This is a genomic window from Novosphingobium sp. BL-A-41-Hi4A-0G (genome assembly GCF_055521735.1).
Window position 1 is genome coordinate 1,115,469 of sequence record NZ_CM145501.1, and the last position, 57,671, is coordinate 1,173,139.

Below are 57,671 nucleotides of genomic sequence, written 5' to 3' on the forward strand. Positions count from 1 at the left end.
GTAGTTCTTGTAGACGCGGTGACCGAAGCCCATCAGGCGGAACGGATCGTTCTTGTCCTTCGCGCGGTCGATGTAGTGCTGGATGCGATCGGGCGTGCCGATTTCCTTGAGCATGTTGAGCGCGGCTTCGTTCGCGCCGCCATGCGCGGGGCCCCACAGACAGGCGATACCGGCCGCGATGCAGGCAAACGGGTTGGCGCCCGAGGACCCTGCCAGACGGACGGTCGAGGTCGAGGCGTTCTGCTCGTGGTCGGCATGGAGGATGAAGATGCGGTCCATCGCCTTTTCGACGGCGGGGATCACCTCGTATTCCTCAGCCGGCACGCCGAAGGTCATCTTCAGGAAGTTGCCGGTGTAGGACAGCTTGTTGTCAGGATAGACGAAGGGCTGGCCGACCGAATACTTGTAGGCCATCGCAGCGATCGTCGGCATCTTGGCGATCAGGCGGTGCGAGCTGATCTTGCGGTGCGTCGGGTCGGCAATGTCGGTGCTGTCATGGTAGAATGCCGAAAGCGCGCCGACGACGCCGCACATGATCGCCATCGGGTGCGCGTCGCGACGGAAGCCGCGATAGAACGTGGCGAGCTGCTCGTGCAGCATGGTGTGGCGGGTGATCGTGCGGCTGAAGTCGGCCAGTTCCTGGCTGCTCGGCAGTTCGCCGTTGAGCAGCAGGTAGCTCACTTCCATGAACGAGGAGTGTTCGGCAAGCTGACCGATCGGATAACCGCGGTGCAGCAGCACGCCTTCGTCACCATCGATGTAGGTGATCGCGCTGTCGCAGCTCGCCGTCGAGGTGAAGCCCGGGTCATAGGTAAACATGCCCGTCTGGCCATAGAGCTTGCGGATGTCGATGACGTCCGGACCAATGGTGCCGCTCTTGATCGGCATGTCCACGCTGTTGCCGCCTGCGGTCAAAGAAGCCTGGTTTTCGCTCACGCCTAAGCCCTCCTGTTCTTGTCTGTTTACAGATGCCTGCCCCGGATCAGGCCGCCTGGTCGCGGATGCGCGCCAGCGACTCGTCCTTGCCGAGCAGTGCCAATACGTCGAAAATTCCCGGCGAGGTAGTCTGTCCCGTCAGGCTTGCGCGCAACGGTTGGGCAATTTTGCCCAAGCCTATCCCAAGCTCCTCGGCCATTTGTTTCACCGTGGCCTCCAGATTCTCGGTTGTCCAGCCGTTTTCAGCCTCAAGCAGGCTCGCCACGCGGGTCAGGATTGCCCGTGCATCGTCGGTCAGAAGCGCGGCGGCTTTCTCGGCCATCGGCAGAGGTCGCTGCGCAAACAGGAACACCGCGCCGGCCGCCAGCTCGTTCAAGTCGGCGGCGCGCACCTTCAGCACCGGCATGGCGCGCGTCAGCAGGTCAAGACCCGCATTGCCTGAGAATCCGGGCTCCAGCCCAGCCAGCTTGGGCGCGACAAGCCCCGCAAGCCGCGCATCGTCAGCCTCGCGGATATAGTGCCCGTTGAGGTTCAGCAGCTTCTTGATGTCGAAGCGCGAGGCGCCCTTGTTGACATCGCCGATGTCGAACCACTCGACCGCCTGTTCGCGGCTGATGATTTCCTCGTCGCCATGGCCCCAGCCGAGCCGCAGGAGGTAGTTGAACACTGCTTCCGGCAGCAGGCCCATCTCGTCGCGATAGGCATCCACACCCAGCGCCCCGTGACGCTTCGAAAGCTTCGCCCCGTCAGCGCCGTGGATCAGCGGGATATGGGCATAGACCGGGTCGGGCCAACCGCCCTCGATGGCATCCATGGCCCGCACGATGACGAGCTGGCGGAAGGCGTTGTTGATGTGGTCATCGCCACGGATGACATGGGTCACGCCCATGTCGTGATCGTCGACCACCACGGCCAGCATGTAGGTCGGCGTGCCGTCAGAGCGCAGGACGATGAAATCGTCGAGCTCGCTGTTCTGGACGGTAATCGAACCCTGCACGCGGTCCGGAATTGTCGTCTCGCCCTCGCGCGGGGACTTCATCCGCACGACATAGGACTGATCCGCAGGCCACTGATCGGGCGTTGCATCGCGCCATTCGCTGTCGATGCGGAACGGCCGACGCTCAGCCTGTGCCTTCTCGCGCCGCGCCGCCAGCTCTTCCTGCGTCAGGTAGCAGCGATAGGCATGGCCGGAATCGAGCAGCTTGTGCGCAACTTCGGCATGGCGTTCTGACCGGGCGAACTGGAACACCGGTTCCTCGTCCCCCCCCAGGCCCAGCCAGTTGAGCCCGTCGAAAATCGCCTCGATCGCCGCATCGGTTGACCGCGCGCGGTCGGTATCCTCGATGCGCAGCAGGTACTTGCCGCCGTTGTGGCGAGCATAGAGCCAGTTGAACAGCGCGGTGCGCGCGCCGCCGATGTGCAGGAAGCCGGTGGGCGAGGGGGCAAAGCGGGTGACGACGCCCTTGGCGGTGGTCGATCCTGCAGAAACGGTGTCAGTGGCGCTTGCCATTGGCCGCGCTATCCTTCCTTTGAAATCCATGGCGTCTCCGGCGACACTTGGGCCAGCGGCGGACGATCCCGCCGCCGATCCGGTCGATGTACCGGGCCGACGCGCGCGGCATTGGGACATCCGCGCGCGATTGTCCAGCATGCTTGAGAGGGGCGCTGACGGGGCCGATGCATTCCTCGATGCCCGTCCTTTCGAACGCGGACTCTGGCTGGTCGTTGCCTTCGCCGCCGGCATCGTCTTGTGGGTCAATCTGCCAGTCCCGGCGCAATGGATTGCAGCGCTCCTGGTCTGCTCTGCGCTGGCGATCATTGCCATCCTCGTCATCGACGAAATCCGCCATCCGCACTTGCGGCTCGCCATCATCGGTGTCGCGATCATGGTCGCGGCCGGTCTCGCTACGATCTGGACGCGCTCTGCACTGGTCGGACAGCCGGGGATCGCAGCCCCGCGCGTTGTGACGCTTCAGGGCGAAGTGGTCGAGCGTCGCGAAGAACCCGCCAAGGCCCGGGCGCGCCTCGTCCTCAAGACACGACTGGCGGATTTTCCCGGCCCCGTCCGGGTCCGCGTCAATCTGCCTTATGACAAGGACGCACAAGGTCTTGTCGAGGGCGCGCAGGCGCGGGTGCGGGCACGCCTTATGCCCCCTGCCGCGCCGATGCTGCCTGGAGCCTACGATTTCGCCCGCGCCGCCTGGTTCGATGGATTGGCGGCCACGGGCAGCGTGATCGGCGAGGTTCGCGTCCTTGCCCCCTCGCACCGTGGCGCCACGCTGCGTGGCCTGCAGAAGAGTCTTGCCGACCATGTACGGTCCCGCCTTGGCGGATCGGCCGGGACCATTGCCGCCGCCTTCGCCAGCGGCGATCGCGGCGCCATCGCCGAGAGTGACGAGGACGCCATGCGCGACGCAGGCCTGACGCACCTGCTGTCTATCAGCGGCCTTCACGTCAGCGCGCTGGTCGGCGCGGTCTACTGGATCGTCGCGCGCCTGCTCGCGCTCGTACCATGGATAGCCCTGCGCATCCGCGTGCCGCTAGCAGCCGCCTTGGCCGGGGCGCTTGCGGGCCTCGCCTACACCTTGCTCACGGGAGCCGAAGTTCCGACGATCCGCTCCTGCATCGGGGCGCTGCTGGTCCTCGCTGCACTGGCGCTCGGACGTGACCCCCTTTCTCTGCGCATGGTCGCGGTTGGTGGACTTGTCGTGATGCTGTTCTGGCCCGAAGCCGTGCTCGGCCCCAGTTTCCAGATGAGCTTTGCCGCGGTGATCGCGATCATCGCCTTCCACTCAAGCGCGCCCGTGAAGGCCTTCCTGACCGGCGAACACCACGGCCCGCTCGTGCGCATGGCGCGCAGCCTGATTCTCCTGCTGGTCACCGGTTTGGTCATCGAACTCGCCCTGATGCCGATCGGCCTGTTCCACTTCCACCGCGCAGGTGTCTACGGTTCGCTGGCCAACGTCATCGCCATCCCGCTGACCACCTTTGTCACCATGCCGCTGATCGGTATCGCCCTGATGCTGGATCTTGGGGGTGCGGGCGCCCCGGTCTGGTGGCTTGTCGGCAAGTCGCTCGACCTGCTGCTCGCGCTGGCGCACTTTGTCGCGGGACAGCCCGGCGCCGTCACGATGCTGCCGCCAGTTGCACCGTGGAGTTTCATCCTCTTCCTGTCCGGGATGCTCTGGCTGGCGCTTTGGACGGGGCGGGTCCGGCTTTGGGGCCTCGCCCCAACAGGACTTGCGCTCGTTGCCATGGCCCTCACGCCGACGCCCGACATTCTTGTCACCGGCGATGGTCACCACGTCGGGATCACCGGCGCGGGGAACGACCTGATCGTACTGCGCATGGGGCGCGGCGAATACATGCGCGACAACCTGCTCGAACTGGCGGGAATGGAAGGCGAGTTGCGCCCGCTGGACGCGTGGCGCGAGGCCAGATGCAACGACGACTTTTGCGTCGCCCGATTGCTGCGCGGCGGGAGGCGCTTCACCCTCCTAATTACACGCAGCCGCAACTATATCGACGATCTTGCACTCGCCGCTGCATGCGAGCGCGCCGACATCGTTGTCGCCGACCGCCGCCTGCCGTTCTCCTGCCGACCAAGGATGCTTAAGGCCGACCGGACCTACCTCGCCACGACCGGCGGCCTGTCGATCAACCTGTCCAGCGGCCACATCCGCACTGTGGCTGAGACGCAAGGCCTGCAAGGCTGGTACCGTTGGCCCGAACCCCGCCCTGACCGAGGTAAGGGACCGGGGCCTGTCGTGGAGAAGTCAACAGGCCCCGGCTCATCAGGTCACGGCAGGACCCAGCGCACCGAGCCGCTGTAGCTCCCGCTCGTCGGCATGCCATCGCCACCGAGTGCCGGGACGAAACGGGCGCGAGCGCTGACCTTGGCGCAAGTTGCCGCATCGAGATCCGCCGAACCGCTCGATCCGGTGATCTCGCAACCCGTCACCCTGCCATCGGCTCCGATGGTCAGGCGGAACCGCGTGAGCCCCTCGCGCTCCTCGCGAATTGCGGCGCTGGGATAGTCGCGATCCGAAACCCACGATCCGGGCGAGCCCTTCGGGGCCGCTGAACGCAACGCAAAGCTTGCCGAGGGCGAGGGCTTTACGTCAGGCGGCGTCAGAGGTCCGATATCGACAGGTGCGATCGGGGTAATGTCGACCGGACGGATGCCGATGCCGGGATCGACCGGGCCTAGCGAGATATCCGGCTTGGGCGCGACCAGCGGGCGGGTCTCCGGCTTGATCGCTGGCTTGATGTCAGGTGGCGGCGCGATCGGTGTCACCGTTACCTCGTCGTCCTTCCACTGCTGCGCGACCAGCCGGTCCTTGATGATATGAACCATGCCGCTCGCGAAGCCCGAAGCGATGGCCCAGATCGCCACCCCGTGGAGCAGGCCCACCGCGATGAAGGTCTGCGTCTGCCGGCGTCTCGTATTTTCAACTGCATAAGCCATTGGCAACACCTCTTCCGTTGCCGACGCCCCATCTGATGGCAGGCCGTCCCGGAAGGGGCGCCCCGTGCGGGGCATTCGGTAACAACGGAAACTACACCTGCGAAGCCGTACGTGCCAGAAAAATCTCAACCAAATTGATTGATATTAGGCATAGCGGATTGGCAGAGTAAGAAAAGCCGCTCGCGAGTTACCCCGCGAACGGCCCTTTTCATTTCGAGAACGCTCGATCGCCGCGAACCGGCGGCGGACTGCGTCGTCAGTGATACCGCCGCAGCAACCCGGCCAGCTTGCCCTGCACGGCCACTTCGTCCGGCCGGTAGAACTGCGGATCATAGGCCGAGTTGGCCGGATCGAGCCGGATCATGCCCTTCTCGCGATGCAGATACTTCAGCGTCGCTTCCTCGCCCCGCACCAGCGCCACGACGATTTCGCCGTCGCGCGCGATGTCGGTCTTGCGGACAAGCGCATAGTCGCCGTCGAAAATCCCCGCCTCGACCATCGAGTCCCCTGAAACCTCGAGTGCGTAATGCTCACCTGCACCGAGCAGTGCAGCGGGAACGGGGAGGGTGGCGGTGGTTTCCAAGGCCTCGATCGGCACACCTGCGGCGATCTTGCCGTGGAGCGGCAGTTCGATCACGTCGTTCGCCGGAGCAGGTGCAACCTTTGCCGCTGGGCGCAGCGGTGTCACGACAGCGCTTGCTGCAGCAGGTTCGCGCGCCATGGCAGGCTTGCTCACCGCACTGTCAGGCTGGCGCAGCACTTCGAGCGCGCGGGCGCGATTGGGCAGACGTCGGATGAAGCCGCGTTCCTCAAGCGCCGAAATCAGGCGGTGAACGCCGGACTTTGACTTGAGATCGAGCGCCTCCTTCATTTCCTCGAACGAGGGGGAAATGCCGGATTCCTCCAGACGGACCTGAATGAAAGAGAGCAGTTCATGCTGCTTGCGCGTCAACATTGGCGGTTCTCCGCAGGTGAACGAATGCGGAACGGATAAGCAACCAATTACGACTCGTCAAGCAATTCCGCCATTCTCGAGCAGGTAAACCGGAACATCCGTTCCTGCGGCTATCGCCGCCGCTCCTGCTTCGCGCATGACCAGCGCGTTGGCGCGCGACAGCGGCGAAAGCGCACCCGAATCCTGCAGCGTGTCGAGGCTGACAGTCGCGCCGTCCCAGCGCGCGCGGAGGAACTCCATCCGACTTCCTCCTGCCGCCATCGGCGTTGCGAGGCGCGAGGGGATCGCGCGCGGCAGCGCATCGCGCGCGCCCAACCCTGCACGCAGCAGCGGCAACATGAACAGGAACGCGGTGACAAAGGCTGAAGCGGGATTTCCGGGCAGGCCGAGTATGATCTGGGATCCCCGCGTCGCCACCAGCAGGGGCTTGCCCGGCTTGATACCCACGCGCCAGAAATCGATCGACGCGCCCACCGACTCCAGCGCCGGACGGACCAGATCATGATCGCCGACCGATGCCCCGCCGCTGGTAACGATCACGTCGGCCTCCCGCTCGGCATCGAAAGCGCGGGCCAAGGCATTGAGATCATCGGCGACCGGGCCGCGATGGCGGACGTCGACCGGAAGCCCGCCGACCATTGCGCAGAGCATCGGGCCGTTGCTGGCGGGCAATTGGTGCAGTGCGGGCAGGTGCCCCGGCGCGACGAGCTCGTCACCGCTGTCGATCACCGTGAGGCGCAGTCTGCGGCGGACCGGCAGGTGCGCATGGCCTCCCGCGATGGCGAGCGCGATCTGAGCAGGGCCAATGCGCAGGCCCGCCTCGATCAGTACGGCGTCTTCAGCGAAGTCCATGCCGGCCGGGCGAACGTGGCGGATGGGCGGAACCGGTGGCTCGCCGGTGAGTCTCAGGATATCGCCATCGCGCGCAGCATCTTCCTGCAACAGCACCATATCCGCGCCATCGGGCACGACAGCGCCAGTGCTGATCCGCACGGCTTCGCCTGTGCCCACCACGCCGCCAAACGGATGCCCCGCCGCGCTCTCCCCGATAACGCGCCACGGTCCCGGAAGTTCGGCGCTGAGCAAGGCATAGCCATCCATCGCCGAGACTGGCGCGGCAGGTTGGGTGCGTCGGGCGTGAAGGTCTGCCGCAAGATAGTGGCCAAGGCACTCGGTGACCGCCCGGTGCTCCACCCCCAGCGACGGCGCCAGCGCCAGCAGGCGCGCTTGCGCCTCGGCGAGGGGGAGGGGCGGTGTTCTCATGCGCCGGTGCTCATTCACCTGCGCGCCAGGTGCCGGACTTGCCGCCACGCTTCTCTATCAACCGCATCGTTTCGATGACCATGCCCTTGTCCAGAGCCTTGGCCATGTCGTAGATCGTCAACAGGGCAAGGCTGACGGCCGTCAGAGCCTCCATCTCCACCCCGGTGCGCCCTGTGAGCGAGGCAGTGGCCGTGCATTCGATGCCGCCGTCGACCAGCGCGAAGTCCACGTTCACCGCATCGAGCGCCAGCGGATGGCACAGCGGAATGAGATCGCCAGTCCTCTTGGCTGCCAAGATTCCGGCGATGCGGGCGGGGCCGAGCACGTCTCCCTTCGGAGCATTGCCCGTCCGGATCGCTTCGAGCGTGGCATCGGACATCCGAATGAAGCCGCGGGCGATTGCGACGCGATGCGTTTCAGCCTTGCCGCCAACGTCGACCATCCGTGCAGTTCCGGCCGAATCGATATGCGTCAGGTCGTTCATCAAGGTCCTCGGCAGTCTTTGCACCTGGGCGAGGTCTACACCGTCCCGCGCGAAAACCGCAAATCCCTCTCAGGGGATGGCAATCAGCCGACGAGCAACGCTCGTGTCGCAGCTTCCACGTCCATCTGCCGCATCAGCGCTTCCCCCACGAGGAAGGTGCGCGCGCCGCACTGTTCCAGTCGCAGCAGGTCGGCGTGGGTGTTGATGCCGCTTTCGGCGACCAGCAGCGTGCCTTCCGGGGCGAGCGGGGCGAGGCGTTCGGTGGTGGTGAGGTCGGTGACGAAGCGCTTGAGGTCGCGGTTGTTCACGCCGATCAGGCGCGACTTCAGGCGGCTTGCGCGCTCCATTTCCTCTTCGTTGTGCACTTCGACCAGCGCGTCCATGCCCTGTTCGCGCGCGGCGGCTTCGATCTCGGCCATCTGGCTGTCCGAAAGGCAGGCGGCGATGATCAGGATCGCATCAGCCCCGATGGCGCGCGCCTCAAGGCACTGCCACGGATCGACCATGAAGTCCTTGCGGATCACCGGCAGGGAGCAGGCGGCGCGGGCTTCGACCAGATAGTCCTCATGCCCCTGAAAATAGGGCGCGTCGGTCAGCACTGAAAGGCAGGCAGCGCCGCCTGCCTGATAGGCGCGAGCGTGTTCTGCGGGTGCGAAATCCGCCCGGATCAGGCCCTTTGAGGGGCTCGCCTTCTTGATTTCGGCAATCAGGGCATACCCGGTCTGCGCCTTGGCCCGCAGTGCCGCCTCGAACCCGCGCGGGGCGCTCTGCTCACTGGCGCGTGCGGCAAGTTCGCTGGTGGTGACAGCGGCCTTGCGGGCGGCGACTTCAATGCGCTTGGTGTCGCAGATTTCGGTGAGCTTGTCGGTCATGGCAGGGGCGCCTTAGCGAGGTTGGGCGCATGGGGGCAAGTGTGTCCTTGTGCAGCTGCGACTAACCTCACTGCGTTCGGCAAGTCTCGCGGCCCTCCCGCTCATCCTGAGCCCGTCGAAGGGGGGAGGGCTAGACACAACGCTTGCTCTCCCCTCCCGCAGGCGGGAGGGGTCGGGGGTGGGCAAGAGCGCTACTTCAGCGCCGCGATCCAGCAGTTAAGGAGAACGTTGGCGAGGCCCTTGTCGAGCGCTTCGGCGGCTTCTTCGATGCCTTCGTGCCAGTCGCTCGCCTCGCCTGCGACGATCAGCGCGGCGGCGGCATTGAACAGCACGGCATCGCGGTATGGCCCTTCCTCACCCTGCAGCAGGGCGCGCAGGGCGGCGGCGTTATAAGTCGCATCGCCGCCGCGAATGGCGTCGACCGGAGCTTGCGGCAGACCGACATCGGCAGGCGAGACACGGCGCATCAGGACTTCCCCGCCGCGCACTTCGGCCAGTTCGTTGCCGCCCGCAAGGCTCAGCTCGTCAAGCCCCTCATCGCCCGAGATGACCATGCTGTGATCTGTGCCAAGGCGGCGGATCGCTTCGGCATAGATCGGCACGTAAGCGGGCCGCGCGATACCGACCAATTGCCGGCGCACGCCTGCCGGATTGGCCAGCGGCCCCATCAGGTTGAAGATGGTGCGGCGGCCCAGTGCCTTGCGGATCGGCATGATCCGACCCATCGACGGGTGATGACGCGCGGCAAAGAGGAAGCAGATGCCGAGATCAGCCAGCGTCGCCTCGGCGGTCTCGCCCGCGCGGTCGAGGTTCAGCCCGAGCGCTTCCAGCGTATCGGCCGCGCCCGCCTTGGAACTTGCCGCGCGGTTGCCGTGCTTGGCCACGGGCACTCCGCAGGCCGCGACGACGAGGCTGACCGCCGTCGAGACATTGAGCGTGTGGTGCCCGTCGCCGCCAGTCCCGCAGACGTCGATTGCATTGGCAGGCGCGCTGACCGGAATCATCCGCGCCCGCATCGCCCGCGCTGCACCGGCAATCTCGCTCGCTGTCTCGCCCCGGTCTGACAGCGCGACGAGGAAATGCGCGATGGCCTCGTCCGCCACGGTTCCATCGAGGATCGCCGCGAACGCAGCTTCGGCTTCGGCTTCCTCCAGCGGATGGGTTACGTCAGGCAGGCTCATGCCGGAAGCGGGTTGGTCTTGATGCCGCAGATCTTGAGGAAGTTCGCGACCATGGCATGACCGTGCTCTGTGGCGATGCTTTCCGGGTGGAACTGCACGCCGTGAATCGGCAGCGACGTGTGGCGGAAGCCCATGACGTGCGTGTCATCCGATTGCGCGTTGACTGCGAGGCATGTCGGAATGTCGGTCACGATCAGCGAGTGATAACGCGTCGCGATGAACGGCGAGGGCAGGCCCTCGAACACGCCAGTGCCATCATGCGTGACCGGCGAGGTCTTCCCATGCATCAACCCGCCGCGCACGACCTTCCCGCCGAAGTACTGCCCGATCGACTGGTGGCCAAGGCACACACCGAGCAGCGGCAAGTTCGCATCCGCCGCCGCGCCGACGAGATCGAGGCTAACCCCCGCCTCGTTGGGCGTGCACGGACCGGGCGAAAGCAGGAACCCCTGCGCGCCGGTCTTGATGGCCTGATCGGCAGTGAGCGCATCATTGCGCACCACTTCAACCTCCGCGCCCATCTCCATCAGGTAATGAACGAGGTTCCAGGTGAAGCTGTCGTAGTTGTCGATGACGAGGATCATTTTAGCTGAATCCGAAAGGGTTTCAGATCAAAGCGTTCGCCTGTCTTCGATGCAAATAAAACTAGGCCACCTTGAGCTTCCGAGAATTTCACATGCCAGTAACTACCGTTGTCTGGCCGCACAGTTTGGTTCAGGCTCGGCAGAATTTTTCGCATTGCCTCCAACGGAATTGCAAAAGCTTCGTCGCGGTCAACACAAGCAAATACCATCACACCAGACTCTGCTTCACCCAGAAAGTCGTCCCATTTTGGGTGATAGGCATACCAATAGGGTTGAAGTGCGTTTGGATATCGCTTGGACACTGTAATGCACGCTCGCACTCCCTTAGCTTTGTCTTCAAACAAAGCTTGTCGCTTGCGGACTAGGTTTGCGCCAATGCCCTGACTGAGCGAGTATGCCGCATTTAGCCGAATTTGATCTATTGTTTGTGTTGGAGTCTTTTCCTGCGTCAATCCAGAAACTGGTGAATCATCGTCAGTTACGTGATCCTCCGAAGTTTCTTCGGTGATTACATCCGTTGCAGCGCTAAATACGACATCCAAAATACGATCGACACGCGTGTACTCAAAGGGCCTCAAAAGCTCCCTAATCTGGACGATGGTTTGATCTTCGCTGGACTTTTCTTTTACGCGCACGAGCTTTAGCAAGCTATCTACGCCGACGACGCGCATATCCCAAGCATAGCGAGAGCCGCGAATCTGGGCTTCAAGGGCGTCGGTGTCATTTCGGCCGACAGCAAACAAAATCGAAGTTGAAGGATCAAGCTTTCCTGCCTCAATCAACTTCAATCGATATTTCGCAACGGTATCAAGTGACACGTTGTAAGTGTCTGTGGTTTTTACTTCGACAACGATTGCAGTGCCATTTGGAACCTGCCAAATCCCATCAAAACCAACCTGACCCGGGATGCCTCGATAGCGACCGTTCTCGACATCGAATTCAAGCCTTCGGCCCAACTCGTTGACTACGTCTTGCAGCACTAGCCCGCTGTCAGGAAAAGAGCTTTCAAGGCATTCTTGAGCGTATGCGGACAGTCGGTCGGTAGGGACTGAATTCAAATATTGTCGAAGCTCCATCGAACATACCGAATTGTCTTTGAGCGTACCATCTCCAGCGAACGCAACGATTTGACGAGCTTTGTAGTGCTCGAAGCTAGCCGGGTTAGACTTCCAAAGATCAATCAATGACATCTGTTACTGCCCATACCCCGGCTCACTCGCCACCCGCACAGCCTCACGTGCCGCTGCGAACAGTGCGCCTGACTTCAGTTCGCACTCGCGCTGTTCGTATTCGGGGTTGCTGTCGGCGACGATCCCCGCGCCTGCCTGCGCGTGGAGGACGCCGTCCTTGACCACGCCTGTGCGCAGGACGATGCAGCTGTCGACCGAGCCGTCGGGCGCGAAGTAGCCGACGCCGCCGGCATAGGCGCCGCGGGTTTCGGGTTCGAGTTCGGCGATGATCTCGCAGGCGCGGACCTTGGGCGCGCCGCTGACGGTGCCTGCGGGGAAGCCTGCGAAGAGGGCGTCGACGCTGTCGGCACGGTTGGTATCCAGCTGGCCGACTACGTTGGAGACGATGTGCATCACGTGGCTGTAGCGCTCGACCGTGTAGCTTTCGGTGACCTTGACCGTACCCGCCTTGGCCACGCGGCCCACGTCGTTGCGGCCGAGATCTAGCAGCATCAGGTGCTCGGCGCGTTCCTTGGGATCGTCGAGCAGGCTGAGTTCGTTGGCACGGTCTTCTTCCGGAGTCTTGCCGCGTGGGCGGGTTCCGGCGATGGGGCGGATCGTCACTTCGCCATCGCGGATGCGGACGAGGATTTCCGGGCTCGATCCGGTCAGCGCGAAGCCCGGCATGTCGAGGAAATAGAGGAACGGTGAGGGGTTGATGCGGCGCAGAGCGCGGTAGAGCGCGATCGGCGGCAGCGGGAAGGGCGCGGTGAAGCGCTGGGCCAGCACGACCTGAAAGATGTCGCCTGCTTCGATGTAGTCCTTCGCCCGCGTCACCATCCGCGCATAGTTGGCGGCGGGCATGACCGGCTGCGGCGTCACGTCGACAGATTCGGCAAGACGCTCGTGGGCAGGCACCGGGTCGGCCAGTTTGCGCAAGGCGCTGTCGATGCGTTCGGCGGCAACCTCGATCAGGCGCGCAGGCTCGCCACCCTCGGCCCAGACCGGGGCGATGGCGAACAGTTCGTCGGACAGGCGGTCAAACACCAGCACCACGGTTGGCCGGGTGAACAGCATGTCGGGCAGGACGAGATCGCTCTGCGGTGCGCGCGGCAGCTTTTCGACAAGGCCGATGGTCTCGTACCCGAAGTAGCCGACCAGGCAGGCGAGTGCGGAGGGCAGCTCAGCAGGCACCTCGATCCGGCAAGCGCTGACAAGCGCACGCAGTTCCGTCAGGGCATTGCCCGGAAGCGGGGCGAAAGCTGCGGCATCATGCCGCCAGATGCGGTTGATCTCGGCCTTGTCACCGGTCGCGCGGAACACGAGATCGGGATCGAGGCCGAGCAGGCTGTAGCGCCCGCGCACTTCGCCGCCCTGCACGGATTCGAGCAGGAAATCGCCGCGCCCGCTCTCCATCAGCTTGAGCGCCGCGCCGACCGGGGTTTCGGTATCGACGATCAGCTTGCGCCAGATCAGCGCCGGCCGCCCGGCGGAGAGCTGGGCAAGCGCGGCCTGATGGTTCTCGGGCAGGGCGGTAGCGGGTACGGCCAAGGTCGTCATCGGCTTACTGGGCGTTCGCGCCGGTCAACTGGTTGCGGACCGCGCGGATGCCGGCTTCATTGCGCTCGACACCCACATCATTGCGGATGGCAATGCGCAGTTGGTCGGCAAATTCGCTACCTGCGTCCTGCGCGAACGAGCGGGCTGCCTGCTGGAAGATCGGATCGCCACGCTTGACCTGTCCAAGCACGATATCGCTCAGCGAAACCACGTACCAACCTGCATTGTTTTGAACCTGCAGACGCTTGTGGCTGCCCTTGGCCATGGCGAACATCAGGGCAAGCGGTTCGGGCACCTTGCCCTGCATCTGGGTCAGAGCCTGGCGAGGCAGGTCGACGGGCTGCGCCGGTGGCAGAGAGACCCCGGCAAGCTTCATCGCTTCGGCAACCGGTGTGCCCTTCTTTAATGCGGCGAGGATCTTGTCGGTAGCTGCCTTGGCCTTGGCAGAGCCTTGCTGCACAGCCCAGTCACGCGCGACAATGCCGCGGATCTGGTCGAGCGGAGCGGGCTTGGCGGGGGTGATCATGCCGACGTCATAGATCGCGAACTTTTCGCCCGGCTCGATTTCGGCAAGCTGCGCTTCGCCCTCGCGCTCCATCGCGAACGCCGCCTGGACCAGCGGAGCGATCTCGGGAGCGACCTTCTGACCAGCCTTCCCGAAAATGCCGCCATCGGCGGTGAGCGACTCCGTCGTCACCATTGTCAGGCCGAGCCTGTTGGCGATGTCGACAAGACCCGTCCCGTTGTCGATTTCCTGCTCGACTTGCGCGGCCATGTCGGAAAGTGCGGCACGGCGCTTCTCAAGCGTAAGGGCGGTAACGATTTCAGAGCGCGCCTGCTCGAGCGTCTTGCCCGCGTTGCGCTTGATCGCGTCAACCTTGACGACATGCCAGCCAAGGCCCGACTTTGCCGGAGCGGCAAGGGTGCCCGAAGCGGCCGCGAAGGCTGCATCGGCAACGGCGCGCGACGTCTGGTTGGCGAGAGCGTCGCGGGAAAGGTCGGCAAGCTTGCTCGCCACGAGGCCCTTGGTGCGGGCAGCGCTGTCGAGCGAGCCAGACTGCCCGACTTCTGCGGCAAGTGCCTTTGCGGCAGCTTCCGTCGGGACGATGACCTGCGTGACAGAGCGCTGTTCGGACGGGGCATACACCGCCGTGTTGAGCTTGTAGCGGGCCGCAATCTCCGCCTCGGCAGGGGCAGGGACGGACTTCAGGCTGGCTTCGTCGACAATGGCATACCGGATCTTGCGGTTTTCAGGCTGCAGGTATCGGCCCTCGTTTGCCTTGTAGAACGATGCAAGCGTTCCGGCGTCCGGCGGCGAGGCAGGCGCGAAGGCCAGCGAAGGTACCGAGACGATGGTGCCGATGCGCTTTTCGGTCAGCAATGCGGCGTAGCGCTGCACGGCCTCGTCCGCCATCTGCGCGCCGAAAGCGGCAGGAAGCAGCAACTGGCGGGCGACAAGGCCCTGGCCGATGTCTTGGCGGACCTGCTTGTCGGTAAGGCCCCGCTGCGCAAGCAGCTGTTCATAGGCGGACTGGCTGAACTTGCCATCGGGACCCTGGAACGCAGGAATCTTGATGATTTCGCTGTCGATCAGTCGGTGACCCGCGACGATGCCATGCTTGCGCGCCCATTCCGCCATGGCAAGGCGGTCAGTCATGCCGGTAAGCACAGTATCCATGCCGCCAGCAGCAAGAAAGTCCTTCATCGTCATGCCGGGCTGCTTCTGCCGTTCCTGCTCGAAAGCGTTGGTCAGCGCCTTGCCCAGTTCGGCAGTGCCGACGCGGGCCGAGCCGACCTTGGCAGCACGATCACCCCCGGCGATGCCGCCGAAGCCATTGCCGGTCACATCGGCGCTGGCGAAAGCCAGTGCGATCAGGCCGAGGAACACGAGCGCAAGGGCAACACCGATGCGCGATTTGAGGAACGAGCGGAAGAATCCGAGCATTTGCGGGTGTTCGTCTCTTGTCTGGGCGCAAATGCGCCCGCTGGGTCGATTTTGCTGTGCCTTAGGAGCCAAATGCGTTTCCCGCAATGGTCGCTTAGCCCTGTGTTCGTGTTACCTGGCAGGTTATCTGGGCGCCGACATAATGTGTGCGAACGCACCTCTGCCTTTCCCGGGTTATGCGATCAGGTGTTTTGCAGAATCGGCCCGGGTTTGATAGCGGCCGCTCGACTCAAGCGTGGCAAGACTGACGGGTCATGTCGCAAATATCGATTGCATCAGGAAATACTCAGGGGAACTGGCCGAACATGCCGCATCGTCCTTACATCGTGGGCAACTGGAAGATGAACGGGAGCCGCGCCATGCTGGCCGAGGCTCGCGCGATCGACCGCGCGGCCGGACGCTATCCCGACGTGCAGGTCGCGCTCGCGCCGCCGTTCACTCTGATCGGTGCGCTGCGTGAAGCCGTGAGCGCGATGGGCGTTGGCGGGCAGGATTGCCATGTCGCTGCCAAGGGCGCCCACACCGGTGATGTCTCGGCCCCGATGCTGGTCGATACCGGCGCGGACTTCGTGATCGTCGGCCACAGCGAACGCCGCAAGGACCATGGCGAGAGCGATGCGGTGGTCAAGGCCAAGGCCGAAGCGGCGCTGGCCGCGGGCCTCGGCATCATCGTCTGCGTCGGCGAGACTCTGGACGAGCGGGACGCCGACAAGGCCGAGGTAGTCGTTTCGGGGCAGGTCGATGGCTCGATGCCCGAAGGCGATGCGGCGAACGATGCGATTGCGGCAGGCAAGGTCGCCGTGGCCTATGAGCCGGTCTGGGCAATCGGCACGGGCCGCGTGGCAGAAGTGCCCGATGTCATCGCGATGCACGCAGCCATTCGCGCCCGTCTGCTGGCGCTTTATGGCGAGGCGGGAGAGAAGGTGCGCATTCTCTATGGCGGTTCGGTCAATGCCGGAAACGCTGCTGAGCTGCTCGCTGCCGAAGGCGTCAGCGGGGCGCTCGTCGGGGGCGCGAGCCTTACCGCCGATGCGTTCCTGCCGATCATCGCAGCAGCCGGTTCGGGCGAAGCCTGACCGCGTCAGGCCACCACACCGATCCTGCGGGTTGCGCCACGGCGCATGCGCGCCTACATGGCCGGAGTTCCTGCGCGGCTTCGCGCTGAAGGTAGAGATTCATGTCGCTGTTCATTTTCCTCACCGTGGTCCAGGCGATCGTCGCGGCCCTTCTTGTCGTGGTGATCCTTATCCAGAAGTCCGAAGGCGGCGGCCTCGGCGTTGGCGGCAGCCCGGCCGGCTTCATGTCGGCGCGCGGCGCGGCAGACTTCATGACCCGGCTTACGTCGGTGCTGGCAACGGCATTCGTGGTGCTGAGCATCGCTCTCGCGGCTCTCGCCGTGGGCACGACATCGAGCCGTGAGATCGACACTTCGCTCGAGCGGACGGCTCCCGTGCAGAACGTCCCTGCAACTGATCCGCTTGCTCCGGCGCAGGGCGGCCAGCCTGCTCAAGCGCCCGCAGCTGCTCCCGCCGGGCAGCAGGCTCCTGCTCCGGCAACCGACCCGCTCAAGGGTGCCGCCGGGCAGTAAAGCTTTTATCGCAATGCGATCGGCCGACTCGCTTCCTTGAGGTCGCGGGGCGGTCTTCGTGTTGCGTTTGACCCATGGCTGTGGATTGCGGCAAAGATTACAGCCGCAACCGCTTGCCACCTTGCAACTTCTGACGCTAAGGCCCGACTCCCATGGCGCGGTACATTTTCATCACCGGCGGCGTGGTCTCCTCGCTCGGCAAAGGACTCATGGCGGCGAGCCTCGCGGCTCTCCTGCAGGCTCGTGGATTTCGCGTGCGAATCCGCAAGTTCGACCCTTATCTGAACGTCGATCCGGGCACGATGAGCCCCTATCAGCACGGCGAAGTCTACGTGACCGACGACGGCGCGGAGACCGACCTCGACCTTGGCCACTACGAGCGCTTCACCGGCGTTTCGGCGCGCCAGGCTGACAACATCACCTCGGGCCGCATCTATCGCGACATCATCGCCAAGGAGCGCCGCGGCGATTACCTCGGCGCTACTGTCCAGGTGATTCCGCACGTGACCGATGCGATCAAGGACTTCGCCCAGGCCGAGACCGAAGACCTCGATTTCGTGCTCTGCGAGATCGGTGGCACCGTCGGCGATATCGAAGGTCTGCCGTTCATCGAAGCCCTGCGCCAGATGCACAACGAACTGGACCGCGAGCAGACCTGCTTCGTCCACGTCACGCTGGTTCCCTACATCGCCGCTGCGGGCGAGCTGAAGACCAAGCCCACACAGCACTCGGTGCGCGAACTCACCGGCCTTGGCATCCAGCCCGACATCCTGCTGTGCCGCTGCGAAAAGCCGCTGCCCGAAGGCGAGCGCGCCAAGATCGCGCAATTCTGCAACGTGCGGAAGTCTGCCGTCATCCCGGCGCTCGATGCCTCCAGCATCTATGCTGTGCCGCTGCAGTACCATGCCGAAGGGCTCGACAACGAAGTCCTGCGGCACTTCGGCCTGACTGCGCCCGAGCCGGACCTCGCCCGCTGGGACGACATTGTCGACCGCCACCAGAACCCCGAAGGCGAAGTGACCATCGGTGTCGTCGGCAAGTACGTCGGCCTGCAGGATGCCTACAAGTCACTCAATGAAGCGCTGGTACACGGTGGCATGGCCAACCGCGTCAAGGTGCGCATCAAGTGGCTCGACGCAGAACTGTTCGAGAAGGACGACGCCGAAATCGCCGCCTACCTCGAACCGATGCACGGCATTCTCGTGCCGGGCGGCTTTGGCGAGCGCGGCACCGAAGGCAAGATCGCCTCGGTGCGCTTCGCCCGCGAACGCAAGGTACCGTTCTTCGGCATTTGCCTCGGCATGCAGATGGCCTGTATCGAAGGCGCGCGCAACACGGCCGGAATTGCCGATGCCTCGTCGACCGAATTCGGTCCGACCGATGAGCCCGTCGTCGGCATCATCACCGAATGGATGACCGCCGAGGGCCTAGAGAAGCGCTCCGAAGGCGGCGATCTGGGCGGGACCATGCGGCTTGGCGCCTATGAGGCCAAGCTTGCCGGCAACAGCCACGTCGCCAACATCTACGGCGCAACCGAGATCAGCGAACGCCACCGCCATCGCTACGAAGTAAACGTTGCCTACAAGGAGCGCCTCGAGAAGGGCGGACTGGTGTTCTCCGGCATGTCGCCCGATGGCCTCCTGCCCGAAATCGTCGAGCGTCCGGACCACCCGTGGTTCATCGGTGTGCAGTTCCACCCCGAGCTCAAGAGCCGCCCGTTCGAACCCCACCCCCTGTTCGCCGGCTTCATCGCCGCAGCAGTCAAGCAGGCGCGTCTGGTTTAAATCGCCTAAAAGGGGCTGGTCACGTAGGGGTTTCCCTGATTACTTGCGCGTCAGGTATCGAGGGGAGTTCCGATGGACGCGGCCAAGCTGGCTGAAGCACTGACGGCGCAGAGCCTGTTTGCCGATTGCGAGCAGGCCGAGCTTTCGGACATCATCGCGCGCGGGCAGGTCCGCTCGTGGAAGTCCGGCCAGGTGCTGATGAGCCAGGGCGAGGAAGGCAAGACGCTGTTCATCGTGCTCAAGGGCCTTGCCCGGGTCAGCATGGTTGCCGCCAATGGCCGCGAGATCATCCTTGATTATGCCGAGCCCGGCCACGTGCTTGGCGAGATCGCCTTTCTCGACGGCGGCGATCGTACCGCCACGGTCGAGGCAATCGATCCAGTCGAAGCGCTGGTGCTGTCGCGCGGCGCGTTTGCCGAGATCATCGACAAGCACAAGGGCCTCTCGCTACGCCTGCTCAAGGCGATGGCACGACGGCTCCGCCAGAACAACGCCGTGATCGAGGCCGACCGCGCCTATACCTCCGGCCCGAGGCTCGCCCGCTTCTTGCTGCGCCTGATGATGGGTGACAATTCGGACAAGGGCAACCAGCTCAAGATTGCGCTGAGCCAGGGCGAACTTGGCAACTTCGCCGGCATGTCACGCGAACAGATCAACCGACAGCTCTCGGCCTGGGTCGATAACGGCATCGTTGCGCTCAAGGGCGGGCGCGTAACGATTCTCGACCGCGAAGCCCTGGTCGATGTGGCCGAGGCATGGTGATGCAGGAAGGGCGGGCCTTGCGACCCGCCCTTCCGATTTGAGAAGCCCGATCAGGCAGCGGCGGTGTTGTCGCCTTCGATGACCTTGAGCTGGTTCTGCGCGCCGATCAGTACCTTCTTGGGCTTCATCGCCTCGGGCACTTCACGAACGAGGTCGATGGTCAGCAGGCCATCGGCAAGGTCGGCAGCTTCGACGCGGACGAAATCGGCCAGCTCGAAGCGACGCTCGAAGCCGCGGTTTGCGATGCCGACGTGGAGGTATTCGCGCTCCTGCGGTTCCGGGCGCTGGCCCTTCACGACCAGCAGGTTCTGCTGGGCGGTAATATCGATATCCTCGGCCTTGAACCCGGCAACCGCCAGCGTGATGCGATAGGCATCCTCGCCGCTGCGCTCGATGTTGAAGGGGGGATAGTTGTCACCGGCATTGGCGCGGGCCTGGCGTTCGAGCAGGTCGAACAGGCGGTCAAAGCCCACGGTGGTGCGGCGATAAGGGGTAAAGTCGAAACGGTTCATGGCAATATCCTCGTTCTGAGCAATCTGCACTTGCCTTCTGCGAAGCCCGGAACCCGGCGCCCGCATCGGCGGTTTTTGAGCCATGCCCGACTTGCGGCGCATGACACGAAAACCCATGTGTGTTAGCGAAAACCGCTTTTCAAGACCCTCATCGAGGAACCTCATGTCGAACACCCCCAAGGTCGAAGTCTACACCAAGTGGGGCTGCCCCTACTGCTCGCGTGCCAAGCAACTGCTCGATGGCAAGGGGGTCGCCTACGAGGAGTTCGACGTGACCATGGGCGGTCCGAAGAAGGCCGAAATGCTCGAGCGCGCGCCGGGCCACACCACTGTTCCCTCGATCTTCATCGACGGTATCCACGTCGGCGGTTCGGATGATCTTGCCGCGCTCAATGCGCAGGGCAAGCTGGACATGATGCTCGGCAAGTGAGCGCCACGGAGAGCAGGCCCGTAAAGGTCGCGTTGTTCCAGATGACCAGCGGGACCGACCCGCAGGCCAACGCAGACGCGATTGTCGAGGCAGCCAAGGCAGCCGCCTTCCAAGGCGCAGCCATGCTGTTCACGCCCGAGATGTGCGGGCTGCTCGACCGTGACCGGGCGAGGGCAACGCCCAACATCGTCCCCGAACAGGACAACCCCGTGCTCGCCGCTGCGGGCAAGGCCGCGCGCGAGCTTGGCCTGTGGATCGATCTCGGCTCGCTCGCCATACTGCGTGAGGACGGCAAGTGGGCCAACCGCGGCTTCGTGATCGACGCCGATGGCGCTATCGCTGCCCGCTACGACAAGATCCACATGTTCGACGTCGACCTTGCCACGGGCGAGACCTGGCGGGAATCGGCGGCCTACACACCGGGAGAGCAAGTCGTGACGGTCGAGACGCCGGTCGGTCGCCTCGGCCTTGCGATCTGCTACGACGTGCGCTTCCCCGCGCTGTTCGAGGAACTCGGCCGCCAGCGCTGCGACGCGATCCGCATCCCCGCCGCCTTTACTGTACCCACCGGCAAGGCCCACTGGCACCTGATGCAGCGGGCCCGCGCGGTCGAGGCCAGCGCTTGGGTCATCTCTGCCGCGCAGGGTGGGCGTCATGAAGATGGCCGCGAGACTTACGGCCATTCGCTGGTCGTCGATCCGTGGGGCGAAGTGGCTTACGACGGCGGGGAAGGGGGCTCGCTTGGTTTCGCAACCATCGACCCTGCCCGAACGGGCGAGGTGCGCGCGCAGCTGCCATCCCTTGCCAACAAGCGCGAAATCCCTAGATCGGCGGCATGATTGTCTTTGATCTGCAGTGCGGGCCGAACGGGCACCGTTTCGAGGGCTGGTTCGGCTCCTCGCAGGACTATGAGAGTCAGCAGGCGCGTGGCCTGGTCTCGTGCCCGACCTGCGGTTCGCCCGAGGTGGTCAAAGCCGTGATGGCCCCCAATGTCGGCCGCAAGGGCAACCAGTTGCCAGTCCCGACGCGGACGACCAGCGAGCCGGTGCCCGCAGCACAGCCCATGGCCAACGCACCGCTTCCGCCAGAGGCGATCGCCATGCTCAAGGCCGTCGCCGCGATGCAGGCCGAGGCGATCAAGTCTTCCACCTGGGTGGGCGAGAAGTTCGCCGACGATGCCCGCGCCATGCACTACGGCGAAAAGGACCCGGCCGCGATCCATGGCCGCGCGACGCTCGACGAAGCGCGCGAACTGATGGAGGAAGGTATCCCGGTCGCCCCTTTGCTCGTCCCCGTGGTGCCGCCCGAAGAAGCCAACTAAATCTACCCCGCTGAATCGGCGTTGCCAGCCCGCGCGCCCCTGCCTAAAGGAAACGCGGGCGCCCGTAGCTCAGCAGGATAGAGCACCAGATTCCTAATCTGGGGGCCATGGGTTCGAATCCCGTCGGGCGCACCATTTTTCCTTCCCCCACCCCTCGTCATTCCCGCGCAGGCGGGAATCCAGCGACAAGCGGCACCGTCGCTTCGCGACGACAACTTGCTTGACAAAACGAACCATATAGGTTATACGCCCCGCCCACAGGTCAGGAGAGGGCAAAAGGCCAACCCGCTCCTCTCCCTTCGGAGGTCAGGCTGTTTGCCGAAGCCTCCGGCGCGATCGGTGCGGCAGGTGCGCGTGGGTTCAATGCGGGGCGTTAAGCCCAAGACCCACCGGGCAAACCCTGTCGTGACCCAAGGACAGACAGGACAACCCAGGGCTGATAGCACGGCGCCGAACCCTGAGCGACGCTGCGGATGCGGAACCCGCCATGATTGTGCGACAGTGTCAGCACAAACGACAGGTTCTTTTCACGCAGCCGCTTGCCAGAAGCCAAGGCAGCACGCGAGCCGCTGCCAAGGCTTCGTCCTTTCACATATGTCCGCCCTCAGGCTGAGCCGACAAGGGGTCCGGAACCGCCCCCCGGCCACTCGCAACCGGTCCCGCGCCCTCCCCGCGCGTGCCACGACGGCACCGCACCGGTCGCGCGATCTGTGCCTTCCCCCGGCGTTACCGTCCGCACTCGCCAGCGGATGCTTTGCTTTATCGCGTATCGGCGATGCCCACCCCCAGCCCCTCCCGCTTGCGGGAGGGGAGAGACACGCAGCGCTTCATCCAGCCCTCCCGCAGGCGGGAGGGCCGCGAGACTTGGAGAGCGAAGCGAACCTAGTCGCAGCGGGGTGGGCAAACAGCGCAACAGAATGATCTCACGCAAAGACGCAAAGACGCAAAGAGGTCGCGCCCGCCGCAGGCGTCCCACTCCTCAACCACCGACCAACCACACGCATCCTCACCCCAAAGCGCAACACCTTCGCGTCTTTGCGGCTTTGCGTGAGAATTCATGCGTCCCCGCGAAGGCGGGGACCTCGGTGTTCTCACGGACCCTCACAGCAAACCGCACGAGGCCCCCGCCTCCGCGGGGGAACAGAGAAGGAATGGCGCGCGGAGACGCGGAGGAAGAAGGGGAGAAAGGAAAGAGCCTGCGGCGCAGCCGCCTCAATCCTCCTTCTTCTCCGCGCCTCCGCGTCTCCGCGCGAAACCGATCGCCCTCTACCCGCTCTGCGTCTCTGCGAGAAACAAGCGGGCTGGTCACCCCTGCGCGACACTCACACCGCCGCAAGATGTCCCCAAGATGACACATCTTTGCCTTTGCGGCTTGAACTCGCTCAGGATTTATGATTCAGTCGCTTCATGCAATCGCGCCGCCCTCTTCTACCCAAGGACAGCCTCACCCAGTCGCTCGCGCTGGTTGCGCTGCTGGTGCTCGGGACCATCGGCATTGCAGGGCCCAGCGGGTTGCTGGCATGGGGCGAGAATGCGCGGGTGCTTGAGCAGCGACAGAAGGAAATCGCTGCGCTGACTGCAGATCGGGACCGGATGAAGAACCGGGTGGACCTGCTCGATCCGCGTCATGCCGATCCGGACCTGGTCGGTGAATTGCTGCACAGCAATCTCAACGTCACCCATCCCGATGATGTGGTAATCCAGCTCAAGAATTGATGGCTTCGCCCGCGCGCCTTCTCAGGGGCGCTTGCGAAACATCGCTTCGCAATACTCCCCTTCGATGCGGCGATTGTCCGGTCCATAGGTCAGGACCATCGGTTCGGCGCGGGTGAAGTGTAGAGAACGTGCCTCATAGCCCGATGCCGTCGGCGTATCGCGGAAGCGGAAGTGTGCGTTCCAGATCGTCAGCCAGCCGCCGGGATTTAGCCGTCGGTCGAGTTCGGCAATGGTGTTGGCAAAGCGGCTGAACGGCAGGATGTCCGCGCAACTGTCAGGCTCTGTGGCTTCCAGCTGGCCGTGGCGGAACACGGCCATGGCCAGGATCGCGTCGAACTTCATGTCGCCCAGGTCTGCCACGCCAGCGGCCTCGACATAGGAGGTGCCGGGATCTGGATGGAGCGCAAGATGCGCGCGCGCGGTGCGGATCATCGCGGGGTTCGGATCAAGGCCGACGATGCGGGCGTTCGGGAACCAGCGCCGCAGACTGCGCACCTCGCTCCCGTCCGAGCAGCCGAACGAGAGGATGCGGGGATTGGCGATCGTCCACAGATGCGCGTCGAGTGCGGTGAAGATTTCCGGGTAGCGATCCTCGAAAGTGGTCGGCCAAGGCTGCAGCACGGCCTGTGCGTGAGTCCGCTTCATCCGGGCAATGGCGCGACGGTCTGGGTCGGCGAGTTCACGCAGTCGCGACAATGCAGAGCGCAATGGCGGAACCGCAAGAAGACCGGTGCGTAGGGAGGACATCAAGGCTAAGCTGCGGGCCATCTCCTTGCGAGGTAATGCGGATAACTACGTGGTAAAGCCAAATTGCTGTAAATGTAACTGCCGGTAATGAAATAACAATCTATCTGGCGAGCGGTTGCAAACCTTGGTTATAAATGGGCTATGTGCGAAGTCAGTTTTCGTGTCCTTCAATGATAATAACAGCGCGCGGGGCGACGTGACCGAAGAGGCCATTTCCGAATCAGTCGAAGCCAATCCGGTTGTTCCGGACTCCGCCGAGGCCGAATCCAGTTCCGTCTGGCGCTTTGCCATGGCCACCCGTGCCCATGCAGTGATCGATGCTGCGGACTACTTTGCGCTCATGCGCGAGGCGATGATGCGCGCGCGGCAGCGTATCCTGCTGATCGGTTGGGACTTCGATACGCGCATCATCATCGGCGGCGGCCGGCGCTGGTGGAACCTGCCGCGCAAACGCATATCGCCTGCGCGTCTCGGTGCGTTCGTGGTGTGGCTGTCCAATCGGCGCAAGCGGCTCGACGTTCGCGTGCTCAAGTGGAACTTCGGTGCGCTAAAGGCCTTTTTCCGAGGCTCGATGATGCTCGACCTGCTGCGCTGGTGGCGTCACCCGCGCATCGTGTTCAAGCTGGACAGTGCGCATCCGTTGGGGTGCAGTCATCACCAGAAGATCGCGGTCATCGATGATCGCTTTGCCGTCTGCGGCGGGATCGACATGGCGGGCGACCGCTGGGACACGCGCAAGCATCTCGACGATGAACCCCGTCGCAGGGGGCCGGGGGGCAAGACCTATGGCCCCTGGCACGACTGTACCATGTTGATGGAAGGTGATGCCGCCACTGTCCTCGGCGCGTTCGGTCGCAAGCGCTGGGAGCAGGCCGGGGGCAAGCCCTTTGCCGCGTGCAAGGTACAGCAATCGTCGCCATGGCCAGCGTCGATCGAGGCCGAATTCCGCAATGTCGAGATCGGCATTTCCCGCACCCGCTCGCACTACGCCGAGGCGCGCGAGGTGCGCGAGATCGAGGCGCTGTTCATCGAGCACATCGAGCGGGCAAAGCGCTTCATCTATTTCGAGAACCAGTACTTCGCCTCGCGCAGCATTGCCGAGGCCATCGTCAGGCGGATGGAAGAGCCCGATCCTCCAGAGATCGTGCTGATCAATCCCGAAAGCTCCTCCGGTTGGCTCGAACAGACGGCGATGGACGGCGCGCGGGTCAGGCTGGTGCGGGCGATCGAGGAAGTCGACCATGCGGGCCGTTTCTCGGTATGGCATCCTTACACGGCAGGCGGCACGCCGATCTATGTCCACTCGAAGCTGACCATCGTCGACGACGAGATCCTGCGCATCGGATCGGCCAATCTCAACAATCGCTCAATGGGTCTCGACAGCGAGTGTGACGTGTTCATCGATTGTGCGCGTCCGGCCAACGGACATTGCGGAGAGGTGATCAATCGCCTGCGTGTTTCCTTGCTGGCAGAGCATTGCGGTATCGCGCCCGAGAGGGTAGCGGAACTGCTCGACCGGCACGGTTCGATGGCCGGTGCCATCGCTGCGGCTCCGCAGGGCGGCAAGAGGCTCGGGCGGTTCGTGCCGCGTGAACTCAGCGATGCGGAGAAGGCGCTGGCGGACAACGAGGTGCTGGACCCCGAACGGCCGGAGGAAATGCTGTCCTTCTACCGCCGGGGCCTGTTCAGGAGCCGCTTCCTGCGGCGGCCTGCTAGATGACGAGGACGACGTGATGAGCGGTGTGGTTGGGCCCGATGAGGACGATGATCTGGCCCGTGGCAAGCTGCCGGTGCCTGATGACGTGCAGGAAGCCATCCGCACGCTGATCCGCTGGTCGGGAGACGATCCCTCGCGCGAAGGGCTGCTCGACACGCCCAAGCGCGTCGCGCGGGCGTGGAAGGAATACTGCCTCGGCTATGGCGAGGACCCGGCGAGCCATCTGGCGCGCCAGTTCGAGGAAGTGGGCGGTTACGACGAGATCGTGCTGCTGAAGGATATTCCGTTCCAGAGCCACTGCGAGCACCATATGGCGCCGATCATCGGCAAGGCCGCGATCGCCTACCTGCCGCGTCACAAGGTCGTCGGCATTTCGAAGCTTGCGCGCGTGCTCCACGCCTACGCCCGCCGCCTTCAGATCCAGGAGCGGCTAACCGCTGAAGTCGCGCAGTGCATCTGGGACAATCTGAAGCCGCACGGAGTGGCGGTGGTGATCGAGGCGAGCCACGCCTGCATGACCGCACGCGGCGTGCGCACGCCGGGCGTCGGGATGGTGACGAGCCGTCTGATGGGCACGTTCCTCGAGGACAACCGCAGCCGCAAGGAAGTGCTCAGCCTGATGGGCTACTGATCGCGCTTCAGCAAAGAAACATTACAAGTCAGCCGGTTGGTCGCACACAATTGCGACCCTATCTTGTAGGCGTCACCGGAGAAAAGCCGGGACGTTCGCAGGAGACAGGAACATGAAGACGCTCGCTTTTGCGGGGTTCGCGGCCGCGCTGGCCTTGAGCGCGCCAGCCGTGGCCATGGAGCATACCACCGTCATCGAGCATCCGGCCGGCCCGATCACCGCCGATTACGCCGGAGCAACGCGGGTCGAGATGAAGCAGATCGGAACCGTCGCCGGGGCAGGGCGCGCTTCGTCCCTGCGCTGCCAGTGGTCCGTTTCGCTTTCGGTCGAACGACAGGCACAGGTGGGCGCAAACCTGCAAGCAAAGCGCTCGATGCTGCGCAATGACGTGATCACTGGGTCGTCGCCGGGTTGGTGCTCCGAACGGGGCAATGGCATCGACCGGGTGATCGAGGCACGGCGCGAGGACCTGCGCAGTGCAATGATGGCCATGGTCGCGCAGGATCGCGCAGTGATCCTCGTTGAAGCAGAAGGAGCCCACGCCAGTCAGTGCGAGGGCTGAGGAGAAATGATTACATGACCCGCATCCATTCGTCCCTCTGGCTGGCAGCACTCGGTGCCATCGCAACGGTGCAGGCGCCATTAGCCAATGCTCAATCGGTGGATGCGGGGGTAGAGGCGACGACGGACGAAGTCCGGCGCGGGCTGAGCTGGAGCGATGGGGAAATCTCCGCTTCGGCAGACGCCAGCGTCGGCTTTGCCGGGCTGGATGCCTCGGTGCGGATGGCCGCCCTGCGCAAGTCCGATCGCCACGCCAACGCCGACGTGGTTGCCGACCTCGCCATCGGCAAGGACTGGAGCGCCGGAGCGATTACTTTGCGGACCGAGGCCATCGGCCACGTCTTCGGCGGGGCGGATCAGGGCATGAACTACGGCGAGCTGGGCGTGGGCGCGCGCTATTCGATTGGCCCGCTGCAGGTCCGCGCCGATGCCTTCTATGCGCCCAAGCAGGATTCCATCGGCGGCGACAACCTCTACCTGCGCGGTTCGGCCAATGCCGGAATTCCGGGGATTCCGATCAGCGTGTCGGCCTCGCTCGGCTATACTACCGGCGACACGCGTGACTCGCGTTCGGCCCGTTTGCGCCCGGCGGGAGACTATGCCGACTGGAGGCTGGGGGTGGAGTACAACCAGTTCCCGTTCACGGTCGGTCTGGACTACGCCGGGACTGACATCGATACGACTGGGATCACGGTATCGCCCTATGCCGACCTCAAGCATGCCGGTGACCGGGTGCTGGGCAGGGTGCGACTGTCGTTCTGATGCGTACAAGGAAAAAGGCCCCCGTTTCCGGGGGCCTTTTGGTAGATCAGATGTTCTCGATCATGTGTTCGGCCGAGCTGACTTTGAAGTCACCGGGAGCTTCGACGAACAGTTGCTCGACGACGCCATCGTTGACGACCATCGAGAAACGCTGGCCGCGCTTGCCAAGTCCGAAGCCCGAACCGTCCATGGTCAGGCCGAGCGCTTCGGCGAGGTCGCCGTTGCCGTCAGCCAGCATGGTCACGTCAGGCGAGCCCGAAGCTGCGCCCCATGCCTTCATCACGAAGGGATCGTTGACGGCGGTGCAGGCGATTTCGTCGATGCCCTTGGCCTTGAGATCGGCGGCCTTTTCGACGTAGCCCGGCAGGTGCTTGGCCGAGCAGGTGGGCGTGAAGGCACCGGGGACGGAGAACAGCGCGACGCGCTTGCCCTTGAAGTATTCCGACGACTGCACGGCTTCGGGACCTTCGGCGGTCGCCTTGACGATCTTGACGTCAGGCAGCTTGTCACCAACAGCGATTGTCATCCCCATCTTCCTTTCGTTGCGCCGGGCGAGGGAGCCCGGACGAGTATGGCGCTCCGGATATAAGGGGCGCTTTGCGCTCTGCAACCGGGGGAACGCGATGCACCTCCGATTAGCGATATAAAGAAGTCTTTATATTAAGTTTGCAGGTTGCGGCGCAGCACGCTATGGGCGTGGCAGAGGCGCTGGCGGCCATGGGGTCGTCCTGCGTGTGATTTTTCAGGAGACTGCTTCGTGGCCAGCGTGCTTGACGCCAAGAACGATTACGTGATCGCCGATATCGGCCTTGCCGACTTTGGCCGCGCCGAGATCAAGATCGCCGAGACCGAAATGCCCGGCCTCATGGCGCTGCGCGAGGAATTCGGCGCTTCGCAGCCGCTCAAGGGTGCGCGCATCACCGGCTCGCTCCACATGACGATCCAGACCGCCGTGCTGATCGAGACGCTCGTTGCTCTCGGCGCTGAAGTGCGCTGGGCCACCTGCAACATCTTCTCGACGCAGGACCACGCTGCCGCTGCCATCGCCGCTGCCGGTATCCCGGTCTTCGCGATCAAGGGCGAGACGCTGGCCGAATACTGGGACTACGTCGGTTCGATCTTCGACTGGGGTGATGACATCACCGCCAACATGATCCTCGACGACGGTGGCGACGCCACGATGTTCGCGCTGTGGGGCGCTCGCGTCGAAGCGGGCGAGAAGCTGTTCGAGCCTTCGAACGCCGAAGAAATCGAATTCGTCCGCGCGCTCACCGCCTTCCTCAAGAAGAAGCCGGGCTACCTCACGCAGTCGGTCAAGAACATCAAGGGCGTTTCGGAAGAGACCACCACCGGCGTGCACCGCCTCTACCAAATCGCCAAGGACGGCAAGCTGCCTTTCCCGGCGATCAACGTGAACGATTCGGTCACCAAGTCGAAGTTCGACAACCTCTATGGCTGCAAGGAATCGCTGGTCGATGCGATCCGTCGCGCCACCGACGTCATGCTCGCCGGCAAGGTTGCCTGCGTTGCCGGCTTCGGCGACGTCGGCAAGGGTTCGGCTGCTTCGCTGCGCCAGGGCGGCGCCCGCGTCATGGTCACCGAAGTCGATCCGATCTGCGCGCTGCAGGCGGCGATGGAAGGCTATGAAGTCGTCACCATGGAAGAAGCGGTCAAGCGCTGCGACATCTTCGTGACGGCCACCGGCAACGAAGACGTGATCACCGCCGAGCACATGAAGGCGATGAAGCCGATGAGCATCGTCTGCAACATCGGCCACTTCGACAGCGAAATCCAGATCGCCGCTCTCGACAACTACAAGTGGACCGAAGTGAAGCCGGGCACCGACCTCGTCGAGTTCCCCGATGGCAAGCAGATCATCATCCTCGCCAAGGGCCGCTTGGTGAACCTCGGCTGCGCCACCGGCCACCCCAGCTTCGTGATGAGCGCCAGCTTCACCAACCAGACGCTCGCCCAGATCGAACTGTTCACCAAGGCCGAGAACTACAAGAACGACGTCTATGTGCTGCCCAAGCACCTCGACGAGAAGGTCGCTGCGCTCCACCTCGAAAAGCTCGGCGTGCAGCTGACCAAGCTGAGCAAGAAGCAGGCCGACTATATTGGCGTGCCGGAAGTGGGTCCGTTCAAGCCGGATCACTACCGCTACTGAGCATGTTGCTCAAAGCGTAGAGATTACGGGGCGGCGCGGGAAACCACGCCGCCCTTTCTCTTTGATGATCAGCGGGCAAAGCAAATCCCCGCATTGTAATTCAGCGGACCACGCCGTAGCGAAAGCAGGATGCCGCTGCTCAATCAGACAGTGCTGGTGCTGATCGGACTGCTGCTCGCCACGTGGACGGCGGGGGCGGGCTGGTTCGTGCTCGATGCGCGCCGACGCGCGCGCAAGGGCGAGGCGGTGCAGCGTCAGGCGCGCAGGCTGGCGCGGATGGTCGACGAATCTCCCGCGCTGCCTCTGCTGGTGAGGGCGGACGGCAAGATCGAAGGGCCGGTCAGGCTGGCGGGCTGGTTCGGTTTCGATGCGATGCCGGGGTATCTTTCAGAACTCGATGGCGACGGGTGCGGGCTCGACGAGATCCAGCTTTCGCAGTTGAGCGATGCGGTCCGGCGCGCGCAGAAGACCGGCGCCTCGTTCCGCATGGCATTGACGCCAAAGGGTGGGCAGCGCAGCCTTGCCGCGCACGGTCACTTGGCCGATCCGCAGGTTTCTCCCGGTGGCGCGGCATTGGTGTGGTTCTTCGATTTCTCGGAAAGTCAGGAAGAACTGGTTCGGCTGCGTGCCGATACCGCTGCGGCGCAGGCGGATTTCGCAGGCCTTTCGGGTCTGATAGAGGCCGCGCCGCTGCCGATGTGGTTCCGCGGGCCGGACTTGCGCCTGCGGCTCGTCAACAGCGCCTATGTCAAGGCCGTGGGCGCCGCCAGTGCCGAAGCGGTGATTGCGCAGGGCATTGAACTGATCGAACCGGTTGATGGCTTGAGCGCGGCGCAGGTTGCGCGGCAGGCGCAGTCGCGGCGGGTGCCGGTGGAGCGCTCTCTGCTTGCCACGATCCGCGGGCAACGCCGCGCGGTGCGGGTGACCGATCTCCCGCTGGGCGAGGACGGCATTGCCGGATACGCGGTCGATATAGAGGAAATGGAGGAGCTGATCCGCCAGTTCCGTCGCTTCCGCGAAGCCCAGCGCGAGATGCTTGATACGCTCTCGGCCGGCATCGCGCAGTTCGACGACAAGCGGAACCTCGTCTTCGCGAACCAGCCTTTCCTGCGCATCTTCGGCGTGCCCAAGGCGTGGGTCGTCGACACGCCGCCGTTCGACCGCGTGCTTGACCGGATGCGCGATGCAGGGCGGCTGCCCGAAGTGCGCGACTTTCCGGAATGGCGGCGCGAGCGGCAGGCATGGTTCCTGGCCCGCGAACCAATCGAGGAATCGTGGCACCTTTCGGGCGGCACGCATCTGCGCGTGGTCGGCCAGCCGATGCCCGATGGTGGGCTGCTGATGATCTTCGAGGATCGCACTGAACAGCTCCAGCTTTCTGCCACGCGCGATACGCTGCTGCGCACCCGCACAGCGACCTTCGACAACCTGTTCGAATCGCTCGCCGTCTTCGCGCCCGATGGCAAGCTGCAGCTGTGGAACCGCCGGTTCGCGGCGGACTGGGGGCTGGACGAGGCGTTCCTGACCACGCACCCGCGCGTCGATGTCCTGCTCAACAAGGTTGCGGCGCAGCTCAAGCGGCCTGCGCAAGTGGGCACAATCGCTCAGGTAATTCAGGCCGCCACGCTTGAGCGCAAGCAGCGCAGTGGCAGGCTGGCGCTGGCCGATGGACGGCACCTGGCGCTTGCCGGGGTGCCGCTGCCGGACGGCAACGGCATGCTGACCGTGCTCGATATCACCGACAGCCAGAAGGCCGAGGCCGCGCTGCGCGAACGCAATGCCGCGCTGGTCGAGGCAGACGCGGTCAAGACCCGCTTCATCGCCAATATGAGCTACGAATTCCGCACGCCGCTGACCTCGATCGGCGGTTTTGCCGAACTGCTGCAGAGCGGCATTGCGGGCGAACTGACCGAGCAGCAGGACGAGTATGTCGCGGCGATCCTTTCGTCGGTGGAGCGGCTTGGCCAGCAGATCGAGAACGTGCTCGACCTGTCACAGAGCGAGGCGGGGACTTTGCCGCTAGCGCACGAAACGGTCGAGATGTTCCCGCTGCTGACCGAAGTGGTCAGGGAGCGCGGCGAAAAGATTGCGGCGGCCGGATTGACGCTTGATCTGCGCGGGGATCGTTCGGCGGGCGTTGTGACCGGCGATGCGCGGCGGCTGCGGCGGGCTTTCGGACAGTTGATCGACAATGCCATTGCCGCCACGCCCGAAGGTGGTCGCATTCTCGTGGAGGCTTCGCGCAAGAAGGGTGGCGTGCTGCAGGTCGTCGTCTCCGACAACGGGCGCGGGATGGAACCTGCGGTTCTCGCACGGGCGCTTGAAGGCCTGAGGGTCGGAGCCGATGGGAAGGCCGTGGAGCGGCGGCAGGGCTTGGGTCTTCCGCTGGTGCGCCAGCTGGTCGAGGCGCATGGCGGGACGCTGGAACTGATGTCCGAGCCGGGGCTTGGCACCAGCGCCATCGTGATGCTGCCATGATCGTCGATCTGCCAGACTTCGCAGCGTCGCAAGCGCTGGCCCGGCGCATTGCGGCGGACTTGCGCGCAGGCGACGTGGTGGCGCTGTCTGGCGGCTTGGGCGCAGGCAAGACGACGCTGGCGCGCGGGATCATCGCGGCATTGGGGCATGAGCGCGAAGTGCCGAGCCCGAGCTTTGCGATCATCGAGGTTTACGATCCGCCTGCCGTCCGCCTGCCACTGGTCCATGCGGATTTCTACCGGCTCGAGGACCCTTCAGAGGCGGACGAGATCGGTCTCGATGATTACCGCGAAGGTGCGGCGCTGCTCGCGGAATGGCCGGAACACGCAGGTGGCTTCGCGCATGAGCCGGGTTGTCTGTCGATCCAGCTGGAATCCACGGAAAATGGCAGGCGGGCCATTGTAACGCCCGGTCGCGATTGGCTAGAGCGGGGGGCATGGACCTGACCATTCCTCCGGGCGTCGACGCATTCCTGAACACAGCAGGCTGGGTTGGCGCGACGATCGAGCCCTTGCCGGGGGACGCATCGTTCCGCCGCTATTTCCGCATCCGCCGTTCGAGCGGGAACGCCATGCTGATGCATGCCCCGCCGCCGACCGAGGACCCGGAGCCGTTCCTGCGCACGGCCAAGTGGCTTGACGCCAATGGCATGCGCGCGCCGCACATCTATGCCGAGGATGCCGCGCAGGGGTTCGTCCTGCTTGAAGACTTCGGCGAAGTGCGCATGCGCGAATACCTCGACGCCTGGCCGCAGGACGAGGAAGAGGTCTATCGATATGCCATCGATGCCCTGCTGCAGCTGCGCAAGCTCCCGCCGGGGCCGTTCACCGGTTATACGCTGGCCGAGTACCAGCGCGAGGCCAAGCTGTTCATCGACTGGTACGTGCCAAGCCGCTCGCTCTATGTCGACGGGCGGAGCTGGAGCTCTGCTTGGGAGCAGGTGATGACCCAGCTCCTGCCGCGCCAGCGTCCGGGCGTGACGGTGCTGCGCGATTATCACGCCGAGAACGTGATGCTGCTGGGCGGCCTCGACAAGCAGGGTTTGCTTGACTTCCAGGATGCGCTCGCGGGCCATCCGGCGTACGATCTCGTCTCGCTGCTGCAGGACGCGCGGCGCGACGTTTCGCCCGAGCTTGAGGCCCGGATGTTGGACTATTACCTGCAGCAATCGGGCGAGGGCGAGGAGTTTCTTGCCGACTACGCCCGCCTCGGCGCGCAGCGCAACGCCAAGATCGTCGGCATTTTCGTGCGTCTGTGGAAGCGTGACGGCAAGCCGCGCTACCTCGATTACATCCCGCGCGTCTGGGCGCTGCTCGAGCGCGATCTGGCCCATCCGGCGCTGGCTCCGGTAGCCGAATGGTTCGATGCGAATATCCCGGCAGAGCTTCGCGCCGCTGGCGGAGGCACGTTCGAGGCATGAGCAAGCCCCTTGCAAGCGATGTCGCCATGGTGCTCTCGGCAGGGCTGGGCAAGCGGATGCGCCCGCTGACGGCCTCGCGCCCGAAGCCGCTGGTGCACGTGGCCGGAAAACCGCTGATCGATCACGCGCTCGACAAGCTGGAAGAGGCAGGCGTGGCGCGGGCGGTGGTCAACGTCCACTATCTCGCCGATGCGATGGAGGCCTACCTCGCGCGGCGCACCTCGCCCGAAATCAGCATTTCTGATGAGCGGGATGTGCTGCTGGAAACCGGTGGCGGCATGGTCAAGGCCTTGCCCTTGCTCGGCACCGATCCGTTCTTCTGCCTGAACTCGGACAACATCTGGCTCGATGGTCCGCGCAACGTCTTTGCGCATCTTTCGGACCACTGGGATGCCGAGAAGATGGACGCGCTGCTGCTGTTGGTGCCGCACGCGCGCGCGTTCAACTATCGCGGCAAGGGCGATTTCCACATGGACGCGATGGGCCGCATCTCGCGTCGCCGTACCGGACGCGTCGCGCCGTTCATCTACAGCGGCATCCAGATCGTCTCGCACCGTCTGCTTCGCGATGCACCCGAAGGGCCGTTCGGCACGATGACGCTGTGGCAGCGCGCGATGGACGAGGGGCGGCTCTATGGCCTCTCGCATCATGGCCTGTGGTACGAAGTGGGCGAGCCGCAGATGATCGCCCCGACCGAGGCCGCGCTCAAGCGCGACTGACATGGCAGACAGCTCCTCACGCCCGCGCGTATGGTCGATCGCGGCGCACCGGGGGTTTGCCGATGCGCTGGTTGCAGGGCTTATCCCGCGTTACCGCGAGGAACGCTTCGGCCTGGCGCGGCTGACGCTGCTGCTGCCGAGCCAGCGCGCGATCCGCACTGTGACCGAGGCTTTCGTGCGGGCAAGCGGGCAGGGCCTGCTGCTGCCGCGCATGGCAGTGGTCGGCGATCTCGATCTGGACGAGACGCTGGGGCCATTGCTTGATCCGATCGGGGCGGGGGTGGATATTCCGGAGGCGGTCGATCCGACCTTTCGCCTGCTGCGACTTGCCGCCCATCTGCGTGATGAACTGGGCGATGAGGCGCCGGGCGAAGCGGCGCTGCTACGGCAGGCGCGGGGGATTGCGCAAGGGATCGACAGGCTGTTGGTCGAGGGCGTTTCGATTGCCGACATGCTCGACGAGGGCGTGGTCGGCATTGCTGCCGAGCTTTCCGAACATTGGCAGGCCAGCACGCGCCTGTTTGCTCGTGTTTTTGCTCGCTGGCAGGTTGAACTGGAAACGCTCGGCAAGCTTGACGCTCCCGAGCGCCGCAATCGCCTGCTTGCCCATGCGGCGCAAAGCTGGCGCGAGCGTCCGCCTGCGCATCCGGTGATTGCCGCTGGCGTAACCTCCGCGTCTCCCGCCGTGGCAAAGCTGCTGCGCGTGGTGGCGGACATGCCCGATGGCGGGGTGATCCTGCCCGACCTCGACCTCGCGTTGAGCCAGGAGGTGTGGGACGCGCTTGGCGGTGCGGGCGGGCCTGATGGGGCGGTGTTCGAGCGTGGCGATGTGGTGACGCATCCGCAATATCACCTGAAGTTGCTGCTCAATCGCATGGGCGTGGCGAGGGACGAGGTGGAGCCGTGGCACCGCTCGGGTCTGTCATCCGCGCCGCCCGAGCGCAGCCGCGCGATTTCCAACCTGTTCCTCCCGCCCGAAGCGAGCGCGGCGTGGGTTTCGCTCGAAGCCAAGGACCGGCGTCTGTCCGGCGTGCGCGTGATGGAGAGCGCCAATCCCGAGGAGGAAGCGCAGGCGATTGCCGTGCTGGTGCGCGAGGCGCTATCCGAGCCTGAGCGCCGCGTTGCGGTAATCACGCCCGACCGCAGCCTTGCCGCCCGCGTGGTTGCGCATCTCGGGCGGTGGAACATCGTAGCGGATGACACTGCCGGTCGGCCATTGCCGCAAACGGCGGCGGGGCGCGTGCTGTTGCAGATGGCCGAAGTTGTGGCGGAGCGTGTGGCTCCGGTGCCGCTACTGGCGCTGCTTGGCCATCCGCTGGTGCGGGTGGGCGAGGGGCGCGCGGCTTGGCTGGAGCGGGTGCGCCAGCTTGATCTTGCGCTGCGAGGGCCGCGCCCCGGCCCCGGTCTGGCAGCGGTTCGCGGCAAGGCGGAGGAGTTCGACCGTCGCTATCCGGGGCTGGCCGACTGGTGGTCTGGCGTCGAGGACCTGCTGTTTCCGCTGATTGCGCTCGAAGGCAAGGTGCCGCTCGATGCCGCGCTGCTGGCGCTGGCCGAAGCGGGCGAGGCACTGTGCGGACAAGGTTTGTGGGCGCAGGCGGACGGGCGCTGCCTGTCGCAATTCGTCGAGCGTTGGCGCGAGGCGGCGACCGATGCCCCCGCGCTGGTCGCCTGCGACGAACTGCCCGCATTGCTGCGCGACGCGATGGAGGAAGTCTCGGTGCGTCCGCCCTATGGCGGTCATCCGCGACTTGCCATCTACGGCCTGCTCGAAGCGCGGATGAGCCGGGCGGATCTGGTGATCTGCGGCGGGCTGACCGAGGGGACGTGGCCGGGCAATCCCGCGCCCGATCCGCTGTTGGCCCCGCCGATCCTGCGCGCGCTGGGCATTCCTGGGGCGGACTTCCGCATCGGCCTGTCCGCGCACGATCTTGCCGCCGCCTTGGGGGGGCCCGAAGTGGTGCTCAGCCATGCGCAGCGCGATGCGACCGGCCCTGCCATCCCTTCGCGCTTCCTGTTGCGCATCCACGCGATGCTGGGCGACCAGTTGCGGCACGAAAAACGCGCGGTGGAATTGGCGCGTGCGCTGGCGAATGCCGACCCGGCTCCGCCGCATCCGCGCCCCCACCCGATGCCGAGCGCCGTGCAGCGCCGCGTGCCGATTGCGGTCACCGCGCTCGATCGGCTGAGGGGCGATCCCTATCAGTTCTATGCCTCCGCCATCCTCAACCTCCGCAGCCTTGATCCGGTCGATGCCGATCCGACGCCCGCGTGGAAGGGCACGGCGGTGCATGATGTGCTCAAGGCGTGGCACCTGGCCGGCGGTCAGCCCGGCGAACTCGTGCCGCTGGCTGAACGCATGTTCAATGAAATGAGCGCCCATCCTTTCATGCGCGCGATGTGGAAGCCGCGCCTGATCGACGCCCTGCACTGGATCGAGGAGGAAACCGACCGTCTGGCGGGCGAAGGCCGGACTGTTCTGGTGTTCGAGGAAAAGGGCGAGATCGAGGTCGATGGCATCAAAATCCATGGTCGTGCCGACAGGATCGACAGGCTGGCCGACGGCACGCTTGGTATCGTCGATTACAAGACCGGTATCCCGCCATCGGGACGGATGGTGCAGGAAGGCTATGCGCTGCAGCTGGGCCTGATCGGCATGATCGCGCGGGAAGGGGGTATTCCGGGCGTTTCCGGCGAACCTTCGCGCTTCGAATACTGGTCGCTCGGGCGCAACAAGCAGCGCACGTTCGGTTACATGGATTCGCCCGTGCTTGAAGGCCGCAAGAAGGCGGGCATCCCGCTCGATGACTTCCTGCCCGAAACCGAGCGTTACCTGCGCGATGCGATTGCGCGCTGGCTGTTGGGCAGCGAACCATTCACTGCGCGGCTCAATCCCGATCTGCCGGGCTACACCGATTACGACCAGCTGATGCGCCTCGATGAGTGGCAGGGCCGCGAAGGAGAGGCGGACGCATGAGCAAGGTCTATCCGCTCAAGGACAATCAGGCCCACGCCGTCCACCCGCAACGTACCGTCTGGCTCTCGGCCTCGGCGGGGACGGGCAAGACGCAGGTGCTCTCTGCCCGCGTGTTGCGGCTGTTGTTGCAGGATGGCGTGGCGCCGGAGCAGATCCTGTGCCTCACCTTCACCAAGGCGGGCGCGGCGGAAATGGCCACGCGTGTCAACGAAGTGCTGGCCGGATGGGTGCGCCTGCCCGAGATCGAACTGGCCGCGCAGCTGAAGGCCATCGGTGCGCCGTTCGGCCCGGAAACCGTGGCCCGCGCCCGCAGCCGCTTTGCTGCCGTGCTCGATTGCCCCGGCGGTGGCCTGAGGATCGAGACGATCCATGCGTTCTGCCAGTGGCTGCTGGCCTCGTTCCCGGTCGAGGCGGGGCTTCGTCCCGGCACGCGTGCGATGGAAGACCGCGACCGTGCGCTGCTGGTGCGACAGGTGCTCGCCGACATGCTGGTCGAGGCGCAAGAGTGCGGCGACGAGGCGCTTATCGATAACCTCGCCACGCTCTCACGGCGGATGAGCGAGGATCAGGTGCAGAGCTTCCTGCTGCGCTGCGCAGGGGCGCTGGAGCTGTGGCAAGGGCCGGGCGCATGGCAGCCCCCTTTGCGCCCGCGCATCAATCGCGTGATCGGGCTGGGCGAGGAAGACGGGCCGGAGAGCCTTGCCGCGATGTGCGCCGATGACGTGTTCGACCATCGGGCACTGCGTTCGTGTCTTGAAGTCCAGCTAGACTGGAACACCGCCAATGGCGCGAAGATGGCGGGGCCGGTGGCCGAGTGGCTGGCGGCTGCGCCTGACGTTCGTTCGCGCGAAATCGAGACGCTCGCCAAGGCATTGCTCAATGCCGAGGGTGAGCCGAAGTGGCTCAAGAACCTGCTCAAGGTTGATGGTTCCTATGGCGAGGTGGCGGCCCGCGTCATTGTCTGCATCGAGGCAGTCCGCGCGCGCAAGGCGCAGCTGGATCTGGCCGAATTGCTCGATACCGCGCTTACCGTAGGTCGCCGCTTTGCGCTGGCGTGGGACGAGGCCAAGGCGCGCGAGGGGTTCATCGATTTCGATGACCAGATCCGCACCGCCGCCGAGCTTTTGACCAAGCGCACCAGCGCCGAATGGATCCGCTTCAAGCTCGACCGCCGCTTCGACCACATCCTTGTCGACGAGGCGCAGGATACCAACGCCTCGCAGTGGGAGATCGTGCTCGAAGGGCTGGTTTCGGACTTCTTCACCGGCGAAGGCCAGCGCGGTCCTGCGGTGCGCACGCTGTTTGTGGTGGGCGACTACAAGCAGGCGATCTTCGGCTTTCAGGGCACGAGCCCCGAAAACTTCGCGCAGGCGAGCCTTCGGGTGAAGGGCCAGCTGGCGCAAGTGGCCGAGGTTCTGGGTGATCCGGATCGCAAGTTGCTTGAGCTGGGTCTGGGCCAATCGTTCCGCACCGCACGGCCCATCCTCGATTTCGTCGATGCGGCCATCGACCACATCGGATGGGACCGGCTCGGCCTCGATCGCAAGCCAGAGCGCCATGTCGGGCTCGATATTCCCGGAACGGTCGGTCTGTGGAAGGTCGTGGGTGACGATGCGCCCGAAGAGGGCGATGAAGGCGAGGGCGACGAAGGCAACGAGGGTTGGCTCTCGCGGCCCGACCGCAAGCTGGCCGACCAGATCGCGCTGCAGGTGAAGGGCTGGATCGACAGCGGTTTTCCGCTCGGCAAGGGCAAGCCGCGCAATGCCGATGCGGGCGACGTGATGATCCTCGTGCGCAAGCGCAAGGAACTGGCGGGTCTGATCGTGGCGCGCCTTCATGCGCGGGGCGTGCCGGTGGCGGGTGTGGACCGGCTGCGGCTCGGCGCGCCGCTGGCGGTGAAGGATCTCGTCGCCGCACTGCGTTTTGCCGCGCAACCGCTGGATGATCTGAACCTGGCGTCACTGCTGGTCTCGCCGCTGATCGGATGGTCGCAGGAAGAGTTGCTCGAACACGGCTATCGCAAGCAGGGCGTGCGACTGTGGGACTGGCTGCGGCAGACCGAGGGACTTGCCACGTTCGCCACGATGGAGCGGCTGCGCAGCTTGCTCGCCCGCGCCGACTACGATCCACCGCAAGTCCTGCTGCACTGGCTGCTGGTCGGGCCGTGGGACGGGCGGCGCAAGCTGGTTGCGCGACTGGGGCGCGAGGCGAATGATCCTATCGACGAACTGCTCAACGCCGCGATGGCCTTTTCCAGCGCCAACGTGCCCAGCTTGATCTCTTTCCTGCAGTGGTTCGATGCAGGCGAGGGCGAGTTGAAGCGCGAGGCGGGCAAGGCCGAAGGGCTGGTGCGGGTGATGACCGTGCACGGGTCGAAGGGTTTGCAGGCGCCGATCGTGATCCTTGCCGATTCCGCCGATGATCCGGACCTTTCGCCACCGCGAGGGCTGGAACTGCTGGAGGATGTGCTGGGGGCGGTGCGCAAGGTGCCGCTGCCATCGCTGCGCAAGGAAGAGAAGGCTCCGGCCGTGCTGGAGGCCGAAGCAGAGGCCAAGCGGGCCGAGCGCGAAGAGCATTGGCGACTGCTCTATGTCGCCATGACCCGCGCTGAGGAGGCGCTGTTCATCGCAGGTGCCAAGGGCAAGAAGCGCAAGAAGACGCCGGGCGAATTGCCCGAAGACAGCTGGTATGCGCAGCTTGAGCCGCTGTTTGGCGACGACTGGCGCGAGGATGCGCATTGGGGCGGGATCAAGCAGATCGGCGGGCCGCCTGCGCTGAAGGACGTGGCGGCGGTGCAAACGGTGACGCCGCGGGTGGCGCTGCCCGAGTTGCTGTTGACCCCGGTCGGCCCCGAGCCGCGTCCGCCGCGTCCGCTGGCTCCTTCGTCATTGGGCGAAGACGATGCGCCCGATCCGCCTGCGCCTGCTGGACCGCACGCGATCCTTGCGGCGCGGCGCGGCACGCTGCTGCACCGGTTGATCGAGCGCCTGCCCGAGCTGCCGGTCGACCACCGCGAGGCGGCGGGGCTGGCCTGGCTTGCGCGCACTGCGCCTGACTTCGATGAGGACGAGCGTCGAGCGATGGTGCGTTCGGCATTGACGGTGCTCTCGCATCCCGATTGGGCCGAGGTGTTCGGGCCGGATTCGCTGGCCGAGGTGCCACTGGCGGCGGTTGTCGGCGGGCGTGTAGTGAGCGGGACAGTCGACAGGCTGGTGATCGGCGAGGCGCGCATCCGCATTGTCGATTTCAAGACGGCCCGTCGTCCTCCCGGCTCGCTGGCCGAGATTCCCGGCGCCTATATCCGGCAGATGGCGGCTTACGTTGCCGCGCTGGAGGCGATCCATCCCGGGCTGCCGGTAGAGGCGGCTTTGCTCTACACCCACACCCCCGAACTGTTCGTGCTGCCCGCCGATCTGGTCGAGGCGCAAAAGCTGCGCCTTGGCGGGGTTCAGGAATCCTTTTCCGGCTGATCTGTTGCGCTGCGGCTTGCAGTGCCTAGATTGCCTTCAACCAACAGGAGTTCATTGTCATGTCGACCAAGGCCGTTTCCGACGCCACGTTTGCCACCGAAGTGCTGAACAGCAGCAAGCCCGTGCTTGTCGATTTCTGGGCAGACTGGTGCGGCCCGTGCAAGATGATCGCGCCTGCGCTCGAGGAAATCTCGGAAGAGCTGGCCGACAAGGTCGAGATCGCCAAGGTCGACATCATGGAAAACACCGACACCGCGAGCCAGTTCGGCGTGCAGTCGATCCCGCTGCTGATCCTGTTCAAGGACGGCAAGCCGGTCGCCCAGAAGCTGGGTGCTGCACCGAAGAGCCAGCTCAAGGGCTGGCTGGAAAGCGTTCTCTGATCACGCCCCTTGCGTCCCCGCGAAAGCGGGGACCTCGGTGGGGTTACGGAACGTTGATTTAAAGCGACTGAGGCCTCCGCCTTCGCGGGGGCGCAGTTTTTTTGGGGCTCAGGCGGGCATTCTCGCCAGACGCTCTGCCATCTCTTCGAACAGCTTTGGGCTTGCCGCGCCGATCAATCCCGGCTCGAGATGCCGGTCAACGCGATAGGCTGAGCCATCGGGCCGCGCCGCCTTGCCGCCCGCTTCGTTGAGGAACAGCACGCCTGCGGCGTGGTCCCACGCCAGCGTCTTTTCGAACAGCGACACATCGTTCTGGCCAAGGCCGATGCGCGGGTACTGCTCGGCTGCACAGCGCGGGATATCGACCAGCGTGTAGTGCGGGGCGATGTGTTCCAGCAGCGCTGCTCGCTTGGACTTGTCGACGAAGACCAGCGAGATCGCCGCGATTGGCCTGTCCTCGCCACTGCCTTGCGCGGTCAGCCGCTCGCCATTGACCCACGCGCCCTGTCCGCGATGGGCGGTGCACAGGCGGCCCGAGAGCGGGTCGTAGATCCAGCCCGCCACCGTCTCGCCCCCTTGGGCAAGTGCGAGCAGGATGCCGAAGGGCGGTTTGCCCACGGCATAGTTGTTGGTCCCATCGAGCGGGTCGATGATCCAGCATAGCTTGTCGGAGAGCCGCTCGAAAATCGCCGGATCGGCGTGAGCAGCCTCTTCGCCGACGATTGCGGCTTCGGGCAGGATCTTCGCCAGCCCCTCGGCCAGCATGATCTCGCTTTCGGTGTCGGCGATGGTGACGACATCGTCAGCCGCCTTGTTGGCGACTTCCTCAGAGCCAAGTCGCTGGTAATGCTTGAGCAGCGTCTTCTCCGCCGTATCGCGCATCAGCGCGGCAACGGCATCGTCAAGTGCGCGGCTCAAGAGCGGTAATCCGCGTTGATCGAGATGTAGCCATGGGTCAGGTCGCAGGTCCAGACCGTGGCTGCGCCATCGCCCAGGCCCAGATCGACCTCTATGGAAATCTCGCGGCCCTTGAGGTGCGCAGCGACTGGGGCTTCGTCGTAGTCGGCGAGCGGCTGCCCGTCGCGCGCTGCCCAGGTGCCGCCAAAGCCGATGGAGAGCCGATCACGGTCAGCCGGTTCGCCTGCCTTTCCAACGGCCATGACGACGCGGCCCCAATTGGCGTCCTCGCCTGCGATGGCGGTCTTGACCAGTGGCGAGTTGGCGATGGCTAGGCCGACCTTGCGCGCGCTTTCGTCCGAGACGGCACCGGTAACGCTGACGGCGATGAACTTCTGCGCACCTTCGCCATCCTTGACGACGAGGTGCGAGAGCTGGCGGCAGATGTCTTCCAGAGCAGCAGCGAAAGCATCGGCGCCGGGGCTGTCGAAGCCGGTCAGTTCGGCATTGCCCGCCTTGCCGGTGGCGAAGGCGAGGACGGTGTCGCTGGTCGAGGTATCGCTGTCGACGGTGATGCAGGAGAACGTCCGGCGGTTTGCGGCCGAGAGGCATTCCTGCAGGAACGCGGGGCTGACGGCAGCGTCGGTAAAGACATAGCCGAGCATCGTCGCCATGTCGGGCGCGATCATGCCGCTGCCCTTGATGATCGCGCTGAAGGTGACGCGCACGCCGCCGATCATCGCCGAGGCGGTCGCGCCCTTGGCGAAAGTGTCGGTCGTGCCGATCGTGCGGGCGGCGTCTTCCCAGGTGCAGACATCTGCCTGCATCGCAGCCTCGATCCCGGCGCGCGCCTTGTCCTTGGGGAGCGGCACGCCGATCACGCCGGTGGAGGAGACGAACACTTCCTCCTGCGTGCAGCCGAGGTGACCGGCCACTTGCGCCATGATCTGCTCCACCGCCTCGCGCCCGCGATAGCCGGTGAAGGCGTTGGAATTGCCGGCATTGACCACCAGCGCGCGGGCGCTGCCCTGAGCGATATTGTGCCGTCCGAGTTCGACTTCCGACGAGCAGCAGACGTTGCGGGTGAACACGCCGGCAACAGCTGTGCCCTCGTCCATTTCGACGTAGGTAAGGTCGCAACGCCCCCAGTCCTTGTATCCGGCACGGGCCACGCGCGGGGTGACGCCTGCGATCGCGGGCAGGGCGGGGAAGGGCGTGGCGAGCGGGGAAATGGCGTCAGACATGGTTTGAGCGCCTAGCGCGCGGGTGCCTGCGGTTCAACACCGTGTTGGCCGGTCAGGGCAGTTCGAAGCAAAAGGGTTCGTTTTCAAGATGGACGAACCGCGACGGAATGCCTATCTGTTGCGGCAATGCGCATGTTGCTTGCTCTTCTTGCCCTGATCACGGGCCTTTCCCTGCCGGAGGTGGCGCTTGCCGTCTCGCGCACGGAAGTGGCCGAAGCAGGCATGTCGGCAGGTGCTGCTACCACGATCGAACAGCGCCAGCAGCGCTGTGCAGGCCGTGGTGGTGCTGTTCCGCAAAAGCGCACCAATGCCCGCCGCAAGACGGTGTGGCTGCCCGCCCCGGCACTGATCCGGCCCTGCGGCATTGAACTGAGCGACCGCGCGCGCGAATAGCGCCGCGCGGCTGCATACCCTTTCCGGCAGTACCATTGCCTGCTTCGGCGCGCCGCGTGTGCGCCCGATCCTCTACACTACAGATTCGACAGGAAATCCCACATGTTCGGCTCAATCGCCAAGGCACTCTTCGGCTCGTCCAACGACCGTTACGTCAAGTCGCTCGACAAGATCGTTCGCCAGATCGCGGCGTTCGAGCCGCACCTTCAGGGTCTGTCTGACGAGGAACTGGCTGCGCAGACCCCCAAGTTCCGGCAGATGCTGGACGAGGGCAAGACGCTCGATGATATCCTGCCCGAAGCCTTTGCCACCGTGCGCGAGGCATCGGTCCGTACGCTGGGCCTGCGCCACTTTGATGTGCAGATGATCGGTGGCATCGTGCTCCATCGCGGCGAGATTGCCGAAATGCGCACCGGTGAAGGCAAGACGCTGGTGGCGACGCTCGCGGTCTATCTGAATGCGCTTGAGGGCAAGGGCGTCCATGTCGTCACCGTCAACGACTACCTCGCCCGCCGCGACGCCGAGACGATGGGCGTGCTCTACAAGTTCCTCGGGCTGACCGTGGGCGTGATCGTGCCGAACCTCAACGAGGAGCAGCGGCGCGAGGCGTACAATTCGGACATTACCTACGCGACCAACAACGAGCTTGGCTTCGACTACCTGCGCGACAACATGAAGCATACGCGCGATCAGATGGTCCACCGTCCGTTCAATTTCGCGATCGTCGACGAAGTGGACTCGATCCTGATCGACGAGGCGCGCACGCCGCTGATCATTTCCGGCCCGACTGACGACAAGAGCGACCTGTACCTGTCGGTCGATGCGGTGGTGAAGACCATCGATCCCTCGCTCTACGAGGCCGACGAGAAGACCAAGAACATCACGCTGACCGAAGAAGGCGTCGAGTGGGTCGAGCGCGCGCTGGAGACGGCAGGGCTGCTCGAAGGGTCGAACCTCTACGACGTCGAGAACACGATGGTCGTCCACCACCTCGACCAGGCACTCAAGGCTAATGTCATGTTCAAGCGTGACATCGACTACATCGTTAAGGACGACAAGATCGTCATCATCGACGAGTTCACCGGCCGCATGATGGACGGGCGTCGCTGGTCGAACGGTCTGCATCAGGCAGTGGAAGCCAAGGAAGGCGTGCGGATCGAGCCCGAGAACCAGACGATGGCCTCGATCACCTTCCAGAACTACTTCCGAATGTACCCGAAGATCTCGGGCATGACGGGTACTGCTGCAACCGAGGCTCCGGAATTCTTCGACATCTACAAGATGAACGTCGTCACCATCCCGACCAACGTGCCGGTGCTGCGGCGTGACGAGGAAGACGAGTTCTACAAGAACACGATGGACAAGTTCGGCGCCATCGCCAAGCTGATCCGCGAGAAGTACGAGAACGGGCAGCCGGTGCTGGTCGGCACGGTCTCTATCGAGAAGTCGGAACTGCTCTCCGAGTTCCTGACCAAGGAAGGCGTGAAGCACAACGTCCTCAATGCCCGCTTCCACGAGATGGAAGCGCACATCGTGGCGCAGGCCGGGCGGCTTGGCGCGGTGACGATCGCAACCAACATGGCAGGGCGCGGCACCGACATCCAGTTGGGCGGCAACGTAGAATTCCGCATCGAGGACGAACTGCGCGATCTCCCCGAGGGGCCGGAGCGCGAGGCAGGCATTGCCCGTATCCGTGCCGAGGTCGCCGAAGAGAAAGCCAAGGTGCTTGCTGCGGGTGGCCTTTGCGTGATCGGCACCGAGCGTCACGAAAGCCGCCGCATCGACAACCAGCTGCGCGGCCGCTCTGGCCGTCAGGGCGACCCGGGCATGAGCAAGTTCTACCTCTGCCTCGAGGACGACCTGTTGCGCATCTTCGGCCCGGACACGCTGTTTGCCAAGATGATGAACAACAACCTTGCCGATGGCGAGGCGATCGGTTCGAAGTGGCTGTCCAAGGCCATCGAGACCGCGCAGAAGAAGGTCGAGGCGCGCAACTACGACATCCGCAAGCAGGTCGTCGAATACGATGACGTGATGAATGACCAGCGCAAGGTCATTTACGAGCAGCGCGCCGACATCATGGATGCCGAGGCGGTGGGCGATGTGGTGACCGACATGCGCCACGATACCGTCAACGCCATCGTAGGCGATGCCTGCCCTCCGGGTTCCTACCCCGAACAGTGGGATGTGGAGGCACTTTCAGCACGCGTACGCGACGTTCTGGGCATCGAGATTCCCCTCGAAGCGTGGATGCAGGAAGAGGCGATCGAGCCTGATACGATCGAGGAGCGCATCCAGACGCTGGCCGACGAGCATATGGACCGCAAGATCACAGAGGTTGACGCTACTGCCTGGCGCAGCCTCGAGAAGTCGATCCTGCTTGAACGGCTCGACCACCACTGGAAGGAGCACCTCGCCACGCTCGACGCGTTGCGCCAGGTCGTGTTCCTGCGCGCCTATGCGCAAAAGACGCCGATCAACGAATACAAGCAGGAAGCCTTCGGCCTGTTCGAGAAGATGCTCGATGCGATCCGCGAGGATGTCACGCGCATCCTGATGACCAGCGAAATTCGCCTGCGACCGGTCGAGGACTTCCAGCTGCCTGAACTGCCCGATTTCCTGACCAGCCACATCGATCCGTTCACGGGCGAGAACGATGCTGCGCCGATGGCTCCGGCTCCATCGATGTTCGGGACGCTGCCCCCGCAGGCGGGCGGAACGCTTACCGCAGCGGCTGCCGGAACCGATCCCTTTGCAGGTCAGGGAATCAGCCGGAATGCGCCATGCCCTTGTGGCTCAGGCCAGAAGTACAAGCACTGCCATGGCATTGCTGCTTAACGCTTTCGGCCGCTGTAAACGAAATGGCGATCCTTCGGGGTCGCCATTTTTTATCCAAAACCAAGCATTTGCGTGTTTGCACCTTGTGCAAAATGTGGTTGATCGGGTTTGCAGCAGAAACATTTGCTGCTAACATGAACGCAACATAAACAGAAAAGTCTTCGGGCCGCGTCGTTGATTTTCCGACGGGGGCACTTGCAAATGAGGTTCATGAATTCGCGGAAGCGTGGCTTGCTGTCGGGGGCAGCGGGTCTGGCGACGCTTGCATTTGCACCGTTTCCGCAGGTGGCCTTGGCGCAAGTGGCTGGCCCGCCATCGCGCGATGAGCTTCGCGGCATTACCGGGCAGGCGCCTGCGGCTCCCTCACAATTGTCGATCAAGGGCGGCATCGAACGTTCGCCCTGTCCGCTCGACGATCCGCAATATGCGGACATCAAGGTTACCATCAGCGAGGTGACCTTCAACAACCTGAAGGAAGTCGCGCCCGAAGAACTGGGCGAGACGTGGAAGCCCCTGGTCGGCTCGGCTCAACCGATTTCGGTGCTGTGCGAGATACGCGATGCAGCAGGCACGATGCTGCGCAACAAGGGCTATCTTGCTGCGGTTCAGGTGCCGACCCAGAAGATCGAGAATGGCCAGATCCGCATGGAGGTGATCTATGCGCGGATCGCTGCTGTCCGCGCCCGCGGCGAAACGCGCGGGGCCGAGCGCAAGCTCGAGCAGTATCTTTCGGCTCTCACTGGCGACGAGGTATTCAACCAGCGCCGCGCCGAACGCTATCTGCTGCTCGCCCGCGATTTGCCGGGGTACAACGTACAGCTCACGCTCAAGCCTGCCGGTACGGGCGCGGGCGATCTGGTGGCGGAAGTCAGCGTGCTGCGTGAGCCTTATGCGGTCGACCTCACCTTGCAGAACCTCTCCTCCGAAGCCACCGGCCGGTTCGGCGGCCAGATCCGTGCCCAGTTCTTCGGCCTCACCGGCATGGGCGATGCGACCACGCTTTCCTATTACGCCACGTCCGATTTCAGCGAGCAGCACATCCTGCAGGGCTCGCACGAATTCCGCCCGGGTTCTAAGGGCCTGATCGTCGGTGGCCAGCTCACTTACGCGTGGACCAAGCCGGATGTTGCAGGCCTGCCGGCCAATGTCTCGCTCGACGCACGCACGCTCTATGCCAGCCTTTATGCGCGCTATCCGCTGCAGCGCTCGCTTTCGCGCAACATCTGGCTGAGTGGTGGTTTCGACCTGGTCAATCAGGACGTCGACCTGATCGGCCCACTGACGCGGGACAAGATTCGCGTTGCGTGGAGCAGGCTCGATCTCGATGCGGTCGATACCAATCACGCCTTGCCGAAATGGCGCGTCTCGTCTTCGCTCGAACTGCGACAGGGCCTGTCGATCCTTGACGCAACCAAGCCATGCACCGGGCCCGGTTGCGCCACGCAAACCCCGGCGAGCCGGGCCGATGGGGCGCCGAGTGCAACCGTCGTGCGCTGGCAGGGCGAATACGAGCGGGCTGTGGGCCGCATCTCGTTCCTGTTGGCTCCCCGCGCGCAGTATGCGTTCAAACCGCTCTACAGCTTCGAGGAATTCTCGGCGGGCAATTTTACCGTCGGGCGTGGCTTTGATCCGGGCGAACTGATCGGCGACAATGCCGTCGGGGCTACCGCCGAGCTTCGCGGGCCGCGTTTGCCCTTCGGCAGCAGCCGCAGCATCCGCATCCAGCCCTTCGTCTTTGCCGATGCAGCATGGGTCTGGAACAAGGGTGTGCCAGGTTCCGAATGGCTCACGTCGGCCGGTGGCGGCATCCGCTCCGATATCGGCTCGCGTTTCCGTCTTGAGGCCACACTGGCCGTACCGCTCGAGAAGGTCGGCCTCCAGACCAAGCGTTCCGATCCCCGTTTTCTCGTGACCCTGACCACACGGCTCCTGCCGTGGAGGAGCTTCTGATGCGCGCCATGCTTCCCGTCACCCGCCAGAAGTTGCTTTCGGCATCCGGACTCGCGCTGGCGACCGCTCTGGTGGCGTCAGCGCCTGCGCTGCGCGCCCAGTCGTTCCAGGCAACGCCGACATCCACGTTCGGTTCGGTCACCATCAACACGACGCCGACGACGACAGCGATCACGGTCTCCAGTCCGAGCGCTGTGATCAACTGGACTCCGACCGACACCGCAGCGACCGGCGGGCCGATCATCATCCAGACGTCCGGCACAACGGCGACATTCACGAACAACCCGGCCGCAAACTCCGATTTTGCGGTTCTCAACCGTATCATTCCTTCGGGCTCGACCCGACCGATCCAGTTCGACGGTACCGTTGTGTCTCGCTTGCAGACGGCTGCGGGCGGTCAGGTCCCGGGCGGGACGGTGTTCTTCTACAGCCCTGGCGGCATCCTGATCGGCGCATCGTCGGTATTCGACGTGGGCAACCTTGTCCTGACCACGTCGGACCTGAACTTCGACAGCGCCGGCAATTTCGACAGCAGCGGCTCTTATGTGTTCCAGCCGGCAACAGTCGCGGGCTCGCAGATCATTGTGAATGCCGGTGCCCAGCTTGGCGCGACGGCGGATGGCTCCTACATCGCGATGGTCGCGCCTTCGGTGACGAACAACGGCACGATAACCGTCAATGGCTCTGCCGCGCTGGTAGCGGCCGATGCGGCCACGATCACCTTCTCACCCAGCGGGCTGTTCGACATCCAGGTCGATTCCGGCACCAGCGCTACGGGAACGGTCGCGGCAAACAATGGTACAATCACGGGGCCAGCAGCCTCGGGCGGAATTTTCCTGCATCGCATCTACATGGTCGCCGTTCCCAAGAACGATGCGATCACCATGGCGATCAATGCTGGCAGCACGCTGGGCTTCGATATCGCCGGGGCGGCGGATGTCAGCGGCAATACGATCATTCTCTCGGCCGGACACAACGTCAATGGTGGCAATCCTGCCTTTGCTCCGTCTGCAGGCGGGGGGACGGGCCTCGTCTCGATCACTGGAGGCGATGCAGACATCACCTCCAACTTCGTCGCCAGCGCAACCGGCGGAGTGGTCTTCGGGTCGACGTCGAGTGCGGGTCTTGATTTTGCATCGAACGTTTCGATCGAAGGAACTGGTGGCAACAACTCGATATTCTCGAACACTGGCGGCAGCGTTAACGTCGCCGGTGACCTGAGCATCTCCGGGGACGCTTTCGGCGCTATTACCTCACCGGATGTCACGGCGCGCAGTGCGGAAATCTATGCCACCGATGGCGGTGCAATCACCATCGGCGGGAACGTGCTGATCACCGCAAACGCCTTTGGTGGCGCGGCCGTTGCGCCTGGCGCAACGGGCGGACAGGCAACCGGATCGTTTGCCAAGATCCAGTCCAACAATGGCGGACAGATCACGATCTCGGGTAATGCCACGCTTCAGGCCAATGCGCTTGGCGGACAGGCGCAGACGACTGGCGCAGGTGGTGGAGGTGCCACTGCTGGCACTGCGTGGGTGCTGAGCACGGGCACTGGAGGCTCGAGCGTCCAGATCGCCGGTACTGTCGACCTTTCTGCAGCGGCGACGGGGGCCAACGGCCTTGGCTGCGTTACCTGTACACTTGATGGAGGCAGCGCTCAGGGCGGCCTTACGGCAATCCGGGCGAACGGCGATTCAACGATCAGCATCGGTGCAGCAGCCCAACTGACCGCTAGCGCTCTGGCAGGAAGCTCCGCAACCGGGGCCGGTGGCAACGCTGCGGGTGGTCAGGTCAGCATCTTCACGCTTGGTACCTCGTCACTCTCGCTGCATTCCACCACCGGTTCCGCCAATGCCGTTGGCGGTGATGGCGCGACAGCGGGCGGCTCGGCACTCGGCGGCAACGTATCCCTGTCGACCAACGCCACGTCTGGGACGGGTATCACCATCAACGGACAAGCTCGGTTCGATGCCTTGGCATTTGCCAGCAACGGCATTGGTGCGAGTGGCGCATCTGGCAGCGCCAATGGCGGTTCGGTCAACATTTTTGCCAATACGACCGACATCAGCATTACCGGAAGTCTGGATGTATCGGCAGGGGCATTCGGGGCAACGGGCGCCGGATCGACCTTGGCGGTCACGGGCGGTTTTGTCACTGCTGAAGCCCGCAACGGCGCAACTCTCTCGGCCACGACAGGCATCTCGCTTACAGCAAATGCAAACGGCACGCCCGCGGGCGGGACTACGGCTGCCGGCGCGGCGACCGGGGGCACTGTCGATATCTTCGCCAACGGCGGCACGGTGCAGACGGCAGGTCTGTTCATGACCGCCAACGGCAGCGGGGGTGCTCAATTCGGTTCGGCAGCTTCAGGAGCCGGGAACGGTGGTCTGGCGCATGTGCGTGTGTCCGCTGGCGGGCAACTCCTTGCAAGCGGGGATATCGATGTCGCCGCAACCGGGCGGGGCGGTGATGGAACTGATGGGTCCGGTGCGGCCGGCAATGGCAACGGTGGCATCGCTCGCATCACGATGACCGGTGGCCAGCTTTCAGGCAACGCGGCACTCTCATTGGTGGCCGAAGGCTATGGCGGCAATGGCACCGCTGCAGGATCCGGGCAGGGTGGCAGTGTCAATATCGCAATCTCGGATGCCGCGTTCACGAGCAATGGCATTGCCTACATCGGAGCGATTGGATCGGGCGGGGATCAGACCAGTTTCACGCCGGGCAGTAGCGCCGGTAGCGCAACGGGTGGGTCAATCCTGTTTACTTCGAACCGCAGCACGGTTCACCTCAGCCAGACGGGCGATGCAACCTTCGAAGTGACCGGATTTGCCGGTTCGGGCGAGACCCCGGCCAGTGGCACCGGTGGTGGCATCCAGTTTTCAGCGAACAGCTCGACTGTCGATGCTTTCAACAGTCTGAACCTGTTTGCAGAAGGCGTGGGCAGCCTCGGCATCGCCGGCGGCAATGGCGGAGACGGTGTAGGCGGCGACGTTTCGCTGCTTGCAGGATCGGCGGTTTCAGCCGTCACGCAGATTTCGGCGCCGACGCTGCAGATAAGCGCAACGGGACGTGGCGGAGACGGCGCAATTGCGTTGACGCTTGGTCAAGTCAGCGGCAGCGGCGGCAATGCCCAAGGTGGTGACATCACGCTCTTGTCGGCCCCGGATGGCGGAGTTTTTTCTTCCGGACAGTTGCTGGCGTCTGCTGCTGCTGTCGCCGGTAGCGGGGCCGATGGCATTTCTGGCACGCCGACCGGCGGGCAGGGTGGTGTCGGCGGGACAGCGACGGGGGGGCGGATCAATATAGGTTCGGCTACTCCGGCAGGCGGAACTGGGGCAGGAGGCTACCAGTTCGATTTCGCTTCCATGAGCGTACTCGCGCAGGGCGGCAATGGCGGTAATGGCGGTTCAGGTCCTACCCAAGGTGCTGGCGGCAGCGGCGGTGCGGCCACCGGCGGTTCCGCGACAGTGTTCCTCGACCTGGCGGGCAGCACCTTCTCCGCCACCGGCGACGTCAACTTCCTGGCCGATGCCAATGGCGGCAATGGCGGGACGTGCGGCATAACCTGCACCGCTGCGGGTGGGAATGCGCAAGGCGGGGCGCTCAATCTTGGGACCGGCCTCGGTTCTACCGGACGCGACATAACCATTGGCGGCACGCTCACCATGAGCGCGCTGGGCTTTGGTGGCGGCTCCTATGGCGTGACGGGCGGTTCCGCGACTGGCGGAACCGTTCTCGTGCGGCTCGATTCCGGCATGAGCTTCAGCGCGAGCCAGGTCGAGCTCTACGCCAGCGCAAGGGGCGGCGACGAGTTCACCAACCAGACCGGGGGCAGTGCCCAGGGCGGTTCCGCATCGTTCATTGCCTCGGGCACCAGCACGGCAACCGTTTCCGGCACGATCAACATCTACAGCGACGGTAACGGAGGTAGCGGACGTGACATCGGTGCGAGCGGCGGCGCGGGCACCGGCGGCACCAGCAGGCTCTACAGCGGGGGCGGGGCAATCACCGTCACTGGCGGCACAGCTATCGAGGCCAGCGGTTTTGGCGGGGCCGGGAGCTTCGACAGCACCAGCGGGAGCGGGGGTGCTGGTACGGGTGGCACGGCGCTGCTCACGGTGGGAACGCCCACGGCGCTTGGCAACAATGGCAACATCAATGTCGGTGGGTTCACGTTTGTTACCTCCGAAGGCACCGGGGGCGATGGCTGGCAGGGTGGCATTGGTACTGGCGGCTTCGTAGGTATCTCGGCGCGTCAGGGCACGCTCACGCTCGATACCGTTTTCGCGACTGGTGACGGTTTCGGCGGATATGGTCTGCTGGGTGGAAGCGGCGGCTCGGCGACCGGTGGCACGCTGGAGGTATTTGCCAACAATGCTCTGGAAGGCGCTAGCCAGGTTACCATCACCAGTCTGACCGCCGATGCGTCAGCCTCTGGCGGATTCGGAGGTAATGCAGGTGTCCCGGGCGGGACCGGCGGCGTCGGCGGTGCGGCCGAGGGCGGCTCGGTGATCGTGGCCGGCTCGGCCGGGAATGGCCGGATGCAAGTTGGCAGCGTGAATGCGCTCGCGAATGGGACAGGTGGTGGTGGCGGCCTGGGTGGGATCGGCGGTGCCGGAGGCAATGGCACTGGAGGTGCCGTGCAGATTGGTACGGTCAGCGGGCTCGATACCGGCTCCTTGAACACCGGTTCCGGCACTTACGCAAATGTCCTTGCCTTTGCGGCAGGCATTGGTGGTGATGGCGGCAGCGGAGACGCCTCTACCGGAACAGGCGGCGCAGGCGGCAACGCTTTGGCCGGAGGCACCACGCTGCTCGTCCGGGGAAGCCAGACGACGATCACTGGTACCGGTAGTTTTGCCGCGCACGCAGTGGGTGGCAATGGCGGGGCGGGGGCCACGCTCGGCGCAGGCGGCAATGCCTCGGTCGGCAACGTTACCAGCGTCGATCAACTGGCAGGTGCGGCGCTTGTCATCACGAGCCGCTTCCAGCAGCCGACACAGCGTGGTTCACTGACGGCGGGGGATCTGAGCTTCAGCGCGACTGCCACGGGCGGCACCGGGTCAGTGGCCGGTACCTCGACGATGATCGGCGATGCGGTCGACGTCCAATTGATCAACGGCGACTTCACCGGCACGAACCTGTCGCTTCAGGCGACGGCTGACGCCGTTACGCCAGGCTCGCTCGCTGAGTTCATTGCGATGACCGGCTCTTCGGCCAACCTGACCGGCGGCTTGTTGTTCACGACACCTGGCGCGTTCTCGCTCACCCTCGACCAGTCTGCACTGAACGCCGACCACGTGTCGATCAGCGCGGGTAACTGGGTGTTCGCCTCAAGTGCACCCGCAACGGTGGGCACACTGAGCGGAGCGTCCTCGCTCAGCCTTTCGTCGGGCCAGGATCTGGTCGGCTACGCGAACCTCAGCACGCAAGGATCGCTCACGCTGCTGGCGGGCGGTCGGATCGATTTTGGTGCCCTGTTCGCGCTGGGCGCGATCGACGTCACCGCTGGCAATTCGCTGACACTTGGTGATGTGAACTCGGGCGACTCGATCGACCTGACGTCGCAGGCCGTTGCCGCGACCGGCAACCTGACCGCAGCAACGTCCATTTCCGTGACGTCGGCAAGCAATGTGACGACAGGCAATCTCGCCGCCGGATCGGGTACGCCATCGGGAGCCAACGGCGACCTCTACTCCATCGGCATTCGCTCTGGCGGAAATGTTGTGACCGGCGCTGTCTTCGCCGCTTCCGACCTCGGCATTGCTGCTGCGGGCAATTTGACTACGGGCTTCGTCAGGGCCTTCGATAACCTTCTGCTGGCTGGAGGCAGCGTCAGCGTCGATAGCCTTTCGATTGTGAACCGGACGCTGATCGCCAACAGTTCGATGGCAGTTCTCGGCCAGACGCCCGCCGGGTTCGACAAGGAGCTGGTCTTTGCGGCCGTACCTGTCGCAACAGCCGGGGCCGTAGCGATTGCCAATCAGTCGACGTTCGGCACCTTGCGGATTGCGGCGGGGACCACGGTTACTGCAGGCAATCTGTTCGCTGGTGGCAGCATTGGCGTGACCAGCACCGGCAACATGAACTTCGGCAATGTGCAGGCGCAGAGCAACCGGCTTGAGCTGATTTCGCGCAGCGGTTCGATCACGGCCAACAACCTGTTTTCCCAATCGGATGTCCTCGCCAGCGGCGCTGCAGGGCTTTCGCTCGCGCAGGTGCGTGGGCGGGACCTTGCGTTGCTGTCGAACGGCAATGTTTCGGTCCAGCTTGCGCTTGCCGGAATCGTGACCAACGCCACGACAAACCAGATCACCAATGCGACCGGACGCCTGCTGATCGCCAATTCCTCAATGCTGCCGGTAACTTCGGCCCTGCCCGGATCGATCAACTACAATGCGCTTTTCGCAGCAACGCCGGTTCGCACGGGCGGCACTGCAACAATCTCGCAAGCAGCGGTGGCTGGGCGCATCTCTGCTGCGACGGCGGGCAACTTTACCGGCGGCGGCATGGCAGGTTTCAGCGGAATCGAGGTCGAATCCGGCGGCCTTGTTACCGTAAGCCAGCGCTGGGGTGGGCCGCAGGTTACTATTGTCTCGGCAGACATCGCCATCATCGACAATGGACCCAATACAACCGGACCGACCGGACCGACCGGCCCGCAAATCTTGTCCGGCATCCGCACCACGGAGACCGGTTTTGTGGACCTGATCTCAAACTCGAGCAGCACCGCGCTGATCGGTGACGGGCTGACGGGGAGCGGTTATTCGCTGAGCAATTCCGAAATCGGTCTGATCTCGACGGGCGAACTGACAATCGCTGCCGTGGACCAGTCAGCCAACGCCACGGACATGCTGATCGGCAACGTCTCGCTGACAGCGGGCGGGACGATCGGATCGACCATTGCTGCCGGCACTGCAGGCAAGATCATCTTCGCATCGGGCAATCTGCAGACCCAGACGCCGGGTGGCGCGATCCGTGTTGTGGGGACGGTCAACGGGACAGGATTTGCGCAATCCAACATCCTCGAATTCACGACCGGCAGGTTCGAACTCGATGCGGCGACAGGGGCGATCAACCTCACTTCGGCCAGCCAGCAGACGACCGGTGCGCCGCTCGGCGGCGTGATCGAGATCAACGCGGCGAATATCCATGTCGCGGCAGGAAGCATCCTCGAAAAGCTGGCGGCCGATCCTCTCTATGCAGGGCGGATCGAGGAACTGAATGCCCCCGCTGCCGTGCAACGCCCCGAAGGTGTGTTGCGCGCGCTCGGGCTGGATCTATTGCCTACAGGGACCCTATACATCCAGAATACCGGGACGGCGCTCAATCCGGCAGGTTTCCTGGCGAACTTCGATCTGGTCGACGTGACGGCCCCGACCAACGCGACCCCCGGCACGATCTCGATCGTGGTCAACGGAGCCTTCCAGACGCCGACAGGCATCGTCTCCGGCTTTGCCGCACACGATCTGGTGGTCAACGATCCGGACGCGAACTTCGCACCCTACACGGCCGATAGCCAGATCAACGGATGTCTGCTCAGCGCGACAGTCTGTTCGGTCATGCCGGAAGGGCCGGACACGATCGGCCAGATTTCGGGTCAGATCGAGATCATCTCGAACCAGACGCTCGGCTCTACGCCGACCTTTGTCGAGGAACCGGCGGCTCCTGCCAGCGAAGAGGGCAGTGACGATGAGGCTCCACCGCCTCAGCAGGAAGAGGCAAGCGAGGGTGAACAGGCAGCGTCCAGTCCCATCGCGCCACCACCACAGCTTATCGACAGCAGACCGCTCGAACCGCAGACGCAAGTCGAGCAACCCGTGGCAGGCAGCGGCAACCCCGCCCTGATCGGCTCGGTGGTCAACGAGAACAGCGCGGAAGGAGACGACCAGTGAACGCGCGGAACAACGGATCGATGAACACGCTGCGGCGTGGACTCCTGCTTGGCCGTGTCTCGCTTCTGGCGGGCATGATCGCCACGGCCATACCCACATTCGCTGCCGAAGGGCAGCAACCCCTGTCCATTCGCAATTCCTTCCGTGTCGGCAGTTCGGGTGTGACCTGTACCGCCCAGAACGCGCCGCTCGACAAGCGGCTCGGCGGCATATTCGACCGGAGTTACCGGCTGAGCTGCCGCGATGCCTCGGGCGCAGTGGGCACGCTGATTGCGGTACGCCGCGATGTCGCGATGGGAAGCGAGCCGACGGGCTTGCCGGGGGTTACCCTAGCCTGTGGTGGCGACGGCGCAGTGATGATCGAGGCTCTGGGCCGGGTTGCGGCGGTCAATTGCCGCGATCAGGCGGCCAACGTCGACTATAAGCGCTACGCGGTAAAGCGGGGGGGAACGACCTACTTCGTAGAAGGGCTGGCCGGATACGATCCCGCGCTTCGTCTGGCGCTTGCCAGCGTCATTGCCGATGCTCCGGTTGCGGGCGAGATCCGCGTGGCTACGACCGAAGTCAGCGATCCGGCAGCTTTTGCCCGTGTCCAGGCGGGCCAGCTCGACCGGCTCGGCGCGCGGGACGAAGGCTATTTGCGCAACAATGGCGGGCGCTTTGCCGAATCGTCCGAGTTCTTCGAGGCGCTTGCCAACCGCGATCGCAACTCGGGTTCTGCGGGTTTGGCAGAAGCGCTGGCAAACCAGGCTCTTCAGCAATCGAACCTTGGCAACTTCACCACGGCAGACCGGCTGCTCGCGCAAGCCGGATCTGCCATGGCGCGTGGTGACGGGGTTACCCAGCGGTTGATCCGCAACTACCGGGCGATCAACCGCCTGAACCAGCGCAAGCC

43 protein-coding genes and 1 tRNA gene (2 of these 44 cut by a window edge) are annotated in these 57,671 nt (G+C 64.4%); 27 read left to right on the forward strand and 17 right to left on the reverse strand.

Going from position 1 to position 57,671, the window contains the following annotated elements; genetic code table 11:
- Positions 1-936, reverse strand: partial view of a citrate synthase gene (locus tag ACZ1JX_RS05435; protein ID WP_465125745.1) — the 5' portion only. 351 nt of this gene lie to the left of the window's left edge; only the first 936 of its 1,287 coding nucleotides appear in the window; its start codon is at positions 934-936; the stop codon falls past the left edge of the window.
- A gap of 46 nt (positions 937-982) precedes the next feature.
- Complete coding sequence (gene gltX / locus ACZ1JX_RS05440; RefSeq protein WP_465125746.1) at positions 983-2,446, reverse strand: glutamate--tRNA ligase; 1,464 nt, start codon at positions 2,444-2,446, stop codon at positions 983-985.
- Between the two features lie 28 nt (positions 2,447-2,474).
- Here gltX and ACZ1JX_RS05445 point away from each other — a divergent pair, with 28 nt between their 5' ends.
- Positions 2,475-4,769, forward strand: coding sequence for a ComEC/Rec2 family competence protein (locus ACZ1JX_RS05445; protein ID WP_465125747.1), 2,295 nt, complete (start codon positions 2,475-2,477; stop codon positions 4,767-4,769).
- Here ACZ1JX_RS05445 and ACZ1JX_RS05450 read toward each other — a convergent pair.
- The 10 genes from ACZ1JX_RS05450 to ACZ1JX_RS05495 form a co-directional block, all read right to left on the reverse strand.
- Positions 4,736-5,404 (reverse strand): energy transducer TonB, encoded by a 669-nt coding sequence (locus tag ACZ1JX_RS05450; RefSeq protein WP_465125748.1) that lies wholly within the window; start codon positions 5,402-5,404, stop codon positions 4,736-4,738. The two genes, ACZ1JX_RS05445 and ACZ1JX_RS05450, sit on opposite strands and share 34 nt — an antisense overlap.
- A 256-nt stretch (positions 5,405-5,660) precedes the next feature.
- Complete coding sequence (lexA, locus tag ACZ1JX_RS05455; RefSeq protein ID WP_465125749.1) at positions 5,661-6,359, reverse strand: transcriptional repressor LexA; 699 nt, start codon at positions 6,357-6,359, stop codon at positions 5,661-5,663.
- A gap of 57 nt (positions 6,360-6,416) precedes the next feature.
- Positions 6,417-7,622, reverse strand: a complete 1,206-nt coding sequence (locus tag ACZ1JX_RS05460) for a molybdopterin molybdotransferase MoeA (protein WP_465125750.1) — start codon at positions 7,620-7,622, stop codon at positions 6,417-6,419.
- 10 nt (positions 7,623-7,632) lie between these two features.
- On the reverse strand, positions 7,633-8,106 hold the full coding sequence (moaC, locus tag ACZ1JX_RS05465) for a cyclic pyranopterin monophosphate synthase MoaC (protein ID WP_465125751.1): 474 nt from the start codon (positions 8,104-8,106) through the stop codon (positions 7,633-7,635).
- An 83-nt stretch (positions 8,107-8,189) separates the two neighbouring features.
- Positions 8,190-8,978, reverse strand: coding sequence for an indole-3-glycerol phosphate synthase TrpC (gene trpC, locus ACZ1JX_RS05470; protein ID WP_465125752.1), 789 nt, complete (start codon positions 8,976-8,978; stop codon positions 8,190-8,192).
- A gap of 191 nt (positions 8,979-9,169) precedes the next feature.
- On the reverse strand, positions 9,170-10,159 hold the full coding sequence (trpD, locus tag ACZ1JX_RS05475; RefSeq protein WP_465125753.1) for an anthranilate phosphoribosyltransferase: 990 nt from the start codon (positions 10,157-10,159) through the stop codon (positions 9,170-9,172).
- Positions 10,156-10,743, reverse strand: coding sequence for an anthranilate synthase component II (locus tag ACZ1JX_RS05480; protein WP_465125754.1), 588 nt, complete (start codon positions 10,741-10,743; stop codon positions 10,156-10,158). Before ACZ1JX_RS05480 ends, trpD begins: the two co-directional genes overlap by 4 nt.
- The gene (locus tag ACZ1JX_RS05485) at positions 10,740-11,933 is read right to left on the reverse strand and encodes a hypothetical protein (protein ID WP_465125755.1); all 1,194 of its coding nucleotides are present in this window, start codon (positions 11,931-11,933) and stop codon (positions 10,740-10,742) included. Before ACZ1JX_RS05485 ends, ACZ1JX_RS05480 begins: the two co-directional genes overlap by 4 nt.
- 3 nt (positions 11,934-11,936) lie before the next feature.
- Positions 11,937-13,472, reverse strand: a complete 1,536-nt coding sequence (locus tag ACZ1JX_RS05490; RefSeq protein ID WP_465125756.1) for an anthranilate synthase component I family protein — start codon at positions 13,470-13,472, stop codon at positions 11,937-11,939.
- A gap of 4 nt (positions 13,473-13,476) precedes the next feature.
- Positions 13,477-15,417, reverse strand: coding sequence for a peptidylprolyl isomerase (locus ACZ1JX_RS05495; protein ID WP_465125757.1), 1,941 nt, complete (start codon positions 15,415-15,417; stop codon positions 13,477-13,479).
- Positions 15,418-15,722: 305 nt separating this feature from the next.
- On the opposite strand from ACZ1JX_RS05495, the gene tpiA reads away from it, so the two are divergent.
- The 4 genes from tpiA (at position 15,723) to ACZ1JX_RS05515 (ending at position 19,551) form a co-directional block, all read left to right on the forward strand.
- Positions 15,723-16,493 carry a triose-phosphate isomerase gene (tpiA, locus tag ACZ1JX_RS05500; RefSeq protein ID WP_465125758.1) on the forward strand — a complete coding sequence of 257 codons (771 nt, stop codon included), beginning with the start codon at positions 15,723-15,725 and terminating at the stop codon, positions 16,491-16,493.
- Between the two features lie 107 nt (positions 16,494-16,600).
- Positions 16,601-17,005 carry a preprotein translocase subunit SecG gene (secG, locus tag ACZ1JX_RS05505; RefSeq protein WP_465126363.1) on the forward strand — a complete coding sequence of 135 codons (405 nt, stop codon included), beginning with the start codon at positions 16,601-16,603 and terminating at the stop codon, positions 17,003-17,005.
- A gap of 152 nt (positions 17,006-17,157) precedes the next feature.
- Positions 17,158-18,789 carry a CTP synthase gene (locus ACZ1JX_RS05510; protein ID WP_465125759.1) on the forward strand — a complete coding sequence of 544 codons (1,632 nt, stop codon included), beginning with the start codon at positions 17,158-17,160 and terminating at the stop codon, positions 18,787-18,789.
- 72 nt (positions 18,790-18,861) lie between these two features.
- The gene (locus tag ACZ1JX_RS05515) at positions 18,862-19,551 is read left to right on the forward strand and encodes a Crp/Fnr family transcriptional regulator (protein ID WP_465125760.1); all 690 of its coding nucleotides are present in this window, start codon (positions 18,862-18,864) and stop codon (positions 19,549-19,551) included.
- Positions 19,552-19,601: 50 nt separating this feature from the next.
- Here the strand turns inward: ACZ1JX_RS05515 and ACZ1JX_RS05520 are convergent, their stop codons facing one another.
- Positions 19,602-20,063 carry an Hsp20 family protein gene (locus ACZ1JX_RS05520; protein ID WP_465125761.1) on the reverse strand — a complete coding sequence of 154 codons (462 nt, stop codon included), beginning with the start codon at positions 20,061-20,063 and terminating at the stop codon, positions 19,602-19,604.
- A gap of 163 nt (positions 20,064-20,226) precedes the next feature.
- Between ACZ1JX_RS05520 and grxC the strand changes: the two genes are divergently transcribed.
- From grxC to ACZ1JX_RS05545, 5 genes are all read left to right on the forward strand, one after another.
- A complete protein-coding gene (gene grxC, locus ACZ1JX_RS05525) occupies positions 20,227-20,493 on the forward strand; it encodes a glutaredoxin 3 (protein WP_465125762.1) in 267 nt (88 codons plus the stop codon).
- The gene (locus tag ACZ1JX_RS05530) at positions 20,490-21,332 is read left to right on the forward strand and encodes a carbon-nitrogen hydrolase family protein (RefSeq protein ID WP_465125763.1); all 843 of its coding nucleotides are present in this window, start codon (positions 20,490-20,492) and stop codon (positions 21,330-21,332) included. The genes grxC and ACZ1JX_RS05530 overlap by 4 nt, the downstream gene beginning before the upstream one ends.
- Positions 21,329-21,814, forward strand: a complete 486-nt coding sequence (locus ACZ1JX_RS05535) for a DUF1178 family protein (protein ID WP_465125764.1) — start codon at positions 21,329-21,331, stop codon at positions 21,812-21,814. Before ACZ1JX_RS05530 ends, ACZ1JX_RS05535 begins: the two co-directional genes overlap by 4 nt.
- Positions 21,815-21,872: 58 nt before the next feature.
- A tRNA-Arg gene (locus ACZ1JX_RS05540) sits at positions 21,873-21,949 on the forward strand.
- 1,272 nt (positions 21,950-23,221) lie between these two features.
- The gene (locus tag ACZ1JX_RS05545; RefSeq protein WP_465125765.1) at positions 23,222-23,530 is read left to right on the forward strand and encodes an FtsB family cell division protein; all 309 of its coding nucleotides are present in this window, start codon (positions 23,222-23,224) and stop codon (positions 23,528-23,530) included.
- 21 nt (positions 23,531-23,551) lie between these two features.
- Here the strand turns inward: ACZ1JX_RS05545 and ACZ1JX_RS05550 are convergent, their stop codons facing one another.
- Positions 23,552-24,226 carry a class I SAM-dependent methyltransferase gene (locus ACZ1JX_RS05550; protein WP_465125766.1) on the reverse strand — a complete coding sequence of 225 codons (675 nt, stop codon included), beginning with the start codon at positions 24,224-24,226 and terminating at the stop codon, positions 23,552-23,554.
- 211 nt (positions 24,227-24,437) lie between these two features.
- On the opposite strand from ACZ1JX_RS05550, the gene ACZ1JX_RS05555 reads away from it, so the two are divergent.
- The 4 genes from ACZ1JX_RS05555 to ACZ1JX_RS05570 all read left to right on the forward strand — a co-directional run bounded on the left by ACZ1JX_RS05555 (position 24,438) and on the right by ACZ1JX_RS05570 (position 27,948).
- Positions 24,438-25,997, forward strand: coding sequence for a phospholipase D-like domain-containing protein (locus ACZ1JX_RS05555; protein ID WP_465125767.1), 1,560 nt, complete (start codon positions 24,438-24,440; stop codon positions 25,995-25,997).
- A 13-nt stretch (positions 25,998-26,010) separates the two neighbouring features.
- Positions 26,011-26,625: a GTP cyclohydrolase I FolE gene (folE, locus tag ACZ1JX_RS05560; RefSeq protein ID WP_465125768.1), complete on the forward strand. Its 615-nt coding sequence runs from the start codon at positions 26,011-26,013 to the stop codon at positions 26,623-26,625.
- Positions 26,626-26,737: 112 nt separating this feature from the next.
- Positions 26,738-27,187, forward strand: a complete 450-nt coding sequence (locus ACZ1JX_RS05565; RefSeq protein WP_465125769.1) for a hypothetical protein — start codon at positions 26,738-26,740, stop codon at positions 27,185-27,187.
- 14 nt (positions 27,188-27,201) lie between these two features.
- Positions 27,202-27,948, forward strand: a complete 747-nt coding sequence (locus tag ACZ1JX_RS05570) for a TorF family putative porin (protein ID WP_465125770.1) — start codon at positions 27,202-27,204, stop codon at positions 27,946-27,948.
- Between the two features lie 46 nt (positions 27,949-27,994).
- On the opposite strand, the gene ACZ1JX_RS05575 is transcribed toward ACZ1JX_RS05570, so the two are convergent.
- Positions 27,995-28,474 carry a redoxin family protein gene (locus tag ACZ1JX_RS05575; RefSeq protein WP_465125771.1) on the reverse strand — a complete coding sequence of 160 codons (480 nt, stop codon included), beginning with the start codon at positions 28,472-28,474 and terminating at the stop codon, positions 27,995-27,997.
- 231 nt (positions 28,475-28,705) lie between these two features.
- Between ACZ1JX_RS05575 and ahcY the strand changes: the two genes are divergently transcribed.
- The 8 genes from ahcY to trxA all read left to right on the forward strand — a co-directional run bounded on the left by ahcY (position 28,706) and on the right by trxA (position 41,556).
- Entirely contained in the window at positions 28,706-30,115 is a 1,410-nt protein-coding gene (gene ahcY, locus ACZ1JX_RS05580; RefSeq protein WP_465125772.1) for an adenosylhomocysteinase, read from the forward strand.
- 129 nt (positions 30,116-30,244) lie between these two features.
- A complete protein-coding gene (locus tag ACZ1JX_RS05585; protein WP_465125773.1) occupies positions 30,245-32,593 on the forward strand; it encodes a sensor histidine kinase in 2,349 nt (782 codons plus the stop codon).
- Positions 32,590-33,039 (forward strand): tRNA (adenosine(37)-N6)-threonylcarbamoyltransferase complex ATPase subunit type 1 TsaE, encoded by a 450-nt coding sequence (tsaE, locus tag ACZ1JX_RS05590; RefSeq protein WP_465125774.1) that lies wholly within the window; start codon positions 32,590-32,592, stop codon positions 33,037-33,039. The genes ACZ1JX_RS05585 and tsaE overlap by 4 nt, the downstream gene beginning before the upstream one ends.
- The gene (locus tag ACZ1JX_RS05595) at positions 33,030-34,013 is read left to right on the forward strand and encodes an aminoglycoside phosphotransferase family protein (protein ID WP_465125775.1); all 984 of its coding nucleotides are present in this window, start codon (positions 33,030-33,032) and stop codon (positions 34,011-34,013) included. The genes tsaE and ACZ1JX_RS05595 overlap by 10 nt, the downstream gene beginning before the upstream one ends.
- Positions 34,010-34,732, forward strand: coding sequence for a nucleotidyltransferase family protein (locus ACZ1JX_RS05600; protein ID WP_465125776.1), 723 nt, complete (start codon positions 34,010-34,012; stop codon positions 34,730-34,732). Before ACZ1JX_RS05595 ends, ACZ1JX_RS05600 begins: the two co-directional genes overlap by 4 nt.
- A 1-nt stretch (position 34,733) precedes the next feature.
- Positions 34,734-37,706, forward strand: coding sequence for a PD-(D/E)XK nuclease family protein (locus ACZ1JX_RS05605; RefSeq protein WP_465125777.1), 2,973 nt, complete (start codon positions 34,734-34,736; stop codon positions 37,704-37,706).
- Positions 37,703-41,176: a double-strand break repair helicase AddA gene (gene addA / locus ACZ1JX_RS05610; protein ID WP_465125778.1), complete on the forward strand. Its 3,474-nt coding sequence runs from the start codon at positions 37,703-37,705 to the stop codon at positions 41,174-41,176. The genes ACZ1JX_RS05605 and addA overlap by 4 nt, the downstream gene beginning before the upstream one ends.
- A 59-nt stretch (positions 41,177-41,235) precedes the next feature.
- Entirely contained in the window at positions 41,236-41,556 is a 321-nt protein-coding gene (gene trxA / locus ACZ1JX_RS05615; protein WP_465125779.1) for a thioredoxin, read from the forward strand.
- 108 nt (positions 41,557-41,664) lie between these two features.
- Here trxA and ACZ1JX_RS05620 read toward each other — a convergent pair whose 3' ends face one another.
- Both ACZ1JX_RS05620 and argJ read right to left on the reverse strand, forming a co-directional pair.
- On the reverse strand, positions 41,665-42,438 hold the full coding sequence (locus tag ACZ1JX_RS05620) for an inositol monophosphatase family protein (RefSeq protein WP_465126364.1): 774 nt from the start codon (positions 42,436-42,438) through the stop codon (positions 41,665-41,667).
- Between the two features lie 32 nt (positions 42,439-42,470).
- The gene (argJ, locus tag ACZ1JX_RS05625; RefSeq protein ID WP_465125780.1) at positions 42,471-43,697 is read right to left on the reverse strand and encodes a bifunctional glutamate N-acetyltransferase/amino-acid acetyltransferase ArgJ; all 1,227 of its coding nucleotides are present in this window, start codon (positions 43,695-43,697) and stop codon (positions 42,471-42,473) included.
- A 132-nt stretch (positions 43,698-43,829) separates the two neighbouring features.
- Between argJ and ACZ1JX_RS05630 the strand changes: the two genes are divergently transcribed.
- From ACZ1JX_RS05630 to ACZ1JX_RS05650, 5 genes are all read left to right on the forward strand, one after another.
- Entirely contained in the window at positions 43,830-44,090 is a 261-nt protein-coding gene (locus ACZ1JX_RS05630; RefSeq protein WP_465125781.1) for a hypothetical protein, read from the forward strand.
- 102 nt (positions 44,091-44,192) lie between these two features.
- On the forward strand, positions 44,193-46,928 hold the full coding sequence (gene secA, locus ACZ1JX_RS05635) for a preprotein translocase subunit SecA (RefSeq protein WP_465125782.1): 2,736 nt from the start codon (positions 44,193-44,195) through the stop codon (positions 46,926-46,928).
- Positions 46,929-47,138: 210 nt separating this feature from the next.
- A complete protein-coding gene (locus ACZ1JX_RS05640) occupies positions 47,139-48,878 on the forward strand; it encodes a ShlB/FhaC/HecB family hemolysin secretion/activation protein (protein ID WP_465125783.1) in 1,740 nt (579 codons plus the stop codon).
- Complete coding sequence (locus tag ACZ1JX_RS05645) at positions 48,878-56,776, forward strand: hypothetical protein (protein WP_465125784.1); 7,899 nt, start codon at positions 48,878-48,880, stop codon at positions 56,774-56,776. Before ACZ1JX_RS05640 ends, ACZ1JX_RS05645 begins: the two co-directional genes overlap by 1 nt.
- Positions 56,773-57,671, forward strand: partial view of a CHAT domain-containing protein gene (locus ACZ1JX_RS05650; RefSeq protein ID WP_465125785.1) — the 5' portion only. The gene runs 2,239 nt beyond the window's last position; 899 of the gene's 3,138 nt are visible here — the first part of the coding sequence; the start codon lies at positions 56,773-56,775; the stop codon falls past the right edge of the window. Before ACZ1JX_RS05645 ends, ACZ1JX_RS05650 begins: the two co-directional genes overlap by 4 nt.

What these genes read in the sequence shown, in the direction of transcription:
- gltX (WP_465125746.1), bottom strand. Translation starts at nt 2,446, where the DNA reads ATGGCAAGCGCCACTGACACCGTTTCTGCAGGATCGACCACCGCCAAG.
- ACZ1JX_RS05445 (WP_465125747.1), top strand. Translation starts at nt 2,475, where the DNA reads ATGGCGTCTCCGGCGACACTTGGGCCAGCGGCGGACGATCCCGCCGCC.
- ACZ1JX_RS05450 (WP_465125748.1), bottom strand. Translation starts at nt 5,404, where the DNA reads ATGGCTTATGCAGTTGAAAATACGAGACGCCGGCAGACGCAGACCTTC.
- lexA (WP_465125749.1), bottom strand. Translation starts at nt 6,359, where the DNA reads ATGTTGACGCGCAAGCAGCATGAACTGCTCTCTTTCATTCAGGTCCGT.
- ACZ1JX_RS05460 (WP_465125750.1), bottom strand. Translation starts at nt 7,622, where the DNA reads ATGAGAACACCGCCCCTCCCCCTCGCCGAGGCGCAAGCGCGCCTGCTG.
- moaC (WP_465125751.1), bottom strand. Translation starts at nt 8,106, where the DNA reads ATGAACGACCTGACGCATATCGATTCGGCCGGAACTGCACGGATGGTC.
- trpC (WP_465125752.1), bottom strand. Translation starts at nt 8,978, where the DNA reads ATGACCGACAAGCTCACCGAAATCTGCGACACCAAGCGCATTGAAGTC.
- trpD (WP_465125753.1), bottom strand. Translation starts at nt 10,159, where the DNA reads ATGAGCCTGCCTGACGTAACCCATCCGCTGGAGGAAGCCGAAGCCGAA.
- ACZ1JX_RS05480 (WP_465125754.1), bottom strand. Translation starts at nt 10,743, where the DNA reads ATGATCCTCGTCATCGACAACTACGACAGCTTCACCTGGAACCTCGTT.
- ACZ1JX_RS05485 (WP_465125755.1), bottom strand. Translation starts at nt 11,933, where the DNA reads ATGTCATTGATTGATCTTTGGAAGTCTAACCCGGCTAGCTTCGAGCAC.
- ACZ1JX_RS05490 (WP_465125756.1), bottom strand. Translation starts at nt 13,472, where the DNA reads ATGACGACCTTGGCCGTACCCGCTACCGCCCTGCCCGAGAACCATCAG.
- ACZ1JX_RS05495 (WP_465125757.1), bottom strand. Translation starts at nt 15,417, where the DNA reads ATGCTCGGATTCTTCCGCTCGTTCCTCAAATCGCGCATCGGTGTTGCC.
- tpiA (WP_465125758.1), top strand. Translation starts at nt 15,723, where the DNA reads ATGCCGCATCGTCCTTACATCGTGGGCAACTGGAAGATGAACGGGAGC.
- ACZ1JX_RS05510 (WP_465125759.1), top strand. Translation starts at nt 17,158, where the DNA reads ATGGCGCGGTACATTTTCATCACCGGCGGCGTGGTCTCCTCGCTCGGC.
- ACZ1JX_RS05515 (WP_465125760.1), top strand. Translation starts at nt 18,862, where the DNA reads ATGGACGCGGCCAAGCTGGCTGAAGCACTGACGGCGCAGAGCCTGTTT.
- ACZ1JX_RS05520 (WP_465125761.1), bottom strand. Translation starts at nt 20,063, where the DNA reads ATGAACCGTTTCGACTTTACCCCTTATCGCCGCACCACCGTGGGCTTT.
- grxC (WP_465125762.1), top strand. Translation starts at nt 20,227, where the DNA reads ATGTCGAACACCCCCAAGGTCGAAGTCTACACCAAGTGGGGCTGCCCC.
- ACZ1JX_RS05535 (WP_465125764.1), top strand. Translation starts at nt 21,329, where the DNA reads ATGATTGTCTTTGATCTGCAGTGCGGGCCGAACGGGCACCGTTTCGAG.
- ACZ1JX_RS05545 (WP_465125765.1), top strand. Translation starts at nt 23,222, where the DNA reads ATGCAATCGCGCCGCCCTCTTCTACCCAAGGACAGCCTCACCCAGTCG.
- folE (WP_465125768.1), top strand. Translation starts at nt 26,011, where the DNA reads ATGAGCGGTGTGGTTGGGCCCGATGAGGACGATGATCTGGCCCGTGGC.
- ACZ1JX_RS05565 (WP_465125769.1), top strand. Translation starts at nt 26,738, where the DNA reads ATGAAGACGCTCGCTTTTGCGGGGTTCGCGGCCGCGCTGGCCTTGAGC.
- ACZ1JX_RS05570 (WP_465125770.1), top strand. Translation starts at nt 27,202, where the DNA reads ATGACCCGCATCCATTCGTCCCTCTGGCTGGCAGCACTCGGTGCCATC.
- ACZ1JX_RS05575 (WP_465125771.1), bottom strand. Translation starts at nt 28,474, where the DNA reads ATGACAATCGCTGTTGGTGACAAGCTGCCTGACGTCAAGATCGTCAAG.
- ACZ1JX_RS05585 (WP_465125773.1), top strand. Translation starts at nt 30,245, where the DNA reads ATGCCGCTGCTCAATCAGACAGTGCTGGTGCTGATCGGACTGCTGCTC.
- tsaE (WP_465125774.1), top strand. Translation starts at nt 32,590, where the DNA reads ATGATCGTCGATCTGCCAGACTTCGCAGCGTCGCAAGCGCTGGCCCGG.
- ACZ1JX_RS05595 (WP_465125775.1), top strand. Translation starts at nt 33,030, where the DNA reads ATGGACCTGACCATTCCTCCGGGCGTCGACGCATTCCTGAACACAGCA.
- ACZ1JX_RS05600 (WP_465125776.1), top strand. Translation starts at nt 34,010, where the DNA reads ATGAGCAAGCCCCTTGCAAGCGATGTCGCCATGGTGCTCTCGGCAGGG.
- ACZ1JX_RS05605 (WP_465125777.1), top strand. Translation starts at nt 34,734, where the DNA reads ATGGCAGACAGCTCCTCACGCCCGCGCGTATGGTCGATCGCGGCGCAC.
- addA (WP_465125778.1), top strand. Translation starts at nt 37,703, where the DNA reads ATGAGCAAGGTCTATCCGCTCAAGGACAATCAGGCCCACGCCGTCCAC.
- trxA (WP_465125779.1), top strand. Translation starts at nt 41,236, where the DNA reads ATGTCGACCAAGGCCGTTTCCGACGCCACGTTTGCCACCGAAGTGCTG.
- ACZ1JX_RS05620 (WP_465126364.1), bottom strand. Translation starts at nt 42,438, where the DNA reads ATGCGCGATACGGCGGAGAAGACGCTGCTCAAGCATTACCAGCGACTT.
- argJ (WP_465125780.1), bottom strand. Translation starts at nt 43,697, where the DNA reads ATGTCTGACGCCATTTCCCCGCTCGCCACGCCCTTCCCCGCCCTGCCC.
- ACZ1JX_RS05630 (WP_465125781.1), top strand. Translation starts at nt 43,830, where the DNA reads ATGTTGCTTGCTCTTCTTGCCCTGATCACGGGCCTTTCCCTGCCGGAG.
- secA (WP_465125782.1), top strand. Translation starts at nt 44,193, where the DNA reads ATGTTCGGCTCAATCGCCAAGGCACTCTTCGGCTCGTCCAACGACCGT.
- ACZ1JX_RS05640 (WP_465125783.1), top strand. Translation starts at nt 47,139, where the DNA reads ATGAATTCGCGGAAGCGTGGCTTGCTGTCGGGGGCAGCGGGTCTGGCG.
- ACZ1JX_RS05645 (WP_465125784.1), top strand. Translation starts at nt 48,878, where the DNA reads ATGCGCGCCATGCTTCCCGTCACCCGCCAGAAGTTGCTTTCGGCATCC.